Here is a 55,052-nt window from a genome sequence, read left to right on the forward strand (position 1 = left end):
ATCGCGGCGGATTGAACGCGGATCATTCAGCGGCGTGAAAAATCGACAAGTCATTGATTTCGTGGGGTTCGATGTCGCCAACACCGGGGATAGAGCCCCCTCAATCCCCTCTCTCTTAGAGAGAGGGAGGGGCCCACGCCCCTGGCGTGGGAGGGTGAGAGGCTACACCCTCTCCGGACAAGGCAGTGACGAAACACGCGGCGGAACGGTCCAGACCTCTCCGGCCGACGGCGAAACCTCTCACCCTCCCACCGCGACGCGGCGGGCCCCTCCCTCTCTCCATGAGAGAGGGTTTCCGGTGCGAGCGCCCCCCTTACATCTCACGGCGAGACGATCGCAGGGCTGCAGCCTCCAAGAGATAAGGTTCGCACCGACCTGAGAGGTCGATTTTCGACCCCGAACAGACGATTGGAACCTCTGGTTACGGGGCCGGCGTCCGGCTTTGCCCGCTACGGTCTATCCTCGTCATTTCAGGGCGGGTGTTAACCGAGACCGGCAATGGCTCGCCGTCGCGATCTGAAGGTCTTCGTCGTCGACTGTTTCTCGACCGCGCGCGACGCCTTCTCGGCTTTTCGCGTCGCCGACAAAGATATCCCGCCATCCCCCGCGCGGTCAGCCCTTGAAATGCGGACGCCAGACCGCAAGACTTTCGCGCCTGCGTATGGAAACCGAGATGAGCCCTTCTGGAACGATGTTCGCCCGGCGGGCTTTGCTGATTGGATCCGCGGCGCTTACCGTCAGCGGCGGGTCAACGTCCGCCCGCGCCCGTTCGCGAGCCCGAGGCCTGGACGGCGACGGCGCCTGGATTCCGTCGGAAGATCTGGTTCAGGAGCTTCCGCGCTTCATGCGCATTGCCGGGGTGCCCGGAGTCGCCATTGCGGTCATAGACCGCGGAAAGCTCGCCTGGAGCCGCGGCTTCGGCGTGAAAAACGTTCTCACCCGCGACCCGGTGCGGGAGGACACGTTGTTTGAAGCGGCGTCGATGACCAAGCCGGTCTTCGCCTATGTCGTGATGCGGCTGGTCGATGAAAAGCGCCTGGACCTCGACACCCCGCTCGTCGCGTACCGCCGGCCTGCGAACCTGGGTGATGACCCGAATCTGGAACGGATCACGGCCCGGCATGTGCTGGCGCATTCGACCGGCTTGCCCAACTGGTCTTCCGCGCCGCTCGTCACAAGTCAAGCGCCCGGATCAACCTACACCTATTCGGGTGAAGCCTTCATCTGGCTCCAGTTGGTCGTCGAGACGATCATGGAAATGGGCCTTGGCAGTGTGATGCAGGCCAAGCTGTTCGGTCCAGCGGGACTGTCTCACAGCAGCTTCGGCTGGGACGAACAGATTGCCAGGTCAGCGGTCTTTGGCCATTCGGAGCCTCCAGAAGGCGAGCAGGCGCTTCCCCCCCAGCCCACGCGCGAGCTGGGCGACCGGCTGCTTCGAGTCGCCTCGCGGTGGCGCAAGCCGATCGCCTCATGGACCTACGAAGATTCGATCGCGGCGATGCGCGAGACCGCTCCGGAGACGGCGCCGTCGATGCACGACCTGCTGGTCAACTCGGCGGGCGGGCTCCTGACGACGGCGTCAGACTATGCGAAGTTCATGCTGCTGATGACCGACCGGCCGGGGCGGGCGGGCTGGGAGATCAGCGATGCGGCCCGGCGGGCGATGCTCACCCCTCAGCTCGACGTGCGCGGACGCGACATTTCGCGCGGACTGGGTTGGGAACTCGAACAATCCTCGGCGGGCCCGCTGTTCCAGCACAGTGGCAGCAACTACGGGATCTTCAAAACCCTGGGCGTCGGTGACGCCCGCCGCGGGCGTGCGATCGTCGTCTTCACCAACGCCGCGAACGGAAATGCGCTTGCGGCCCTGATCGTTCGGCAAGCCACCGGGATCGACCGGCTGAAGTCCTTGGTCTAATCGGCCCCGATGGCGCTAGATGGGGCGGTCTCACTCGGCGGAACGCAACGGAGCTACGGCTGATCGGAGAGAACGGTTCGCCTATCTCAAACGGAGACGGACGCCTGGGCCGCCGCGTTCGCAGTCTTTCAATCCGCCTAGCCAACATCTGAAATCCACCCCGTAGACGATCAGCATGTCCGCTCTCGGCGTTGAGATGGCCCCAGGCGATCACCGACCAACCTCACCCCAGCGGATATTCCCGTTCCAGCCGGTAGGCCGAGCCCTCGCTGGTTTGCCAGCTGGAATAGAGGCCGAAGCGATCCACCGTGAAAGCCGGCGAGCGCAGCAGGTTGTTGGCCTGGATCCAGGCCCCGACCTCGGCGACCGAGGCGCGCTTCAGATAGGCCAGGGTGACGTGGGGGGTGTAGAGGCGGCTCTCGGGCTTGAGTCCCACCGATCGGGCGGCGCTTTCGTTGGCCTTCTGCAGGCGACGCAGCGGCGCGCTGTCCTCGACGCCGGCCCAGACGGCGTGGATGTCGGCGCCCTCGCCGAAATGGCCGGCGCGGGTCAGTCCCAGGTCAAAGGCCGGCGCGGCGATCTCGGCCAAGGCCTCGTCCAGCTCGGCCGCCACCGGCTCCTGCACGTCGCCGATGAACTTCAGCGTGATGTGAAAGGCCTCGAGCGGCCGCCAGCGCGCGCCCTCGATCCCGTGCTGGCGGGAGAGCAGGCCCTGGCCGATCTCCGGCGGGATGGCGATGGCGGTGAACAGGCGGATCATGCGGGAAGAACGCCTACGGGCAGGGATTGGGCTGGCGGGCGTGGATGTCGTTGACGGCCTTTTCCAGCTCGTCGGTCCAGGCCAGGTCGAAGGCGTCGATGTCCGTCTTCAGCTGGGCCATCGAGGTGGCGCCGATGATCGTGGCGGTCACGAACGGGCGCGTGTCGCAGAACTTCAGCGCCAGCTGGGCCGGGTCCAGGCCGTTGGCCTTGGCCAAGGCGACATAGGCGCGGAACGCCTCCACCGCGCCCGGCCCCTCGTAGCGCTGCATGCGGTTGTAGAGCGCCTTGCGCGAACCCTCGGGCAGGCCGCCGTCCAGATATTTGCCGGTCAGCTGGCCCTGGGCCAGGGGCGAATAGGCCAGGAGGCCGACCTGCTCGCGCATGGCGATCTCGGCCAGGCCGAACTCGAAGGTGCGGTTGGCCAGATGATAGGCGTTCTGGATCGAGGCGATGCGCGGCAGGCCCTTGGTCTCGCTCTCGGCCAGGAACTTCATCACGCCCCAGGGGAACTCGTTCGAGACGCCGACGTGGCGGATCGAGCCCTTCTTCACATGGGCGTCCAGCGCCTCGAGGATGTCGCCGAACGCCTCGAAATCCTGGTCGTAGTCGCGGTAGGACTGGCCGCCGAACACCCGCACTTTCCGGTCGGGCCAGTGCAGCTGGTAGAGGTCGAGATAGTCGGTCTTCAGGCGGCGCAGAGAGCCCTCGACGGCCTCGTCGATCTGGGCGCGGGTGTGGCGGGTGGTCGAGCCGTCCTTACGCATCCACGTCAGGCCGCCGAAGGCCGCGCCCTGGCCGGCGACCTTGGAGGCCAGCACGATCTCGTGGCGCTTGCCGGTCTTTTCCAGCCAAGTGCCGATATACTGCTCGGTGCGGCCCTGGGTCTCCGGATTGGGAGGGCTGGAATACATCTCGGCCGTGTCCCAGAAGGTCACGCCGCGCGACAGCGCGTAGTCCATCTGCTCGTGAGCCTCGGCCTCGGTGTTCTGCGAGCCCCAGGTCATGGTGCCCAGGCAGCAGCGCGACACCGACACGTCCGTGCGGCCGAGCTTGACGTACTCCATGGGCCAGCCCCTCTTTCGCCCCAATGGGCAAGCTTCGTTAGGCAAGCGTTCTAAGGGCTGTCGTTGCGTCACCGCAAGGCGGGTCGGCGGGCGCGTTCCGGAGCCGGCTGCTTCACGAACGCATACCATGAACACTTTCGTGAGGGGATTGCGCGGCCGGCCGGGACACCCGATATTCGTCTAGCGTCCACCGTGGACGCTCTAGCTCAAGGGCTTACTTCGATGAACGACTTCAACCGCGGCTACGCGCGCTCGATCCCGGCGGATCGCGCCGACATGTCGGTTGACGCCGGCCTGCGTACTTTCATGCTCGGCGTCTACAACAAGGTGGCGCTGGGCCTCCTGCTGTCGGCCGGCCTGGCCTTCCTGACCAGCGCCTATACGCCGGTCGCCAGCCAGCTGTACGTGCTGACCCCGGACGGCCGCCTGGCCGGCTTCACCATGCTGGGCACCATCATCCGCTTCGCGCCGCTGGCCATGATGCTGGTGGCCATGTTCGCCATGAAGAATCCGACGGCGCGTTCGTCGGGCATCCTCTACTGGGCTCTGGTCGCCTCGATCGGCGCCGGCGCGGGCGTGTGGCTGCTGGCCTATACGGGCGCCTCGGTGGCCTCGACCTTCCTGATCACCGCCATCGCCTTCGGCGGCCTGAGCCTGGTGGGCTACACCACCAAGAAGGACCTCACGGGTCTGGGCAGCTTCCTGATCATGGGCCTGATCGGCCTGGTGCTGGCTTCGCTGGTCCAGATGTTCCTGCAGCTGCCGGGCCTGAGCTTCATCATCAGCGTCCTGGGCGTGCTGATCTTCGCGGGTCTGATCGCCTATGACACCCAGCGCCTGAAGATGACCTACTACCAGCTGGGCGGCGAGCAGCAGTCGATGGCCGTGGCCACCAACTATGGCGCGCTGAACCTCTATCTGAACTTCATCAACCTCTTCCAATTCCTGCTCAGCATCCTGGGCAGCCGTCGCTAAGACGGACCGGAGACTGGAAACAACCGAGGTCGAAACGACGAAGCCCCGGCGGGAAACCGCCGGGGCTTTTTCTTTGACCGCATCGCGCCCACATTGGCGGGGATGGAGACGACGATGATCCGAGCCCTCGCCCTGACCGCTGGCCTGCTGTTCGCCGTCGGCGCCCACGCCGAGACGACGCTCCCGGCCTATCCGCCGGTCGCCAAGACCCCGAACCTCTCCACGCCCCTGAACCTCAAGCCCGTCGGTCCGGTGGAGCTGCGCTACGCCCAGGCGCGGCCGCCCCTCCCGCGCGGCGTGGCCCGGACGGCGATCGAGCGCCGCGAAGGCGGCGTTTCGGGCGGGATCGGGGTGCTGTGCGGCATCCAGCCCAGCGCCGACACCAGCGGGGTAGGCGCCGCGCGCGGCTACGACAACGAAGGCCGCTTCGTCGGCGCCAAGCTGGGGTTCTCGTTCTAGCGGTCAGTCTACGACCGAGAACTTGCCCTTCTCGAACACCCGCAGCACCTGGGCCAGTTCGTGGCCGCGCTTGAGGATCTGGCCGCCCTGGCCGTGCACCGCCCAGGCGCCCTGCTTGCGGGCCAGGGCCGGACGCTTCTCGACACGATAGAGCGGCGCCTCGGCGGTATGGCGGAAGATCGAGAACACGGCGTGGTCGGAGAGACCGGCGATGCCGTAGTCCCGCCACTCGCCGGCCGCCACCATGCGGCCGTAGAGGCGCATCAGCTGGTCCAGCTCACGCCGTTCGAAGAAGACAACGCCGCCGACGGGCGCGGATTGGGATTCCAGGGCCATCAGCGGAATCTAATCCCAAATCGGACGATTGGAACAGGCGGTCGCCCCGAAACCCTTTGTGTCACGCCGGACACGCCGGGCCAGAAAGACACGCTACGGCCACGCCGCGCCCCGATATGACCTTATTTCGGTCCTTCGCCCGCCTGTTTGCGGGTCGATAAGATGATTGTCGGCTGATCGGACACCCTGTGGTCCAGGATCCTGAACAGCCCCCCCAGCCCCCCAGATCGCGGGCCGGTCAGCCGACAAACTCTATATCCCCTCCCCCAAATGAGCCCGCGCGGATCCCCCCTCCCGCGCGGGCTTTTTTGCGCATGCGTCGTCCAAGCCTCGTCGTGACGTGTCTCATCGATGACACAGCCCGCCCAGAAACGACCTTTGTTTGGTCCATCCCTCGCCTGTTTGGGCCGCGATAAGGGATGCGTCGACGAAGAGCGGACCGGGCTCCTGTCCAGCCCCCCCAGCCCGCCCGGTCACGAGACGCTTCTCGTCGACCTGCAAAGGAACCCGCGTGGCCCGTCCCCTCCGGCCACGCGGGTTTTCTTTCGTCCGAAGTCCTTGCTTGGCGCGCGGCGCGCGCCGCTGATGTCCTGGGAGACTTCAGCGCTCGGGGGTGGTGGTTTCCAGCACGCCCAGGATGCGGCCGCCCTTGGCGCCCTGCACCAGGATCACGCTCTCCAGCCCGTCGTCGGCCGAGGCCGGCAGGCGATACAGCTTGGGCCGACCCGCCCAGGGCCCCAGCTTGACCAGTTCACGCACCACGTTGCGGTGAACCAGGGTCTGGCCCTTGTTGTCGCCGCGCTTGACGGCGATGTCCTGCTCGCGCGGATCGTAGCGCACGAGCCAGACCTCGGCCCCGCCGCGCGGCGCGGGGCCAGAGCCCACGGCGACGCGCGTCTTGCCGACGAACTGCATGTCCGGCGGATCGATGGGCGAGCGCCTGGCGGTCTTGACCAGGTCCTCGACCGCCTCGGCCTTGGCGCCCGACACCTGGACGCGGCCGCCGACCACCATCTGGGGCGTGGGCACGTCGCGCAGGGCGAACTTCTTGGCGTAGGCGCGCTGGCGCTCGGCGAAGCTCGGCTTGGCGAAGGTGTCCTTCCAGCCGAGATAGTCCCAGTAGTCGACCGAATAGGTCAGGGCCAGGACGCCGTCCTGCTTGGACAGATCCGCCGCCAGCTGGTTGGCCTTGCCGCAGGACGAGCAGCCCTGGGCCGTGAACAGCTCTACCACCACCGGCGGCTTGGCGGCCCACGCGGCGGGCCCCCAAGACAGGGAAATGGCGACGCCGGACAGGACCAGGGCGAGCAGGGAGAGGGCGGCCTTACGCATTGCGGGTCACTTAAGCCAAGAACGCCCCGGATAGCCGTTCACGAGGCCGTGAATAGCGCCGGTCGATGGGGAGAAAAGGTGGAGACACCGTTGTCACGGCCGTCTCCCCCGAAAACGGGCAACGAAAAACGGCCGGCCCCGAAAGGAGCCGGCCGCCTTTTCTGTGCGCCTGAGCGCTTCGCTTAGCTAGCCGACTTGGCCAGGTTGCGCAGCACGTAGTTCAGCACGCCGCCGTTCTTGAAGTACTCAAGCTCGGTCGGCGTATCGATGCGGCAGCGGACCGGGAAGCGGGCGATGCGGCCGTCGGTCGGGCGATAGAGCTCGACGATCAGCTGCTTGCGCGGGGCCAGGTCCGTGAGGCCGCGGATCGAGACGATCTCCTCGCCGGTCAGCTCCAGCTTCTGCCAGCCGTCCTGGACGAACTGCAGCGGCAGAACGCCCATGCCGACCAGGTTCGAGCGGTGGATGCGCTCGAAGCTTTCGCAGATCACCGCGCGGACGCCCAGGAGCTTGGTGCCCTTGGCGGCCCAGTCGCGCGACGAGCCGGTGCCGTATTCCTTGCCGCCGAACACGACCGCCGGACGACCTTCGGCCTGATACTTCATCGCCGCGTCGTAGATCGGCATCACTTCACCGGTCGGGAAGTGCTTGGTCACGCCGCCTTCGATCTCCGGAGTGATCTTGTTGCGGATGCGGATGTTGGCGAACGTGCCGCGCATCATGACCTGGTGGTTGCCGCGGCGGGCGCCGTAGCCGTTGAAGTCCACCGGCTGGACGCCGTGGTCGATCAGGTACTGACCGGCCGGGCTGGAGGTCTTGATCGAACCGGCCGGGCTGATGTGATCGGTGGTGATCGAGTCGCCGAACACGGCCAGGATGCGGGCTTCCACGATGTCGGTGACCGGGGTCGGGGTCATCGACATGTTCGGGAAGTACGGCGGGTTCTGGACGTAGGTCGAGTCGCCTTCCCAGGCGTAGGTCTGGCCGCCGGTCACCTTGATGCCCTGCCAGTTCTTGTCGCCCTTGAAGACGTCGCCGTAACGGGTGGCGAACATCTTCTCGTTGATGGCCTTGCGCTGCAGGGTCGCGATGTCCTCGTTCGAAGGCCAGATGTCCTTCAGGAAGACGTCGTTGCCCTTCTTGTCCTGGCCGATCGGCTGGGTGGCCAGGTCGATCTTCATCGTGCCGGCCAGGGCGTAGGCCACCACCAGCGGCGGCGAGGCCAGGTAGTTGGCGCGCACGTCCGGGTTCACGCGGCCTTCGAAGTTGCGGTTGCCCGACAGCACCGAGCAGGCGACCAGGTCGTTGTCGTTGATCGTCTTGCTGATGGCTTCCGGCAGCGGGCCCGAGTTACCGATGCAGGTGGTGCAGCCATAACCCACGAGGTTGAAGCCGAGAGCATCGAGGTGCTTGGTCAGACCGGCCTTGGCCAGATAGTCGGTGACGACTTGCGAGCCGGGGGCCAGCGAGGTCTTCACCCACGGCTTGACCTTCAGGCCCTTGGCCACCGCGTTCTTGGCCACCAGGCCGGCGGCGATCAGGACCGAGGGGTTGGACGTGTTGGTGCATGAGGTGATGGCGGCGATGACCACGTCGCCGTGGCCGACGTCGAAGTTCTCGCCTTCCACCGGGGCGCGCAGGTCAGGCTGATCGGCCTTGCCGAACTCGCCGACCAGCGACTCCTGGAACTTGTACGAGGCCTCGGCCAGCAGGACGCGGTCCTGCGGACGCTTCGGGCCGGCCAGCGACGGCTGGACGCTCGAGAGGTCGAGTTCCAGGGTGTCGGTGAAGGTCGGCTCGGGCGTGCCCGGCTCCCACCACAGGCCTTGTTCCTTGGCGTAGGCTTCGACCAGGGCGACGCGCTCGGGCGTGCGGCCGGTGCCCTTCAGATAGGCCACGGTCGAGGCCGAGATCGGGAAGAAGCCGCAGGTGGCGCCGTATTCCGGAGCCATGTTGGCGATCGTCGCCTGGTCTTCCAGGGTCAGGTTGGCCAGGGCGTCGCCGTAGAATTCGACGAACTTGCCGACCACGCCCTTCTTGCGCAGCATCTGGGTGACGGTCAGCACCAGGTCGGTCGCGGTCGCGCCTTCCGGCATGGCGCCGGTCAGCTTGAAGCCGATGACTTCCGGGATCAGCATCGGGATCGGCTGGCCCAGCATCGCGGCCTCGGCCTCGATGCCGCCCACGCCCCAGCCCAGCACGGCCAGGCCGTTGACCATGGTCGTGTGGCTGTCGGTGCCGACGACGGTGTCGGGATAGGCGACTTCGGCGCCGTCGACTTCGTTCGTCCACACGGTCTGGGCCAGGTATTCGAGGTTCACCTGGTGGCAGATGCCGGTGCCGGGCGGCACGACGCGGAAGTTGTTGAACGCCGACGAGCCCCAGCGCAGGAAGCGGTAGCGCTCGATGTTGCGCTCGTACTCGCGCTTGACGTTGTCGTCATAGGCCTTCGGGTTGCCGAAGTTGTCGACCATCACCGAGTGGTCGATGACCAGGTCGACGGGGTTCAGCGGGTTGATCTTGGCCGGGTTGGCGCCCAGGGCGACCATGGCGTCGCGCATGGCGGCCAGGTCGACCACGGCGGGAACGCCGGTGAAGTCCTGCATCAGCACGCGAGCCGGACGGAAGCTGATCTCGTGCTCGACCGAGCCCTTGTTCTGCAGCCAGGCGGCGACGGCCTTCAGGTCGTCTTCCGACACCGAAACGCTGTCTTCGTTGCGAAGCAGGTTCTCCAGAAGCACCTTCATCGACACCGGCAGCGACGAAGTTCCGGTCAGACCGGCTTCCTCGGCGGCGCGAAGGCTGTAATAGACGTAAGACTTGTTGCCGACCTTCAGTTCGCGGCGGGCTTTCAGGCTGTCAACAGACGCCATTCTCGAGGATCCTTCTCTGTCCACGGCCGCCCGAAAACCGCTCCCGGGATCACGCGCTGATCGGAAGGGACACACAGGTTCCGCCTCCGCGCCGCGTACCACCCAAAACGACTGGAGGGGGACGACCGCGCGCTTATTAGCGCCGCCGTCGTCGAACGTCCATGTCGCGCACGGGGTCTTGACGTGTTGAGAGTTGTTCTCATTAAGGAACTGGCGATCACGCGGGGCGAGCGCACGCTGTTTTCGCGCCTGGATCTGACGCTGCGCGCCGGCGAGGCGGCGGTGCTGACGGGCCGCAACGGGGCCGGCAAGACCAGCCTTTTGCGGGCCGTGGCGGGCCTGCTGCGCCCCGCCGAAGGGACGATCGCCTTCGAGAGCGAGACCGGACCGATCGAGGCCGACACCGCGCGGGCCGAGCACCTGCACCTCCTCGGCCACCAGGACGGGCTGAAGTCCAGCCGGACGGCCTGGGAGGAGCTGCGCTTCCAGACGCTGTGGACCGGCGGAACCGAGGATAACGCCCGGGCGGCGGCCAAGCGCTTCGACCTCAATCGCCTGCTGGACCTGGAAGTCCGCCGCCTGTCGGCCGGCCAGCGCCGTCGCCTGGCCCTGGCGCGGCTGGCGGCCAGTCCCCGGGCGCTATGGCTGCTGGACGAGCCGATGGCCCCGCTGGACGCGGGCCAGCGCGCGGCGTTCGGCCAGGTGATGGCCGAGCACCTGGCCGGCGGCGGCATGATCCTGGCCTCGGTGCACGATCCGCTGCCGATCCCGACCCGGTCGGTGCCCATTGGAATGGAAGGAGCCGGGCGATGAAGGGCTTCGGCATCCTCCTGCGGCGGGAACTGGCCCTGGCCTGGGGTAAGGGCGGCGGGCCGCTGCTGGCCCTGACCTTCTACGCCTGCGTCGTGGTGCTGCTGCCGATGGCCTCGGGTCGAGCGCCCGAGCGTCTGGCCGCCATCGCGCCCGGGATCGCCTGGCTGGCCCTGGCCCTGGCGGCGCTGCTGTCGCTGGAGCGCCTGTTCGAGCGCGACTACGAGGACGGGACCCTGGACCTGCTGGCCCTCGGCCCCGCGCCGCTGGAGGCCGTCGCGGTCGCCAAGTGCCTGGCCCAGTGGTTGGCCACCGGCGCGCCGCTCGCCCTGGCCGCGCCCGTCGCGGCGCTGATGCTGGGCGCGGATCTCAGGGTCATGCCGCTGCTGGTGCTGTGCGCCCTGGCCGGCGGCCTGGCCTTCGCCTTCCTCGGCGGTCTCGGCGCGGCCTTGGCGCTGGGCAGCAAGCGCGGCGGCCTGCTGGTGGCGGTGATCGTCCTGCCGCTGTTCGCCCCGCCGGTGATCTTCGGAGCCGGGGCGCTGGACGGCTATTCGGCCGGCCTGCCCTGGACGGGCGGGCTGCTGCTGCTGCTGGCCTACTGCGTCGGCGCGATCGCCCTGTCGCCGCTGGCCATGGGGGCGGCCTGCCGCAACGCGCTGGACTAGGCCGCCCGTATCAGGGGGTGGGCGCCACCGTCGCCTGGATGTCGCCCAGCGCGGCCTTCTTCTCGCCCAGCACCACCGCCAGCGAGCCGCCGATGATCAGCAGGCCGCCGGCGAACAGCGCCGCCGTCAGATGATCGCCGAACAGCAGCACGCCGCAGCAGGCGCCGATCAGCGGCTCGATATTGATGAACACCCCGGCGCTGGCCGCGCCGACCCGCGCCGCGCCATATTGCCACGCGGCCGTGGCCAGCAGGGTCGCCAGCACGCCCTGGGCCAGGATCGCGATCCAGACGGGCGCGCTCAGCGTCAGCTTGGGCGCGCCGTGCATGACGAAGGCGATCGGCAGCACCGTCGCGGCCGCGATGATGATCGACACCGCCGGGATCGCCATGGCGTTCGAGGCCTTTGGCGCGCGCCGCAGGGTCAGGAGCCAGGCCAGGAACAGCAGGAGGGCGCCGAGCGACAGGGCCACGCCCAGCGGCGAGCTGGCCCCGTCAGGCTTGCCGGCGATCAGGGCGGCGCCCAGGGTCGCCGCCGCCACCCCGGCCCACGACATCCGCGAAACCGTCTCGCCCAGGATCTTGGCGCTGACCGCGATCAGGGCCGGCATGGCGCCGACCAGCAGGGCCGCGACCGTGACGCTGACATGGGCCAGACCCTCGAACTGGACCATGAAGGCCACGCCGTAGAGCACGCCCGCCAGCAGCACGACCGGCGACTTGAACAGGGCCCGGACCTCGGGCGAGCGCAGGGCGAACGGCGCGGCGGCCAGGGCGGCGACCACGAAGCGCAGCAGCACCATGTGGGCCGCCTCCATCTCCGTCAGGATCAGCTTGCCGGTCGGAAACCCCAGGCCCCAACAGACCCCCGCGAGCGCCAGGGCGACGAATGCGATCGACTTCATGCGGGGACTCCGGACCGGAAACACGGGCAGACCGGCGCGGACGCGCGGCGGGGCCGGCGTCCTCTAGATCATGGCGATCCCGGAACTGGCAGCTGACATAACGCGCGCCCGCTTGAGCGCAAGCACGGAACCTTTTGCGGACTTCGTCAAACATGGAACATTGTTCATGTTTTCGGACATTTTCGCGCCATATCGCGATGGCCAAGCTCTCGTCCTCATACGACAGGGAGCTCACAACCATGCGTAAAACCCTTACCCGCCTGGCGCTCGCGGGGACCGCCACGACCCTTCTCGCCGGCGCGGCCCTGGCCCAGGTTCCGGCGCCCCCGGCCCCGCCCGCCCCGCCGCCGGCGCCGGAAGCGCCCCTGCCGCCCATGCCCCCGATGGACATGATGATGGCGATGGGTCCGGACATGATGTTCATGCATCAGGACCGCCACGCCGACCCGGAAAAGCGCGCCCAGCGCCTGCGCGACATCCTGCAGCTTCGCGGCGACCAGGACGGCGCCCTGAAAGCCTATGTCGAGGCCACCACGCCCAGGATCGTCATCGAGAAGCGCGAAGTCTCCAAGGACGACAAGAAGGACGGCGACGTGAAGCGTGACGGAGGCGAATGGGCCGAGCGCAAGCCGCTGACCACGCTGGAGCGCCTCGACCGCCTGACCAAGGCCGCCGACGCGATGAAGACGCGGGCCGAAGCCACGCGCGCCTTCTACACGGCCCTGACTCCGGCCCAGCAGAAGACCTTCGACATCCTGGGCATGGGCGAGGGCGAGGGCGACCAGCACGTCTTCGTCCGCCGCTTCGAGACCAGCGGCGCGCCCGCTGTCTTCAAGGACGGCCAACGCAAGGTCGTTATCCAGCGCAAGGTCGGCTGACCCCGACCGAGCACGAAGGCGCGGCGGGCCTGCAACCGCCGCGCCTTCTCCTCTTCCGTAGACATACGACCATTGCCCGCGCTCTCGCCGCGCTCTAAGCAGCCCTCATGGACGCGCGTCACACGTTCGACTTCCTGACCAATCCCGAGCGGTTCATGGCCTTCTCGCGGTGGGCCGCGCCGTGGCTTGGCGCGCTGTCGGCGCTCGCCGGGATCGCCGGCCTCGTCATGACCTTCCTGGTCCCCGAGGACTATCAGCAGGGCGACACGGTGCGGATGATGTTCATCCACATTCCGGCCGCCTCCCTGGCCATCTTCATCTATGTCTGCCTGGGCGCGGCCAGTTTCCTGGCCCTGGTTTTCCGCCAGGCCCTGGCCGACCTCGCCGCCCAGGCCTGCGCCCCGATCGGCGCGGCCTATACGGCGCTGGCCCTGATCACCGGCTCGCTGTGGGGCAAGCCGATGTGGGGCGCCTGGTGGGTGTGGGACGCGCGCCTGACCTCGGTGCTGGTGCTGCTGCTGTTCTATCTGGGCTACATGGCCCTGCGCGGCGCCCTGGAAGACGAACAGAAGGCCGCCCGCGCCGCCGCGATCCTGGCCCTGGTCGGCCTGATCAACCTGCCGATCGTCAAGTTCTCGGTCGAGTGGTGGAACACCCTGCACCAGGGGTCCTCGACCTTCATGGCCAAGGACGGCGACGGCCTGCCGGCCATCTACGCCTGGCCGGCCGCCCTGATGGGCCTGGCCTATCTCGGCGGCTTCGGCGCGCTGTGGCTGGTCCGCATCCGCGGCCTGGTGTGGCGGCGCAAGGCCCGGAGCCTGGCCATGAAGCTGGCGGAGGGCGCGCGATGAGCTTCGACTTCGACGCCGGCAAGTACGCCGTCTATCTGTGGCCCGCCTTCGCCATCTCGGCGGCGGCCTTCGCCTGGATGATCGCCGACAGCCTGCTGACCACCCGCCGGTGGAAGCGCGAGGCCGAGCGCCTGCAGGCCGAGCTCGACGAGGCCGGCGAATGAAGCGCTGGCTGGCCTTCACGCCGCTGGTCATCCTGATCGCCCTGGCGGTCCTGTTCGCGGGCTTCGCCCTGAAGCGTGATCCGCGCGTCCAGCCGCACGCCCTGGTCGGCAAGCCGATGCCGGCCCTGTCCCTGCCCGAGCTCGACAGCGGCCGCGCCGCCCCGATCCGGGCCGCGACGGACGGCCCGATCCTGGTCAACTTCTTCGCCTCCTGGTGCGCCCCTTGCGAAGTGGAGCATCCGCAGCTGATGGCGCTGAAGGCTCAGGGCGTGAAGGTGGTCGGCATCGCCTACAAGGACGCCCCGGCCAACACCCAGGCCTTCCTGACCCGCCTGGGCGACCCCTTCGCCGAACGGCTGATCGACCGTGACGGCCGCGCGGGCCTGGAGTTTGGCGTCACCGGCGTGCCGGAAACCTATCTGGTCGGCTCGGACGGCATGATCCTGGCCAAGCACACCGGTCCTCTGACGCCCGACGCGGCCGAGGACCTGCTGAAGAAAGCCCGCTAGGGCATTTAAAGACCGCGCCCCTCCCGAAGGAAGGACGCGGCCCCAGGGCGTCGACCTCAGCCCTGGATGAAGGCCAGCAGGTCCTTGTTGATCGTCTCGGCCTGCGTGGTCGCCATGCCGTGCGGGAAGCCCGGATAGGTGATCATCTGGCCATTCTTCAGCAGCTTGATCGCCTGGCGCGCCGAGGCGTCGATCGGCACGACCTGATCGTCCTCGCCGTGCAGCACCAGCACCGGCACGTCGATGGCCTTCAGGTCCTCGGTGAAGTCGGTTTCCGAGAAGGCCGCCACACAGTCGTACAGCGCCTTGACGCCGGCCATCATGCCCTGGCGCCACCAGTTGTCGATCACGCCTTCCGAGACCTTCGCGCCCTCGCGGTTGAAGCCGTAGAACGGGCCGGCGGCGACGTCGCGGAAGAACTGGGCGCGGTTATAGGCGGTACCGTTCCGGAAACCATCGAACACCTCCAGCGGCAGGCCGCCCGGATTGGCGTCGGTCTTCAGCATCAGCGGCGTCACGGCGCCGACCAGCACGGCCTTGGCGACGCGGCCGGGCTCGGCCCGGGCCACGTAGTGGGCGACCTCGCCGCCGCCGGTCGAGTGACCGATGTGGATGGCGTTCTTCAGGTCCAGATGCCTGGCCAGGGCGATGACGTCGGCGGCGTAGGTGTCCATCTCGTTGCCGGTGTCGGTCTGGCTGGACCGGCCGTGGCCGCGACGGTCGTGGGCGATGACGCGATAGCCCTTGCCCAGGAAGAACATCATCTGGGCGTCCCAGTCGTCCGACGACAGCGGCCAGCCATGGTGGAAGACGATCGGCTGGGCGGTCTTCGAACCCCAGTCCTTGAAGAAGATCTGGGCGCCGTCGTCGGTGGTGAAATAGCCGCTGCTCATGTCCATGGTCCCTCTGGCTGGGAGGCCGTCTGGCCCGTCCCGCTGTTCCGATGAGGAGAGAATGAACGCGGCCGATGATCGCGGATATGGAAACTATGGAAATCCATTGTTTCCAGTTTCAGCCTCGATCGCCGACGCCTTTCACGACCCAGTCGTAGCGCGCCGCCGGCTGGTAGCCGACGATCGGACTGGCGCGGACAATCTCCCGCAGGTTCTCGTCGAGATCGCGCATGACGACGTCGATAAGGTAGCCGCGGGCCGCCTTTATCGCCTCTTCCTTGGGCGCGGTCCTCGCGCAGGCGGGACAGCGCGCGGCAAGGCCGTCGCCATCCCGCACAACCAGGACATCGACGCGGCACGCGCCGCACTGAACCACATGATCGGCCATAGCTCGCCTCCCGTTCCGCGACCCACAATGGAACAAAAAGAGAACGACACAAGGTCCAACAACGCAAAACGGGCGGCCCCTTTCGGAGCCGCCCGCCTGATAGCGTCCGGAATGGAGGCTGGAGAGGCTTACGCCTCCTCGGCCGCCGCTTCCTTCTTCGACAGGTCTTCGCCGGTTTCCTGATCGACGACCTTCATCGACAGCTTGGTCTTGCCGCGATCGTCGAAGCCCAGGAGCTTCACCTTGACGATCTGGCCTTCCTTCAGCACGTCCGACGGCTTGGCGACGCGTTCGTTGCTGATCTGGCTGACGTGGACGAGACCGTCCTTGGCGCCGAAGAAGTTCACGAAGGCGCCGAAATCGACGACCTTCACGACCTTGCCGTCGTAGATCTTGCCCACTTCGGCTTCGTCGGTGATCGACTTGATCCAGTCGATCGCGGCCTTGATCTTGGCGCCGTCCGAGGCCGAGACCTTCACGGTGCCTTCGTCGTTGATGTCGACCTTGGCGCCGGTGGTGGCGACGATCTCGCGGATCACCTTGCCGCCCGAACCGATCACTTCGCGGATCTTGTCGGTCGGAATGGTGATGGTCTCGATCTTCGGCGCGAAATCGCCCACGTCGGCGCGCGGCGCGTCCATGGCCTTGTTCATTTCACCGAGGATGTGAGCGCGGCCTTCGTGGGCCTGGGCCAGGGCCTGCTTCATGATCTCCGGGGTGATGCCGGCGATCTTGATGTCCATCTGCAGCGAGGTCAGGCCTTCGCTGGTGCCGGCGACCTTGAAGTCCATGTCGCCCAGGTGATCTTCGTCACCCAGGATATCCGACAGAACCGCGAAGCCATCCTTTTCCAGGATCAGGCCCATGGCGATGCCCGAGACCGGACGGATCAGCGGCACGCCGGCGTCCATCATGGCCAGCGACGAACCGCAGACCGTGGCCATCGAGGACGAACCGTTCGACTCGGTGATCTCCGAGACCAGGCGGATCGTGTAGGGGAAGTCTTCCTTGCTCGGCAGCATCGGGCGCAGGGCGCGCCAGGCCAGCTTGCCGTGGCCGATTTCGCGGCGGCCCGGGCTGCCCATACGGCCGGTTTCGCCGACGCTGTAGGGAGGGAAGTTGTAGTGCAGCAGGAAGGATTCCTTGTAGGTGCCTTCCAGGGCGTCGATGAACTGCTCGTCGTCGCCGGTGCCCAGGGTGGCGACCACGATCGCCTGGGTCTCGCCGCGGGTGAACAGGGCCGAGCCGTGGGTGCGCGGCAGGATGCCGACTTCGCCCAGGATCGGACGGACGGTGCGGACGTCGCGACCGTCGATGCGCAGGCCGGTGTCCAGGATGCCGCGACGCACGACGTCGGCTTCCAGTTCCTTGAAGATCGCGGCCAGCTTTTGCGGGTCGTAGCCGGCCGGATTGGTGTCCGACTTGCCCAGCGCCTCGATGGCCTTCTTCTTGGCGTTACCGATCGCCTCGTAGCGGTCCTGCTTCTTGGTGATCTTGTAGCCGGCGGCGATGTCCGCGCCGACGATGCCCTTCATCTCGGCCTTGATCGCGTCGGTGTCTTCCGGCTCGAACGCGAAGGGCTCCTTGGCGGCGTGCTCGGCCAGGTCGATGATCGCGTCGATCACGGCCTGCATTTCCTTGTGGGCGAAGTTGACGCCGCCCAGCACGATCTCTTCCGAGAGCTCCTGGATTTCCGACTCGACCATCATCACGGCGTCGGCGGTGCCGGCCACGACCAGGTCCATCTTGCTGTCCTTCAGCTCGTCGAGCGTCGGGTTCAGCACGTATTGGTCATTGATCCAGCCGACGCGGGCGGCGCCGATCGGGCCCATGAACGGGGCGCCCGACAGGGTCAGGGCGGCCGAGGCGGCGACCATGCCCAGGATGTCGGGATCGTTCTCGAGGTCGTGCTGCAGCACGGTGACGACGACCTGGACTTCGTTCTTGAAGCCCTTGACGAACAGCGGGCGGATCGGACGGTCGATCAGGCGGGAGACCAGGGTCTCCTTTTCCGAGGGACGGCCTTCGCGCTTGAAGAAGCCGCCCGGGATCTTGCCGGCCGCGAAGGTCTTTTCCTGATAGTTGACCGTCAGCGGGAAGAAGTCCTGACCGGGCTTCTGGCTCTTGGCGAACACGGCGGTGGCCAGGACGACGGTTTCGCCCATGGTGGCCAGAACGGCGCCGTCGGCTTGACGGGCGATGCGACCGGTTTCGAGGACCAGCGTCTTGCCGCCCCACTCGATCGTCTTGCGCTTGATATCGAACATTTTTGCTTCTTTCGGTTCCGAAGGACCCATTTCCTTCAGGACGGACAGGGGCGGGCGGCCGAAGGGCGGTCCCGAGATTTCCTCATCCAGTTCGACAGGCGTCCGGAGACGGTGGTCTCCGGCTTACATGTTCGGATCGCGCATGGCGGACCCGCGGCAACCTCTCGTTTCGGCCTGTCTCGAAACGGAGGCTTGGACTTTCTCGCGTGACGGGCGCCGAAGCCGGAAGCCATTTTCGGCAAACCGTTTTCGACCGGCACGCATCAGAAAAACGTTCGGCCGCTCTACGAAAGCAGAGCGGCCGAATTGTGCCTTAGCGACGCAGACCCAGCTTTTCGATCAGGGCCTGATAGCGACCGGCGTCGGACTTCTTCAGGTGGTCGAGAAGCCGGCGACGCTGGGAAACCAGCTTCAGCAGGCCACGACGGCTGTGGTTGTCCTTCTTGTGCGTCTTGAAGTGCTCGGTCAGGTTCGAGATGCGTTCCGAGAGGATCGCGACCTGGACTTCAGCGCTGCCGGTGTCGCCAGTGGAGCGGGCGTGTTCGGCGATGAGAGCGGCTTTGCGCTCGATGGTGATCGACATCGGGTTGTCTCCGCTCAGGTGAGTTGGAAGACCCGCACCGGATTGAGCTTCCCGGCGCGCATCTCGCACAGGGCCACCAACCTGTCGCCGGACATGGCGGAAACGGTGCGATCGCCGGGCGTGAGCTCGGCTTTCAGCGTTTCAACCTGCCTCGGGAGCAGGACGATGGCGCGTCCCTGTGCAAGCCGGAAGGCGTCTTCGTCGGTCACGGCCAACGCCGGGATGTCGTCCAGCGCGGTCTCGACCGGAAGCAATGCCTCCGACAGCCGGGCCTCATAGCTCAAATTCTCAAGAGTTTCCAGCGATATCGCGGTCGCCTCGGCGAAGTCGCCCACCCGCGTCCGGCGCAGCTCCGCGACGTGACCGCAGGTTCCCAGCGCCTTGGCCAGGTCGCGGACCACGGCCCGGACATAGGTGCCCTTGCCGCATTCCATCTCCAGCGTGACGTGGTCGGCGTCGGCCTGCTCGACAATCTTCAGGTCGAAGATGCTGACCTTGCGGGTCGGCAGCTCGAACGCGACCCCGTCGCGCGCCAGGTCATAGGCGCGCTCGCCGTCGACCTTGATGGCCGAGAAGTTCGGCGGGATCTGGTCGACCTCGCCGATGAAGGCGGAAAGCGCGGCCTCGATCTGTTCGCGGGTCGGCCGCACGTCGGAGGTTCCGGTCGTCTCGCCCTCGCGGTCCAGGGTGGTGGTGTCGCGGCCCCAGGCGATGGTGAAGCGATAGGCCTTGTCGGCGTCCATCAGGAACGGGACGGTCTTGGTCGCCTCGCCCAGCGCGATCGGCAGAATGCCGGTGGCCAGAGGGTCCAGCGTACCGGCATGGCCGCCCTTCTGGGCGTTGAAGGCGCGGCGCACCCGGCTGACGGCCGTGGTCGAGGTCAGGTCATAGGGCTTGTCCAGGCAGATCCAGCCCGAGACGGCGTCGCCCTTCTTGCGGCGGGCCATGCCTAGGCCTCGTCCCCTTGGTCATCGTCGTCGCCAAGGACGTCCGCCAGGGTGCGCGTGTCCTGCTTTACGCGCGGGTCGTCGAACAGGCGGTCCATGTGGGCCGCCGCGCCGAAGCTCTCGTCGTGGATAAACTTCAGGTCCGGCGTGAACTTCATGTCGATCAGCTTGCCCAGACGCCCACGCAGGAAGCTCGCCCCCCGATTCAGGGCCTTGATGACCTCGGCGATGTCCTTGTCCTCGCGGCCCGCCTCGCCCTTCAGGCCAGCGCCGAGCGGTTCGACGAAGCAGACGGCGTGCCGCAGGTCGGGGCTCATCCGCACCTCCGACACCGTAATCGAGACGCCGACCAGCACCGGATCGGCCAGGCCTTCCTCGCGGAAGACGTCGACCAGGGCGTGACGGATCAGTTCGCCGGCGCGGAGCTGGCGTTGCGAGGGACCGACAGGGGCGGCCTTCTTGGTATCGGCATGGCGCTTCATGGCGCGGAATCCTTGCGGCCCGGCCGGCGGATCGAACGCCGGTCGCGGGGAAAATCGGAAGGCGGGGTGTCTAGGCGCGTAAACGGCGGAAGTCCAGCCCCGCCCCTTTATCTACGCGCCAACCCGATCCTTGAAGAAGGCGATCACCTTGTCCCGGGCCCGCATGCTTCCGCTGTCGGGGACCGAGCGGTGCAGGTGCAGGGTCAGGACCGAGTGCGGGGCCATGGGCACGCCCGGCGCGGCGTCCTCGTCGGCTAGTTCCACCACCTCGACCTTGTCGCCGAACGCGGCCTTCAGGCGTGCGATGCGGGCGTTGGGCACGAGCTTGTCGGAAGAGAAACGCAGGGCCAGCAGCGACAGGTCCTCGTCCTTGAACCGACGCTTGGCGCAGGCCAGCTCCGAGGCCGAACAGTCCAGACCCTTGCCGTTCAGCGGCAGGGACGGTTGGGACAGCACCGGCGCCACTACCGAAGGCTCGGTCATCATCGCCAGGGCGAAGCCTCCGGTGAAGCACATCCCCACCGCCCCCACGCCCTTGCCGCCGCAGTCGGCGTGCGCCTTGCGGGCCAGGGCGCGCAGCCAATCGACGATCGGGCTGGAGCGGCCGTCCTTCCAGACGCTGAACTCGCGCCGCACGCAGATGTTCTTGAGGATTTCCCCGATCGCATAGCCACGCGTGACCGGCTTGGCGGGCGTGCCGAACAGGCTGGGGCAGTAGGCGGTCAGGCCGGAGTCGGCCAGGTCGCGGGCGAAGGCCAGCACGCCCGGATGCAGGCCCGGAACCTCGTGGATGACGATCACGGCCGGCCCGGCGCCGATCTTGTAGACCTCGCGCGTCCAGCGCCCGTCGTCGAAGTCGAAGCGTTCGAACCCCGCCAGCGCATCCCCGTCAGCCATGCCCGCCCCCATTGTTTTCTGGAGGCTAGACCGGCGGGGATCAGAACGCCATCGCCCGCGCCCAAACGAGCTAAGGCCTGCGCGGTTCAGGACCTTCGGAAAGGCCGTCGGGCGGGACGGAAGGCCTAGTTGGTTGTGTCGGGATGCTGCGGATTGTCGGTCCAGTCCGACATCGGGTCGGGACCGTTGCGACCCCTGGGCAGGCGCCATTCGCCGCGATACGAGAAATCCAGCGTACCGCAGAGCCGCGCCTTCCCCTCCGCTTTCGGATCATTTCCGAACGCCTGGATCCGCAGGTCGCGGCGCAGGGCGATGGTGCTGAACGACAGCCAGAGCCGGGTCGAACCGGGACAGAAGGCGCGGACATAGATCTTGCCCTGGGCGGCCGAGGCGTCGACCTCGTAGAGCGCGGCGTCGGCGTCCACGCCCTCCATGGCGGAGAGGCCGCCCGGACCGAGGTCCTTCTGGCGACCGTTCTTCAGCCGCGCCTCGGCCGGCACGCCGGTGGCCAGCACCTTGATCGGCCGGCTGGCGCCCATGAAGCCCTGGTTGAACAGGATGGTCACCCCGGCGCCGGTCAGCCGCCTGGCGTCGGTCGAGATCGGGTCGTAGGAGAACATCCGCGTTTCGGCCGAGGCCGCGGAGGCCGCCAAGAGGTTTAAGGCCGTCGCCGCCACCAAGGCCAGGGCCGCGCCCCCCCATACGGCTGGCTTCATCGTTTCAGATGCAGGTTCGCGGCCTCGGCGTCGAAGCTGGTCAGGCGCCAGGTCGACCCTTCCTGGGTGAAGGTCAGCAGGCAGGGGCCGTCCTTCTTGGCCGCGCAGACCCGGCCGTCGCCGACAGGGCGCAGCGCCCCGGCGATCGCCACCCGGCCCGGAATCGGTCGATCGGGCGTGTAGCCATAGTAGTTGGCGGCGGCGTGGAAGGTCTCCGGCCGGATCAGCGCCTCGCCGGCCGCGTCGGCCAGCGGTCCCGCCGCCAGGGCGGCAAGGGCCATGACCCCGGTGCTCGATCCGCCCCGCTGGCGGGCCTCGTCCACCAGACGCGCCTCGATCTGGGCCTTCAGCGCCCGGCGATCGACGTGGGCCTCGAAGGTCGCCCGGTCGTTGTCGCGGATGGCGACCAGCAGATCGTGGACGTCGCCGCCGGCGTCGAGCCGGTTCACGGTCGCGCAGGCGCTCAAGCCAGCGGCGACGGCGGTCAGGGCGAGAAGGATCTTGATGCGCATGTGGAAAGGGTTAGCGCCGGATTGGGGCGATTTCCAGTCTGGCTGTGCGCTCAAGACAAAGGGCGCGGACCTTTCGATCCGCGCCCTTTTAAATTTTCGACCTCGCGGTCAGCTCTTAGTCGAGCTGGCGCTTGATCTCCTCGACGGTGAAGCACTCGATGGTGTCGCCGACCTTGATGTCCTGGAAGCCCGCGAACATCATGCCGCACTCCTGACCGACGGGGACTTCGTTGACCTCGTCCTTGAAGCGCTTGAGCGTTTGCAGGGTGCCCAGTTCCAGAACCACGATGTCCTGACGGATGATCCGGACCTTGGCGCCCTTGCGGACCACGCCTTCGGTGACCTTACAGCCGGCGACCTTGCCGATCTTCGAGATGTCGAAGGCCTGCAGGACCTCGGCGTTGCCGAGGAAGGTTTCGCGCTGGATCGGGGCCAGCATGCCCGAGAGCACGCCTTTGATGTCGTCCAGCAGGTCGTAGATGATCGCGTAGTAGCGGATCTCGACCCCTTCGCGTTCGGCCAGGGCCCGCGCCTGGGCCGAAGCCCGGACGTTGAAGCCGATGACCGGCGCGCCGGCGCCCTTGGCCAGCATGACGTCGCTTTCGCTGATCGCGCCGGCGCCCGACAGGATGATCCGCGCGCGGACCTCGTCGGTGGCCATCTTGTCCAGCGAGCCGATGATCGCTTCGGCCGAACCCTGCACGTCGGCCTTGATGACCAGCGGCAGTTCTTTCAGCTTCTTGTCCTGCAGCTTGGCCATCATGTCGGCCATCGAGGCGCCGGCGCCCACCGGGGCCATCGACTTCTCGCGCTTCTGGCGGATGCGGTACTCGGTCAGCTCGCGGGCGCGGGCTTCGTTCTCGACCACGGCGAAGGCTTCGCCGGGCGAGGGTACGCCGTCCAGACCCAGGATCTCGACCGGAGTGGCCGGACCGGCTTCGGTCAGCTGCTCGTTGCGCTCGTTCAGCAGGGCGCGAACCCGGCCGAACTGGGCGCCGGCGACGACGATGTCGCCGCGCTTCAGCGTCCCGCGATTGACCAGCACGGTCGAAACCGCGCCGCGGCCCTTGTCCAGCTTGGCCTCGATCACCACGCCGTCGGCGGTGCGGTCGGGGTTGGCCTTCAGGTCCAGAACTTCCGCCTGCAGCAGGATGGCTTCCAGCAGGTTGTCCAGGCCCGTGCGGGCCTTGGCCGAGACCTCGATCAGCTGGGTGTCGCCACCCAGGCTTTCGACGACGATCTCGTGCTGCAGCAGCTCGTTGACCACGCGGGTCGGATCCGAGCCCGGCTTGTCCATCTTGTTGACGGCGACGATGATCGGCACGTTGGCGGCCTTGGCGTGTTTGATCGCCTCGATCGTCTGGGGCATCACGCCGTCATCGCCCGCCACCACCAGCACGACGATGTCGGTGATGTTGGCGCCACGGGCGCGCATCGCCGAGAAGGCGGCGTGGCCGGGGGTGTCGAGGAACGTCACGCGCTGGCCGTCCTTCAGGCGAACCTGATAGGCGCCGATGTGCTGGGTGATGCCGCCGTGTTCGCCGGCCGCCACGTCGGTGGAGCGCAGGGCGTCGAGCAGGCTGGTCTTGCCGTGGTCGACGTGACCCATGATCGTCACGACGGGGGGACGCGGCTCCAGGTGATCGTCGATGTCCTCGGCGCCGATGAAGCCTTCTTCGACGTCGGCTTCCGACACGCGGCGCACGGTGTGACCGAATTCGGTCGCCACCAGCTCGGCGGTGTCGTTGTCGATGACGTCGTTGATCTTCAGCATCACGCCCTGACGCATCAGGAACTTGATGATCTCGACGCCGCGCACGGCCATCCGGTTGGACAGCTCCTGCACGGTGATGACGTCGGGAATGACGACTTCACGCGCGACGCGGGTCTGTTCGGCGACGCCGCCGCGACGCTTTTCTTTTTCACGTTCACGGGCCCGGCGAACCGAGGCCAGCGAACGCATGCGGTCGGCGGAATCCCCATCACCGGCCACGGCCTGGATGGTCAGACGGCCTTCGCGGCGCTGCGGAGCGCCCTTGACGCGCGACACGGCCTTGTTGGGCGCGTTGGCGGCCTTGCGGCGATCGTCGTCCTCGTCCGGACGGCGGCTGACTTCGCCGCCGGGGCGCGGGGCCGAACGCATGGCGCGTTGGATTTCCGGCGTGGCCGGAGCCTGAGCCGGCACGCCCGGACGCGGGCCGCGCGGCGGGCCGCCAGGACCCGTGCGAGCGCCCGGCGCCGGACGCGGCGCGAGGGCCGAGTAGCGGACGGTCTGCTGCGGACGGTCGCCTTGCGGACGATCACCCTGCGGGCGGTCGCCGCGATAGCCGCCCCGATCGCCTTGCGGACGATCGCCGTCGGGGCGAGGACCGCGCGGGCGGTCGCCCTCGGGACGCGGGGCGCGTTGACCGAAGTTGGCGCCGGCGTCGGGACGCGGGGCGCGCTGGTTGAACGGACGGTCGCCTTGCGGGGCCGGACGATAGGTCGTCGTGCTCGGACGGTCGTCGCGGCGGTCGCGGCTCGGCTCGTAGGTGCGGGTCTGACCCGCCGGGGCCGCCGGGCGGGGACCTTCATGGCGGGGGGCGTCCTGGCGCGGAGCCTCGGCGCGCGGCGCGGCCGGAGCCTGGGCCACGGGACGCTGAACCGGCGCGGCCGGAGGCGGCGTCACCGGCGCGGCGGGCGCGACCGGAGCAGGAGCCGGAGCCGGGGTTTGAGCGACGGGCGCTTGAACCGGCGGGGCGGCGGCGGCGCGTTCGGCCGCGGCCTTGGCGGCGGCTTCGCGCTGAGCGGCTTCCTGGGCGGCCCGGGCGCGCGCCTCGGCGGCGGCCTGATCGGCCGCCTGGCGCGCTTGGTTTTCGCGCGCGGCGTCGACGACGCGCTGGCGAGCGCGCAATTCTTCCTGCGAGAGACCACCGGCCGAACCGCCGCCTGACGGACCATGGCCGCCTTGCGATGACTGCTGACGCGGCGGCGGCGCGTCATGGCGACGCTCAGCCGAAGACGGCGCGGCGAGATTGCCCGTCGCGGGCGCATGCGGACGCGTGCGCTTGGTTTCGACCACCACCGTCTTGGTCCGGCCGTGGCTGAAGCTCTGCTTCACGACCCCGGCGCTCACCGAGCCCTGGCGGGGCTTGAGGGTGATGGGGGCTCGTCCGCCGGGTCGGCCGTTTTCGTTCTCGTCGCTCATGCGCTCGCTTGTACTTCCGCCAGGCGGTACCTGGCTAAAAAACCGCATTTTCCATGTGAGAAAGGGGCCTGGACGTACCCGCCGAGGCAAGCGCGTTTCCCGACCCTTCACTCACGAACGCGACCCGAATAGCCGCGCCCAACGTCTAAGATTCTAGGGCTTTTCCATCGCACTGAAGCGGATCCAGTGGGATGCAAAAGCCCTAGAGCCTGTTCCGGCCGGCTGACCGACCAGGGCGAACAGGCCCGCCCTCTTAGTCCAGTGACCTTCTCATCCGCCGAGGGCGGGAAGGCCGCTAGCCGTCCTCACGTCCGTTCGCCGACCATTCGGGAGGCAAAAGCGGGCGGAAACCTGACAAACGCTCGACATCCAATGTCCAACGTTCGGCGCCGCGCCCGGCGAGGAGTGCGGTGTGTATCACATTCTCCCCGCCCAAGGCCAAACTCAATTCGTCCGAATTGAATGCGCCCAGCAAACGGGGCGGCGTTGGGGCCTTTCGGGCGGCGGAAAGTATCTTGCGGCGACCGTCGGCGGCCGCGTCGGACGCCTCGATCAGCCAGGCCACCTTGCCCGTTCCCAGGGCGGCGACCACCTTTTCGTATCCGGAGATAATGCTTCCAGCCTTGCGCGCAAGACCCAGGCCCTCCAGCAGCCGGCGGACCAGCAGGGCCTCGACCTGGTCGGCGAGGTCGGCCGGAACCGTCAGCTTGGTCTTGGCCGCGCGCGAGAACAGGCCCTTCTTGGCCGCGGTGGCGATCGACTCCCGGTCGGCGCCGACCCAGATGCCACGCCCCGGCAACTTTCTCGCCACGTCCGGCGTGACCGTCCCATCCGGCCCCGCCACGAAGCGGACCAGGCGCGCCTCGTCCGTCGCCTCGCCCAGGACGATGTCCTTGCGCAGACGGTTGGCCTCGGCGTGGGTCTTGGGGTCGGTCTCGGTCATCTTGTCCTGGAATGGCGAACGGCCTCGCGGATCGCTCCGCGAGGCCGTCATTTCAAGCTCCGAAGGGCTTAGGCCTCTTCTTCGGCGGCGACGTCTTCGGTCGCGGCGGCTTCGGCGACGGTTTCGCCTTCGCCCTCGGCCTCATACTCGGCTTGCGCTTCGTATTCCGGCTCATATTCCGGCTCCGGCGGAGCTTCGACCCAGCCCATGGCGACGCGGGCGCGCATGATCAGGGCTTCGGCGTCTTCCGGCGACAGGTTGAAGCTTTCCAGGATGCCCGGCTCGCGCACGCGCTCGCCGTTCTTGGTCTCGAACCAGCCGCGCATGTCGTCCGGCACCAGACCCGCGAGGTCTTCCACCGTCTTCACGTCGCCTTCGCCCAGGGCCACGGCCATGGCCAGGGTCACGCCCTCGATGGCCAGGAGCTCGTCCTGGACGCCCAGCTCCAGACGCTTGGCGTCCAGGGCGGCGGCTTCCTTGTCGAGGAATTCGCGGGCGCGGGCCTGCAGCTCCTCGGCGGTCTCCTCGTCGAAGCCCTCGATCGAGGCGATTTCATGCGGCTCGACGAACGCCACGTCTTCCACCGCGGCGAAGCCTTCGGTGACCAGCAGCTGGGCGATGACCTCGTCGACGTCCAGGGCTTCCTGGAACAGGGTGGTGCGCTCGGCGAACTCGCGCTGACGGCGCTCGCTCTCCTGGCTCTCGGTCATGATGTCGATCTGCCAGCCGGTCAGCTGCGAGGCCAGACGGACGTTCTGGCCGCGGCGGCCGATGGCCAGCGACAGCTGCTCGTCCGGCACCACGACTTCGACGCGCTCGTCCTCCTCGTCCATGACGACCTTGGAGACCTCGGCCGGGGCCAGGGCGTTGACGATGAAGGTCGCCTCGTCTTCCGACCACTGGATGATGTCGATCTTCTCGCCCTGCAGCTCGGCCACGACCGCCTGCACGCGCGAGCCGCGCATGCCGACGCAGGCGCCGACGGGGTCGATCGAGCTGTCGTTGGAGATGACGGCCATCTTGGCGCGCGAACCCGGGTCGCGGGCCACGGCGCGGATCTCGATGACGCCGTCATAGACTTCCGGCACTTCCTGGGCGAACAGCTTGGCCATGAAGCCGCCGTGCGCGCGGCTCAGCATGATCTGCGGGCCCTTGGTCTCGCGACGGACGTCGTAGATGTAGGCGCGGATGCGGTCGCCGACGTTGAAGTTCTCGCGCGGGATCGACTGGTCGCGGCGCATGATGCCTTCGCCGCGGCCCAGGTCGACGATGACGTTGCCGTATTCGACGCGCTTGACGCTGCCGTTGACGATCTCGCCGACGCGATCCTTGTACTCTTCGTGCTGACGCTCGCGCTCGGCCTCGCGGACCTTATGCATGACGACCTGACGGGCCATCTGGGTCTGGACGCGGCCGATCTCGAACGGCGGCAGGGTTTCTTCGTAGATCTTGCCGATCTCGGCGTCGCGCCAGGTGCGCTTGGCGATCGACAGCTGGACCTTGCCGATCTCGCCTTCGAGTTCGGCGTCGTCGGCGACGACCTCGATCACGCGCTTCTGCGTCGTCTCGCCGGTGCGCGGATCGATCTTGACGCGGATGTCGTGCTCGGCGCCGTAGCGGGCGCGCGCGGCCTTCTGGAGCGCGTCCTCGATGGCCTCGATGACGACTTCCTTCTCGATGCCTTTTTCACGCGCGACCGCGTCGGCGATCTGCAGAAGTTCAAGCCGGTTGGCGGCGATGCCGATGGCCATGATTAGTCCTCTTCACTTTCGGACAGGTCGTCGTTGTCGGATTGGATGCGGGCGGCGCGCTGTTCGGCGCCCCGCTTCATCAGGGTGTCGGTCATGACGAGCTTGGCGTCGATGATCCAGGCGAAGGGGAAGTAGACGGTCACGTCGTCCTCGCCCTCGATATTCAGGCCGACCTGGTCGTCCTCGATCCCGGCCAACTCGCCCTTGAAGCGCTTGCGGCCCTCGGCCACGCGGTCCAGCTCGATGCGGGCCTCGAGGCCGGCATAGTCGGCGAAATCCTTCAGGCGGGTCAGCGGCCGATCGATGCCGGGGCTGGAGACCTCCAGCGTATATTCGCCGGCGATCGGGTCGGCGGCGTCGAGGATTTCGGAGACTCCACGCGACAGTCGCGCGCAGTCCTCGACGTTCATGTCGCCGCCGCTGCCGTCTTCCTGCAGCGGATGTTCGGCCATGATCTGCAGGCGACGTTGCTCGGCGCCGCCCATCAGGCGCAGCCGGACGATCTCGTAGCCAAGCGTCTCGGCGACGGGATCGAGCATGTCGATCAGATCACGGTCTTCCTGCGTCTTGCCGCGCACGTTCTTCTCAACTCGATACGGCCGGGGAGGCCAAGCTCCCGTTCGGCCAAACAAAAAGCGGCAGCCTTTCGGGCCGCCGCTCGAAAGCGCCATCTAGCGCTAACGGACGATGTAGGACGCTTTATAGGCGAATTGAAAAACCTTGTCGACTCCATCGGCGCACACCCCTTTTCGCGCCGCAGCAATTTTAGGAGGAGCCTGTCCATTTGGGATGCCTGCATCCAAAATGGATAAACAGGCTCGTTTTGAAAAAAGTAGAGCGTGATGGCCGCCAAAACCGCTCACACTTTTGGCTATCACGCTCTATAAGCCAGCCCGCGCAGGCCGCCTCCCCGCGGACCTCATAAGACGAAGAGTCACAATGGACCTCTCCAAGATCCCCACCGGGGCCAATCCGCCTTACGATCTCAACGCCATCATCGAAATCCCGCAGGGCGGCGAGCCGGTGAAGTACGAGATCGACAAGGAAAGCGGCGCCCTGATGGTCGACCGCTTCCTGCACACGGCGATGTTCTATCCGGCCAACTACGGCTTCATCCCGCACACCCTGGCCGACGACGGCGACCCGGCCGACATCATGGTCGTGGGCCCGACGCCGGTGGTGCCGGGCGCGATCATCCGCTGCCGTCCGATCGGCACCCTGATGATGGTCGACGAGGCCGGTTCGGACGAGAAGATCCTGGCCGTGCCGGTCGACAAGCTGCACCCGTTCTACACCGGCGTGTCCAGCTGGCGCGACCTGCCGACCATCCTGACCGAGCAGATCGCCCACTTCTTCCAGCACTACAAGGACCTGGAAAAGGGCAAGTCGACCAAGATCAGCGGCTGGGCCGATATCGAAGAGACCGCCGACATCATCCGCACGGCGATCAAGCGCTACAACGAGACGTACTAGGTTTCGACAATGGCCAGGATCGATCTCACCTTGCGGATCATCCTGGCCGACCCGCCGCCGGGCGTGGTCTTTTCCAAACAGGACGCCAAGAACCACCCGGTCGATCCGGTGAGGTCAGAGGGCGACCTCTCCTTCGACATCCCGATCACCTTGACCCCGACGCCGAGCGGCCTTCGTCCCGGCGGCGGCTTCGTGCGCAGCGACAGTCGTGGACGGTTCGTCTATGTGGCCTCGGGCCAAGCGGCGGGCGACTGCCAGACGGAGTGGCGGCGGCGGGCCAAGATCTACCTGCATGACCTGCCGGCCGACCTCGTCGCGGGCGAGGTTCTGGAGGCGACCATCGCCGGCCGCGCCAAGGACGGCGGGCCGGCCTGCGCCACCGTGCCGCTGCTCAAGGCGTGGGCGCGCGTCAGGTCCTGACGAAATCCAGGAACACCGGCGCGCAGTCGCCCAGCTTCTTTTCCTCGTAGCGCGTGGTCACGTGGTCGGCCGGGATCGCGTTGCGGTCGGCGTCCGCGTCGGCGAAGCGGAAGTTCGGATCGGCCAGCACCCGCTCGGTGGTCCACTCGCCATAGTCCGCCCAGTCGGTGGCGAAGCGCAGGGCCGCGCCCGGCTTCATCACGCGCGCCAGCCTGGCGACGAACTCCGGCTGGATCAGGCGGCGCTTGTTGTGGCGCGCCTTGTGCCAGGGGTCGGGGAACATGATGAAGACCCGGTCGAGACTGGCGTCCGGCAGCCAGTCGACCACGTCGCGGGCGTCGCCCTCGTGGATGCGGACGTTCTTCAGCGCCTGCTCCTCGACGTGCCGCACCGCGCTGGCCACGCCGTTGACGAACGGCTCGGCCCCGATGACCAGGGTCTCGGGAACCCGGCCGGCCTGGGCGGCCATGTGCTCGCCGCCGCCGAAGCCGATCTCCAGCCATACGGCCTTGGCGTCCGGCATCAGGTCCAGCGGCTGGAACGGGCCCTGCGGCACGGCGATCTCGGGCAGCAGGGTGTCGAGCAACGCCTGCTGGCGCGGCTTAACCGGGCGCGCCTTGATGCGGCCGAACGAGCGCAGCGGCCCGTGGGGAATGGGAGCGGAAGTCATGGGCGGCGTCTTAGGGCTTTGAGCGTGAAATGAAAACGGGCTCCGACCCGGATGGATCGGAGCCCGCTTCCTGAAGGTTCGAGGATGAGGCCTACGCCAGGCCCTTCAGCTCGCCCACGAGGTCGGTCTTCTCCCACGAGAAGCCGCCTTCGTTGTCCGGCGTGCGGCCGAAGTGACCGTAAGCCGCGGTGCGGGCGTAGATCGGACGGTTCAGCTGCAGGTGTTCGCGGATGGCGCGCGGCGTGGCGCCGCCGATCAGCTGCGGCAGGACCTTTTCCAGGACCGCCGGATCCACCTTGCCGGTGCCGTGAAGATCGACGTGGAACGAGACGGGCTGGGCCACGCCGATCGCGTAGGCGATCTGGATGGTGCAGCGGTCGGCCAGGCCCGAGGCCACGACGTTCTTGGCCAGATAGCGGCAGGCATAGGCGGCCGAGCGGTCCACCTTGGTCGGATCCTTGCCCGAGAACGCGCCGCCGCCGTGCGGGGCCGCGCCGCCATAGGTGTCGACGATGATCTTGCGGCCGGTGACGCCGGCGTCGCCGTCGGGGCCGCCGATCTCGAAGCGACCGGTCGGATTGACCAGCCACTGGGTCTTCTTGGTGATCAGGCCGTCCGGGAAGATCGGCAGGATGTGCGGCTTGATCAGGTCCAGCACGCGCTTGGAGGTCGCGGCCTTGCCGTCGATCTTCTTCTTGTGCTGATGGCTCACGACGATCGAGACGACGCGCACCGGGCGGCCGTTGCCGTCATATTCCAGGGTCACCTGGCTCTTGGCGTCCGGCTCCAGCTCCGAAAGCTCGCCGCTGTGACGCAGCTCGGCCAGGCGCTTCAGCACATTGTGGCTGTATTGCAGGGTGGCCGGCATCAGCTCCGGGGTCTCGGTGCTGGCGTAGCCGAACATGATGCCCTGGTCGCCGGCGCCCTCGTCCTTCTTGTCGGTGGCGTCCACGCCCTGGGCGATGTGCGCCGACTGGCCGTGCAGGAAGTTCGAGTACTTCGCCTTCTGCCAGTGGAAGCCCTTCTGCTCGTAGCCGATATCCTTGATCGCCGCGCGAACCTTGGGTTCGAGCGAGCCGAGGATGTCCTTGGTCAGCTGCTTGTTGGCCTTCTTGTCGCCATCCGGCTTGCCGGCGCGGACTTCGCCGGCCAGGACGATGCGGTTGGTCGTCACCAGGGTCTCGCAGGCGACGCGCGCCTCGGGATCGACGGTGAGAAAGGCGTCGACGACGGTGTCGCTGATACGGTCGGCGACCTTGTCGGGGTGACCTTCGGAGACGCTCTCGCTGGTGAAGATGTAGGACGAACGGCTCAAGAGACAGCTCCGGTCATGAAATTCCGCGCAGGCGGACAGGCGCCCGTTACGGCGTCAGTTAGACGGGAACCATATAAAGATATGTTTATGCGATCAAGCGGCGCTTGAGAGACTTACGCCTCGTCGTCACCGACGTCCTCGTCGTCGGCCATCGAGCGGACCAGCTCCAGGATCCGCCGGCGCACCTTCGGCTTGGTGATCCGGGGGAACAGGCTGGCCAGTTCCAGCCCCTCGGGCGTCATCAGGAAATCGTGGACGAACCCCTCGCCGCCCTCGGCCATGCCCTCGCTGGCGGTGTCGGCCAGGCCCTCGAAGAAATAGGCCACCGACGACCGCAGGCTCTTGGCGATCTCATACAGCTTGCTGGCGCTGACCCGGTTGGCCCCGCGCTCGTACTTCTGGATCTGCTGGAAGGTCAGCCCCAGGTCCTCGGCCAGCCGCTCCTGGCTGACGCCCAGGATCTTCCGGCGCATGCGGATACGCGCTCCCACGTGCAGGTCGACGGGGTTGGGGTGACGTAAGGTGTCCGGCAGGTCGTTCATACCTACGCTTGATAGCTGAAATTGCGGTTTTAATTCAGCCTAAGTCTTGCAAGCGCGCAATAGAGGAAAAGGATTTACCTGCCCGCGGGCGAACTGACGCAACCGCAGATGTCAGTAGAAGCGCGAGAAACGCGAGATTCCCGAAGTTGTCGAAGGGTGTAACCTCACCTTTTCCCGGTATTGGCGCATCGATGACGCCGCTTTTGCCTAAATCGAGTCGCGCTCCCGGGACGATTCGACCACGCGCGTCGATGACAGCGCTTACTCCGGTGGGCGTGGCGCGCAGGATCGGCTTGGCGCTTTCGATGGCGCGATAGCTGGCCAGGTTGAGGTGCTGCAAGGGGCCGGACGTCACGCCGAACCAGGCGTCATTCGAAACATTGATCAGGACCCGGACGTTCGGATCGCTCTTGGCCAGTCCCGGGAACAGGCTCTCATAGCAGATCAGCGGCTGGACCAGCAGGTCGGGCGCGATCCGCAGCGGGGCCGGGCGCGGCCCCGTGGCGAAGCCGTCGCCCAGATGCGCCAGGCTCTTGAATCCGATCAGGGTGAGGAACGTCTCGGCCGGCAGATATTCGCCGAACGGCACCAGCCGATGTTTGTCATAGACCCCGACGACCTCGAGATCGTCGGCCGTGCGACGCAGGGCGATCAAGCTGTTGTAATAGACCGGCGCCTGGATCGCCCCCTCATAGCGATAGCCGCCGATCAGCAGCAGTTGTCCGGGGTGGAGACTGTCGATGATCGCCTGGCGGACCCAGGTCCCCGGCGCCAGATAGTCGTTGGTCGCCGCGGGCAAGGCGCCCTCGGGCCAGATGACGATGTCGGCGGGCTTGCCCTTGTAGGGCGCCGCGGTCAGCGAGACGTAGGACTGGACGATCTGAGAGAACCGGACCGCGTCCCACTTGGCGTCCTGCTGGATGTCGGCCTGGACGATACGCACGGTGATCGGGGGTCCGTCGCCCAGCGGCCGCGACTGGACCACCGCCCCATAGGCGTAAAGCGCGACAAGGGCGGCGGCGGCCGAGCCCAGCACGATCTTCCCGGTCCGACCCTCGCGCCAGGACGCTATGGACACGGCGGGGGCGGCGGCGATGGCCAGGGTGATCCAGGTCAGGCCGTAGGCGCCGACCAGGGCGGCGGCCTGGGACGGCCAGGATCCGGCCCGCCAGGTCTCGCCCGGCAGGTTCCAGGGAAAGCCGGTCAGCACGTGGCCGCGCGTCCATTCCAGCGCCGCGAAGGCTCCAGCGAAGGTCAGGATCCTCCATGCGCCCGCCGGCCGGATCCAGCGATAGACGAGCGCCGCCAGGCCCCAGAACAGCGCCAGGCCCGAGGCCATGGCCGCCACGGCGAAGGGGGCCATCCAGCCCTGGTTGGCGGCGTCGACCATGAAGGCCTCCGCGATCCACCAGGTGCCGAGACCGAAATAGCCTAAGCCCGCCATCCAGCCGCGCCAGAAGGCCGAGCGCAAAGGCCTGGCCGCGTTGGCGTCGTCCAGCAGATGGAGAAGACCGGCATAGCCCAGCAGGCCCGGCAGAAGGCCGAACGGCGGATGGGCCAGGGCGGCGGCGAGACCCGCGACCAGCGCCAGGACCGGCCCACTCCAGGGCCGTTCTCGAAAGCGGGTCCAGACGTTCGTCACGAAGCCCCAAGGCCCTCGGAGACGCCCCCGCCCGCCGGCGCAACGGCGGCGTCCGGCGAGCGGCCGACACGCACCCGCACGCGGCGTACGCGACGCGGATCGGCCTCGACCACCTCGAACTCGTAGCCGTCCGGATGGGCGATGACCTCGCCGCGACGCGGCACGCGCCCGGCCAGGGCCACGACCAGGCCGGCGACCGTGTCGATGTCCTCCTCCATGTCGGAGGGGGCCAGTTCGCGACCGAGGGCGGCTTCCAGTTCTTCCAGCGGCGCGCGCGCGTCCGCGTCGAACATCCCGCCGGGACGCGCCACGATCGCCGCCGCGGCCGCGTCGTCGTGCTCGTCGTCGATCTCGCCGACCACCGCCTCGATCAGGTCCTCCATCGAGACCAGACCGTCGGTGCCGCCGAACTCGTCGATGACCAGGGCCATGTGGATTCGACTGGTGCGCATGCGGAGCAGGAGGTCGGCGGCCTTCATCGAAGCGGGCACGTACAACGCGTCACGGCGCAGCTTGTTCAGCACGAGGTCGCCCGCGCCCGGCCGCTTGGCCTCGTCGGACAGCAGGCGGAAGATATCCTTGACGTGGACGACGCCGACGGGATCGTCGAGGGTCTCGCGATAGATCGGCATCCGCGAGTGTTCGGCCTCGGCGAACTGGGCGACGACCGTCTCGAACGGGGTCGAGAGCTCGACCGAGACGATGTCGGCGCGCGGCGTCATGACGTCGGCCACCCGCAGGGTCTGGAAAGCCTCGGCCTGGTCGACGATGTCGACGGCTCCGGTCGCGGGCGGCGGTTCGGGCGGCCGCGAAGGCTCGCCGCCGGTCAGCTGTCGGCGCATACGCCGGAAAAACGCCCGCACGCCCCGGCTCCTGCGAGCCAGACCGGCGGGCTGTTGACTAGGTTCGTCGCTGGGCATGGCCCCTGTCAGCGCCCCTCTTCATCACCGGCATAGGGATCTGGAACATCCAGACCCGCCAGAATTTCGCGCTCGAACGACTCCATGGCCTCGGCCTCTTCGTCGTCCTCGTGGTCATATCCTAGGAGATGAAGCACGCCGTGCGCCACCAGATGTTGCAGGTGGTGGGCGAGAGGCTTGCCCTGTTCGGCCGCTTCGCGCGCGCAAACGCCGTAGGCCAGAGCGATGTCGCCGATCTGACCCTCGGGGTTGGCTTCCGGATTCCGGGGTGAGGGGAAGGACAGGACGTTGGTCGCGTAGTCCTTCTGGCGGAAGTCGCGGTTCAGGGCCTGGACGCTGTCGTCGTCGGTCAGCAGGATCACGATCCCCTGGCCTTCGATCTCCTCATGCGCGTCCAGCACGGCCTGGGCCGCGCGCCAAACCAGGGCCTCGGTATCCGCCTCGGCCCGGATCCAGGCCTCGTCTTCGATCTCGATGTCGACGGTGATGGTCATCTAAAGGGGCGTACTCACTTACCGGGGCGTGCTTTGGGCCGCGTCGGCGTCATAGGCCTTGACGATCCGCTCGACGAGCGGATGGCGCACGACATCGGCCGAGGTGAAGCGCGACACCGACACGCCCTCGACGCCTTCCAGGATCGAGACGGCGTGGGCCAGGCCCGAGTCCCGCGGGTTCAGAAGATCGACCTGGGTCGGATCGCCGGTCACCACCATGCGGGCGCCTTCGCCCAGGCGGGTCAGAACCATCTTCATCTGGAGGCGCGAGCAGTTCTGGGCTTCGTCGACGATGACGAAGGCATGGGCAAGCGTGCGGCCGCGCATGAAGGCGATCGGAGCGACCTCGATTTCCAGCTTTTCCCGGCGCCGGCGCAGCTGATCGGCCCCCATGATGTCGGTCAGGGCTTCCCAGACCGGCGCCATGTAGGGGTCGACCTTCTCGTTCAGGTCGCCCGGCAGAAAGCCCAGCTTCTCGCCGGCCTCGACCGCGGGACGGGTGACGATCAGGCGATCGACCTCGCCGCGCATCAACATGCCCGCCCCATGGGCCACGGCCAGGAAGGTCTTGCCGGTGCCGGCGGGACCAAGGCCAAAGCTCAGCGGATGGCTGGCCATGGCCTCCATGTAGCGGGCCTGACCCTTGGTCTTGGGCGAGACATTGCCCTTGCGCACCGCGCGGGGCGAGGCCTGACCGCCGGTCTCGTGGGCCGAGCCGATGGCGATGCGCACATCGGCCTCGACCACCTCTTCGTCGGCGTCGGCGCGGGCGGCCAGGGTCTGCAGCACCCGCTTGGCGCCGGTGCGTCCCCGCGCGTCGCCGGTGAGGGTGACGCCGCCGCCCGGGGTCTCGATCAACACCTTGAAGGCGTCTTCGATCAGGGCGGCGTGACGGCCGGACGGGCCAGTAACGGCGACGACGGCGTCGTCGGACAGCGGCAGGAACTCAGGGGTGCGGCTCAAGCGGTCTCCCAAATGGGCTGGATCGTGTCGGGATTGGCTTCCAGGACGCCGCCCAAGCTCATCTTGGCGGCGCTCTCGATGCGGACGGGCGCGATCGTCCCGATCAGGCTTTCAGGGCCCTCGGCGTGGACGGCCTGCAGATATGGGCTGCGCCCCACGATCTGGCCAGGGTGGCGGCCCGACTTCTCGAACAGCACCGGCATCACCTTGCCGACCTGCGCCGCGTTGAAGGCGCGCTGCTGCTCGTCCAGCAGCTGGTTCAGACGCTCCAGGCGCTCGGCCTTGACCGCCTCGTCGACCTGGCCGGGCATGGCCGAGGCCGGCGTGCCCGGGCGACGCGAATATTTGAATGAGAAGGCGCTGGCGAAGCCGACCTCGCGGACGAGCTCGAGCGTCTTGTCGAAGTCGCCGTCGCGCTCGCCGGGGAAACCGACGATGAAGTCGCCGCTCATGGCGATGTCCGGACGGGCGGCGCGGATCTTCTCGATCAGCTTCACATAGCTCTCGGCCGTGTGGTCGCGGTTCATGGCCTTCAGGATCTTGTCGGACCCAGCCTGCACCGGCAGGTGCAGATAGGGCATCAGCTCCGGCAGCTCGCCATGGGCCTCGATCAGGTCGTCGCCCATGTCCCGCGGGTGGCTGGTGGTGTAGCGGATGCGGTCCAGGCCATCGATGTGAGCCAGCCGGCGAACCAGCTTCGCCAGGGTCGAGCCGTCGCCGTCATAGGCGTTGACGTTCTGGCCCAGCAGGGTGACCTCGCGCACGCCCTGATCGGCCAGACGCTTGGCCTCCTCGACGATATCGTTCACCGGCCGCGACCACTCGCCGCCGCGGGTGTAGGGCACCACGCAGAAGGTGCAGAACTTGTCGCAGCCTTCCTGCACGGTCAGGAACGCCGTCACGCCCGTGACGTGGCGCTCGGCCGGCAGGGCGTCGAACTTCTCGTCGGCGGCGAAGTCGGCGGCCAGGCGCTCGCCGGTCGCCCGGTGGGCGCGGGCGATCAGTTCGGGCAGCTGGTGATAGGCCTGGGGACCGACCACCAGATCGACCGCCTTCTGGCGATGCATGATCTCCTTGCCCTCGGCCTGGGCCACGCAGCCGGCCACGGCGATGGTCATGCGACCGCCGCTCTCGGCCTTCCGGTCCTTCATCTGCTTGATGTAGCCGAGCTCGGAATAGACCTTCTCGGTCGCCTTCTCACGGATGTGGCAGGTGTTCAGCACCACCAGGTCCGCGCCTTCCGGGTCGTCGACCACGCCATAGCCCAGCGGGCGCAGGACATCGGCCATGCGCTCGCTGTCATAGACGTTCATCTGACAGCCGTAGGTCTTGATATAGAGGCGCTTTTGCGGGGTCTCGCTCATGGGCGAGGTTATGGGGTCACGCGGCCCCTGGCGCAAGTTCGCCAGGGCCACACCCTCGCCGGATCAATCCTCCAGCGGAACGCCGTAAAGCTCCAGCCGGTGGTCGATCAGCTTGTAGCCCAGCTTGCGCGCGATGGCGTTCTGCAGGGCTTCGATCTCCTCGTCCACGAATTCGACGACCTTGCCGGTCTTCATGTCGATCAGGTGGTCGTGGTGGTGATCGGGCGTCTCTTCGTAGCGCGAGCGACCGTCACGGAAGTCGTGGCGCTCGATGATGCCGCTTTCCTCGAACAGACGGACCGTGCGGTACACCGTGGCGATCGAGATGTGCGGATCGATGGCGTGAGCCCGACGGTGCAGCTCCTCGACGTCCGGGTGGTCGTCGGCCGACGACAGCACGCGCGCGATCACGCGGCGCTGGTCCGTCATGCGCATGCCCTTTTCGATACAGGCCTTTTCGAGTCGATCCACGGCGGAACCTCCGTCTGAGTCGCGGTCAAGATAGGCGGTCGGCCCTTAAGTGTTAAGCGCTCGCCGCATGACAAGCGCGTCCTTGGCCCCATCCGGGTGGGGATAATAGCCCTTGCGCAAGCCGACCTTGGCGAAACCCGTCGATTGGTAGAGAGCGAGGGCCCCCAGATTGTCGGCGGCGACCTCCAGAAACATCGCCTCGGACCCGGTTTCGGCGGCGATCCCGGCGGCGATTTCCACCAGCGCCGCGCCCCAGCCCCGGCGGCGGGCGGTCGGATCGACGGCGATGGTCAGGATCTCGGCCTCGCCCGCGATCGAGCGGCAGAGGATGAAGCCCTTGCTTTCGGCCGGCTCGCCGGCTTCGCCCAAGACGGCGAAAGCGCCCGGAGATTTCAAAAGGTCGTCGAACTCCAGCGCCGTCCAGGGCCGGTCGAAGGCCTTGTCGTGGAGATCGGCGAGATCGAAAGCGGCTTCGGAGCCGACGGGACGCAGGTTCATGGTTCGGATGGGGCGGCGGGCAAGGTCGCGTAGGGCGCGCGCAGATAGAGCGGCCGGGGCGAATGGCTGGGCGCGGATTTGGCGGCGGCCAGGCGCGCGACGGCGACGGGATCCGGCGCGGCCGGGGTCAGCACGGTGACGCCGCTCAGCGCGTCGGCCAGCAGCGGCGCGCCGGAGCCGACCAGGGTCGCGGGGCCGCCGGAATAGAGCTCGGCCAGGCGCGCGGCGGCCTCGCCGAGGCTCAGGGCGTCCGGCGCCATCAGCGAGACGCCGTCGGCGAAGACCTGGATGTAGACCTGGCTCATCCGCGCGTCGATGACGGCGGCGACGAAGCCCTTGTGGCCGAACGCGAGGCTCTCCAGCGTGTTGACGCCAACACACGGGATCGACAGCGCCGTGGCCAGACCCTTGGCGAAGGCCAGGCCCACGCGCAGGCCGGTGAACGAGCCGGGACCCACCGTGACGGCGATGCGGGTGAGATCCGCGAAGGCCACGCCGGCCTCGGCGGCGGCTTCCCGCGCCAGCACGCCGATCCGCTCCTGGTGACCGCGGGTCATGGGCGCGCTGCGGGCGGCCAGCACGCGCTCGCCGTCCAGCACGGCGACCGAACTGGCGCCGAGGCAGGTGTCGATCGACAGGATCATGGATCAGCCGGCGCCGACGACCGCGCCTTCGGCCGGACGCCAGATGAACGCGTTCAGCTGGCCCTTGGCCTTCAGGGTCGCCTCAGGCGGCACGGCCTTGCCCGTGTAGCCGGGGACGCCGAACACATAGGAGACGTTCGGGGTCTCGGGACGGACGCAGATCGTCTGGTTGATCTCGCGGCCCTCGCCCGCCCGGCACTGGTCGACGGTGAAGCCGAGGTCGGCCCACCTGGCCAGAAGTTGCTCGTCCTTGGGGCCGCGCGCGTCGCCGGCGTCGACCCGGACATAGGCGATCTCGGCTTCGTCGGTCTTGCCGATCTCGGCCAGCGGAACATTGTCCTGCTCGACAGTGATGATCGGCTGCGCCGGGCCTTCACCGAAGTGCAGGAAGGCCTGTTCGACCTTGGCCTTGGGGAACAGCACCTTCAACGTGGCCAGATCGAAGGCGACCGAGCCGTTGATCGGCCCGACGCCGTCGTTGCTGATTTTCAGCGGGCCGCCGGCATAGGGCGCGATGGCCACATGGACCGGGGCTTTCGCGCCCGTCTCGGCGGCGGGCGCGTTGGCGGTCTCGTCCTTCTTGGCCGGCCCGCAGGCGGCGAGCATCACGAGCGGCAGGGCGAGGAGGGTGTGGCGGAGGGTCATGCGGCCGTTTTAGCCCGACGCCCCTCCGCCGTCACCCAACCTGTCGGCAAAGCCGACAGGACGCTGTTACTTAGAGTCAGAGAATCTTCGCCGCCTCGTCGAAGGCGAGCCGCGGATTGCGCGGGAACAGGCCCTCGTCCGTGCCGTGGCCGATCGAGACGATGAAATTGCTCTTGATGTTCGTGCCCGCGAAGAACTCGGCGTCGACGCCGGCGTTGTCGAAGCCCGACATGGGTCCCGCGTCCAGGCCCAGGGCCCGCGCGGCCAGGATGAAATAGCCGCCCTGCAGCGAGCTGTTGCGCAGCGCGCCCCACTCGCGGGCCGTCATGTCGCTGAACCAGTCCTTGGCGCCCGGCGCGTGTGGGAACAGCTTCGGCAGGGTTTCCGGGAAGTCGAGGTCGTAGCCGACGATCACCGTCACCGGCGCCTGCAGGATCTTGGGCGCGTTCGAGCCCGACGCGAGCTTGGCCAGGCGCGCCTTGGCCTCCGGCGAGGTCAGGAAATAGAAGCGGGCCGGGCTGGCGTTGGCGGCCGTCGGGCCGAACTTCACCAACTCGTACAGCGCGTGCAGCGTTTCTTCCGGCAGGGGGGTCGGGTCCCAGCCGTTGCGGGTGCGGGCTTCGGTGAACAGCTGGGCGAGCGCGCCGTCTTCGAGCTTGGCCATGATCGATCCTTCGGGAGGCTATCTGTAACTCTATGGGTTACGATATAGCCGCCCGCGCGACGGGATCAACCCTTCGCGCTCAAAGCGTCTGCTCGACCCGGGTCACTTCCGGCACATAGTGCTTGAGCATGTTCTCGACGCCGGCCTTCAGGGTCGCCGACGAGGACGGGCAGCCCGAGCAGGCGCCGCGCATGTGCAGCCAGACCACGCCGGTCTGCGGCTCGAAGCGCGAGAAGACGATGTCGCCGCCGTCCTGGGCCACCGCGGGACGGATGCGGGTGTCGAGCAGTTCCTTGATCTCGGCGACGATCTGCGAGGTTTCCTCGTCATAGACGCCGCCCTCGTCGTGGCCGCCACCCTCGCTCTGGTCGAGGAGGACAGGCCGACCGCTGGTGAAGTGGTCCATGATGGCCGCCAGGATCGGCGCCTTGAGGTGCGGCCACTGGGCGTCCTCGCCCTTGGTCACGGTCAGGAAGTCGGGACCGAAGAACACCCGCGTCACGTCGCCCAGGTCGAACAAGGCCTTGGCCAGCGGCGAGACGTCGCCCTCCTCCGGCGTACGGAATTCCCGGGCGCCTTCGCCCAGCACTTCGCGGCCGGGCAGGAACTTCAGAACCTCGGGGTTCGGCGTGGTTTCGGTCTGAATGAACATGACCCTGAAATGGACCTCGCGAGGTCGCGACGCAAGACCGGGCGCCTGCCTTCACAAGTTGGTGGATTGGCGAATTTTAAAAGTGACACAGGCGTCATTTTCTGACGGTATATCTGGAAAACAACGATCCGCGGGAGGATCCCCATGAGTGATGGTTCGGTTGACCTGAAGGACGCCGCGCGAGCGGAGGCCTACGCCATGGCCCTGGAAGACATCCATGTGGCCAGCCCCGCCCTGTTTCAGGCCGACGCCATGTGGCCCTATTTCGAGCGGCTGCGGAAAGAGGACCCGGTCCACTGGTCCAAGGGCGATGAAGAGACCGGGCCCTACTGGTCGATCACCCGCTACAACGACATCATGACCGTCGACACGACCCATCAGGTCTTTTCGTCGGACGCGCACCTGGGCGGCATCACCATCCGCGACTTCGACGAGGACTTCGTCCTGCCGATGTTCATCGCCATGGACCAGCCCAAGCACGACATCCAGCGCAAGACGGTCAGCCCGATCGTCTCGCCGCAAAACCTGGGCCGACTGGAAGGCGTCATCCGCGAACGCGTCTGCCAGATCCTCGACACCCTGCCGATCGACGAGCCGTTCGACTGGGTCGACAAGGTCTCGATCGAGCTGACCACCCAGATGCTGGCCACCCTGTTCGACTTCCCCTGGGAAGAGCGCCGCAAGCTGACCCGCTGGTCCGACGTCGCCACCGCCTCGCCCGAGAGCGGCCTCGTGGAAAGCGAAGAGGCCCGCCGCGCCGAGCTGCTGGAGTGCCTGGGCTATTTCACCAATCTCTGGAATGAGCGGGTCAACCAGACCGAGCCGGGCAACGACCTGATCTCGATGCTGGCTCACGGCGAGGCCACCCGCGACATGCCGCCGATGGAATATCTGGGCAATGTCATCCTGCTGATCGTCGGCGGCAACGACACCACCCGCAACTCGCTGACCGGCGGCCTCTACGCTCTCTCCAAGAACCCGCGGGAAGAGGCCAAGCTGCGCGCCGATCCCAGCCTGATCCCGAACATGGTCTCGGAGATCATCCGCTGGCAGACCCCTCTGGCCCACATGCGCCGCACGGCGCTGGAGGACTTCGAACTCAACGGCAAGACCATCAAGAAGGGCGACAAGGTCGTCATGTGGTACGTTTCGGGCAACCGCGACGACACGGTGATCGAGAACGCCGACGCCTTCATCATCGACCGCCCGCAGGCCCGTCGCCACCTGTCGTTCGGGTTCGGCATCCACCGCTGCGTCGGCAACCGCCTGGCCGAGATGCAGCTGCGGATCGTCTGGGAAGAGGTGCTCAAGCGCTTCCCCAAGATCGAGGTGCTGGAAGAACCCAAGCGGGTCTACTCGACCTTCGTGAAGGGCTACGAGCGGATGATGGTGCGGATCCCCGAGCGGCTCTAGACGCCTACGCGCCTGGAGCCTTCTAGCCGTTATTTCACGCAGGTCTTGGGCGACACGGTCTGACGTTCCAGGTCCCCAAGCATGGCCAGCGCCTCGGCCTTGGCGACCGGGTGCAAGGCGCCGCGCCCCTCCGCGACCTGGTAGTCGCAATCGAGAAGCTTGAACGGCGGCTTCTCGTCGGTCGTATGCCGCTCCACCAGCATCCGGTCGGCGGAGGTCCAGACCGAGGTCACGTCGGTCACCAGGGTCTGGCGGTCGGGCGACCGGATCCAGGTCTCGCCCTTGCCGCCGACCGAAACCTGGTAGCCGTTCGGCAGGACCTCCTTGCTGGGCATCATCGAGCCGACCATCGAGGCGATGAACAGCCCGACCGCGACCAGGACGATCAGGAAGATTATCTTCTGCCGGCTCACGGGGCCTCCACACGTCAAGTCTTGCGCGCGGGTGCGCTCTCAGGTCGCGGAGCTATCGCGTTAACGCGGCGTTGACCATACTCGCCGAACTTCTGTTAACCATGTTACAGTCCACGTCATGAGCAACGTTCGCCCGGCCGGCTGGCCGTCCGTCCCGTCGAAGCCCGCTTCCGCCCCCGCTACGGGTCCGGCGGCGCAGACGCGCGCGGCCTTCTTCCAGCAGGCCCTGGGCGACGCGGCCCCGACCCGTCCGGCCGTCGCGCCGTCGACCGTGCAGATGCAGACCATGGCCCAACCGCAACAGCGCCAGGCGCCGCAGAAGCCGTTCGTGCAGCCGGACGCCCAGCCCACGAGGATCCTGCGCCCCGGCTCGCTGCTGAATATCGTGGTCTAGCCCAGAGAGGCTCAGGCCGCTTTCTTGGCGGCCTTGTCCTTCTTGGGCTTCTTGTCCTTCTTGGGCTTTTCGGCCTTCGGCTTCTTGGCCTTGGGCTCCGGCTCGGCCGGGTGCAGCTCTGCGCCGGCCATGTCCGACAGCAGATCCAGGAAGCCCTCGCGCTTGCCGGGCTTCAGCAGGGCCAGGATGCGGGCGTCGGCCATGCCGACCATCGGACGGATGGCCTCCAGGGCCTCGCGGCCGGCGTCGGTCAGGCGGACGCTGTTGGCGCGGGCGTCCTCGCTGGAGCGCTGGCGCTCCAGGTGACCCTTGGTGATCATGCGGGCGACCATGTCGGCCAGGGTCGAGCGGTCGATGCCGGTGGCGCGGACCAGGGCCGTCTGGGTGACGCCCTCGTTCTCGGCCACGGCGGCCAGCACGGCGAACTGGCGCTGGGTGACCCCCGCCTCGCCGCACTCCTCGGCGTAGATGTCGAGCGCCAGTTGCAGGACCCGGTGAAGCAGGTGGCTGGGCGAGCGCTCCAGGAGACCCCCGACCGTCTTTTCGCCCTTGCTCTTGGCCATGCTCGCGCCCCCGTTTCCGCAGGCCGTGCTCGGCCGACGGACGAAAGGTAGCACCTTTACACGTCGATTTGACGACAACGGTCCGTGGACGGTGGAAACGACGCCTCTAGAAACCGGCGTCCGGCGGCTCGACCGCGGCCGGCTCGTCGCCCTTGGCCATGTGCTTCATCATGAAGGGCACCTGGGTGGCGACGAACACCAGGGCGAGCGGCAGAAGGCCGAGACGGAACTTCACCCAGGTGTCGGTGTCCTGGGTGTTGCGGACGATCTCGTTCAGCAGGGCGACGACGCCGAAATAGCCGCCATAGCGCAGGGTCAGGGTGCGCCAGGCCGCGTCGGACAGATGCAGAGCCTCGCCCATGATCAGCTTCAGCGGCTGGCGGCCCGTGAAGACCCCGCCGAACAGGAAGGCGGCCAGGGCCAGATTGATCACCGTGACCTTGATCTTCACGAAGACGTCCGAGTGGAAGATCAGGCCCAGCGCGCCGAAGATCAGCGCCATGCCGCCGAAGAACAACGGCAGCAGGGCCAGGCGGCGCTCGACCGCGAAGCCGATGGCCAGCGCCGCGGCCGAGGCGGCGACCAGCACCCAGGTCGCCTTCTGGAAATCCTTGGTGACGAAATAGGCGACGCCGAAGGCGATGGCCGCGCCATAGTCGACGACCGTCCGGACCCAGCCGTTGCTCTTCTTCTCGGTCTCAGCGGGCGCTTCGCTCACGGATCAGTCCTTCAGGCCGACGAGGGAGCGCGAGAAGGCGCGGGCGTCGAACGGTTGCAGGTCTTCCACGCCCTCGCCGACGCCGATCAGCTTGATCGGGCTGTCGGAGGCGCGCGCCACCGGCACCAGCACCCCGCCGCGCGCGGTGCCGTCCAGCTTGGTCATGACAATCCCGGACACGCCGACCTGGTTGCCGAAGATCTTCTCCTGGGCCAGGGCGTTGCGGCCGACCGTGGCGTCCAGCACCAGCAGGGTCTCGTGCGGATAGTCGGGATCGACCTTCTTCACGACACGGATCACCTTGAGCAGCTCGTCCATCAGGCCCTGCTTGTTCTGCAGGCGGCCGGCGGTGTCGATCAACACGACGTCGTAGTGTTCGGCCTTGGCGCGCTCGACGGCCTCATAGGCCAGGGCCGCGGCGTCGGAGCCCGTGGGCTTGGACATGAAGTCGGCCCCCGCCCGGTCGGCCCAGACCTTCAGCTGCTCGACGGCGGCGGCGCGGAAGGTGTCGCCGGCGGCGATCAGGACGCGGGCGCCCTTCTCGGTCAGGTCGGCGGCGATCTTGCCCAGGGTGGTGGTCTTGCCCGAACCGTTGACGCCGATGAACAGCACCACATAGGGGCGCGGACCGCTCAGCGGGTCGAAGTCGCCCTGGCGATCGGCCAGCTCGGCGGCGATCAACTCGGCCAGCGCTTCCTTGACCTCGTTGTCGGTCGACGATTTTCCGAAACGCGCCTTGCCGAAGGCTTCGGTGATGCGCGCGGCGATCTGCGGGCCAAGATCGGCCTCGATCAGCATCTCTTCCAGCGCGTCCAGCTGTTCCTGGTCCAAGGGCTTCTTGGTGAAGACCCCGGTGACCTGATCGGTCATCGCTTGAGACGACCGGGTGAGGCCGGACGTCAGGCGCTGGAACCAGCCTTTTTTCTGCTCGGGCTTATCGCTCATCCGCGCTCCTTTAGGGGAACGGGCGAAAGTGTAAATCGGATATTACCGGGGCAGGGTTAGCGCGGTGGCGTAACGCATGCGATGTACGGGCATGGACGTGCACCTTGACCCGCTTGGAACCGCCCTTTTCTGGCTCGACTATGCCGCCGTGGCCGTTTTCGGGGCAACGGGCGCCCTCGCGGCCGCTCGGCGCAAACATGACATCATCACCTTCGGATTCTTCGCCGCGATCACCGGCGTGGGCGGCGGGACGCTGCGGGATCTCTTGATCGGCGCGCCGGTCTTCTGGGTGCAGCGGCCGGGCTACATCATCGCCTGCCTGGCGGCCGCCACCGTGGTCTGGCTGCTGGGCAAGCGGGGGTGGCGGTTCCGCGCCCTCCTCTGGCTCGACGCCCTGGGCATGGCCGCCTACGCCGTGGTCGGCACCGCCAAGGCGCTCAGCCTGGGCGTCCACCCGTTCAGCGCCGTGGTCATGGGCGTGCTGACCACCGCCTTCGGCGGCGTGATCCGCGACGTCCTGGCCGAGGAGCCGAACCTGCTGCTGCGCCGGGAGATCTACATCACCGCCGCCTTGCTGGGCGCGAGTGTGTTCGCGGTGCTGAAACTGCTGGGCGCGCCGTTCTGGCCAGCCGGCCTCGCGGGGTTCGTCGCGGCGTTCGGGCTGCGGGCGTGCGCGATCAAGTTCGGCTGGAGCCTGCCGGGTTTCGCGGGAGAAGAAGAAGCCCGCGACGCCTGACCGTCGCCAGGCCCCGACGCCGGGACCAAGATCGCCCTACCCCTTGGGGGTCAAGCTGAAGGTGACCTTGTAACCATTGTGGTCGGACAACACCGGCTCGTCCGCGCCGTCGAAGGTGGCCTCGACCGCCTTGGGGGTAACCTCGACGGCATCGCCATTGAGGAAGCCGATCAGGTCCTGGGTGTTCAGCCACGGCGCCTCGCCGGTGTACGAGATCTGGGTGTCGCACGCGCCCGGGCGCTCGTGGCACCAGCGGCTGACCACCACGAACGGGTAGTCGCTCATCATCTTGTCGAAGCGGTCGGGCGATCGGCGGACATTGAAGTCGCCGCCGACGATCAGCGGCGCGCCGGGCGTGCGGCTGGCCTGCAGGAAGCGGCCCAGCTCCTGGGTCTGCAGGGCGTGGGCCTCGTTGTAACGCTTGCGCGGCACCTTCGAAGCCCCGTGCGAATTCATGTGGGTGTCGGCGATCTCGACCGAGGTCGGCAGGCCGGCGACCTGGATCGAGACCAGCATCACGCCCTTGTTGGCCAGGCAATCCAGGCCCGCGCAATAGCGATAGGCGTGCGACTTGACCCAATCGATCGGATGGTTGGACAGCACCCAAAGACCGCTGGAGCCCCACTTGCCCCAGCCCTCGCCCTGGCGCCGGTATTTCACGCGTCGGAAGTCGGGCTTTTCGCTCTTCAGGTAGTTCTCGTCGCGCTGGCCCTTGCGCGGCCCCCGCGCGACATACGGATAGCCGCTCTCGTCGATCAGGTCCCAGATCTCGTCGCGGAAGCCCTCCTGGATCAGGACGACGTCGGGTTCCTTGCCCTTGGCCCGCATGGCGGCCAGTTCGTACCCGATCCGCTTCAGCGCCGCCCCGCGACCCTTGCGGACCAGAGAAGGCAGGCCCTCCACATTGTACGTCATGACGCTGAGCGTAACGGGCTTGACCGCGACGGGCTTGGGCGCGTCGGCGCGCGCCGGTGTGGCCGCCAGCAGGCAAAGCGCCAGAAGGGCCCAGGCTGACCGGATCAGTTTGCGCGCTCCGCGATGACGTGAGCCCCGTCATGGCCGGTGATCGTGAAGGTTACAATCTCGCCCAGCGGCGCTCCGCCCTCGAAGCGGATCTCGGTGAAGTCGTCGGCGCGGGCGACGCCGTCACGCTCGACCAAGCCCGGCAGGGTGCGGCCGATCTGGCGTTGCAGGTGGCGCTCCAGGCCCGCCTGGCCCGCTTCGCGCAGGCGGCGGGCGCGGTCCTTGATCACCGGCCCCTTCACTGGCGGCATGCGGGCCGCGGGCGTTCCGGGCCGAGCGCTGTAGGGAAAGACGTGCAGGAAGGCCAGGCCCGCCTCCTCGACCAACTTCAGCGTATTCTCGAACGCCTCTTCCGTCTCGGTGGGGAAGCCGGCGATCAGGTCGGCGCCGAAGGCGGTGTCGGGGCGTACGCGGCGCACCTCGGCCACCAGCTTCAGCGCGTCCTCGCGGCTGTGGCGGCGCTTCATGCGCTTGAGGATCAGGTTGTCGCCGGCCTGCAGGGACAGGTGCAGGTACGGCATCAGGCGCGGCTCGGTCTCGAGCAGCTTGAACAGGTCCGGATCGATCTCGGCCGCGTCGATCGACGAGAGTCGAAGCCTGGGCAGGTCCGGGACCAGGCGCAGGATGCGACCGACCAGCTGGCCCAGGGTCGGCTGGCCCGGCAAGTCCGCGCCCCACGAGGTGACGTCGACGCCGGTCAGCACCACCTCGCGATAGCCTTCTGCGGCCAGCTTGCGGACCTGCTCGACCACCTCGCCGGCGGGCGCCGAGCGCGAGTTTCCCCGGCCATAGGGAATGATGCAGAAGGTGCAGCGGTGGTCGCAGCCGTTCTGGACCTCGACATAGGCCCGGGCGCGATCCTTGAGTCCGTCGATCAGGTGACCGGCGGTCTCCTTGACCGACATGATGTCGTTGACCCGCACGCGGGCGGTCGTGTCCGTCATCGCGCCCGGCGCGGCCTTTTCGGCGTTGCCCAGCACGAGGTCGACCTCGGGCATGGCGGCGAAGGCGGCCGGATCGACCTGGGCGGCGCAGCCGGTGACGATGATCCGCGCGTCCGGCCGTTCGCGGCGGGCCTTGCGGATCGCCTGGCGGGCCTGGCGCACGGCCTCGTTGGTTACGGCGCAGGTGTTGAACACCACCGCGTCGGAAAGGCCGTCGGCGGCGGCGCGCGCCCGCATGGCCTCGCTCTCATAGGCGTTCAGGCGGCAACCGAAGGTGACGACGTCGACGCCGTCCGGGCCCGACATCATCGTGGCCGGACCGCCCTCCTCACCCGCCTCTGGCCTGGGCTTCGGCGTCGCCTTGATGACGGTGTAGGTGGTCATGACCTCAAGCCGCGACCCGCTCCGGCAGCTTGCCGGCGAAATCCATGCTGACCGGGCCGGTCATGATCACGTGACCGTCGCTCTCGCGCCATTCGATGACCAGCGAGCCGGTCTCGAACTGGACGCGCGCCTTGCGGTCGGTCAGGCCGCGACGCACGGCGGCGACCTGGGCCGCGCAGGCGCCCGTGCCGCAGGCGGCGGTCAGGCCCGCGCCCCGTTCCCAGACCTTCAGCTGGATGTGATCGCGAGCGGCGATGTGAGCGAATCCGACATTGACGCCTTCCGGGAACAGCGGGTGGTGCTCGACCAACGAGCCGGTCCCCGTGGCGAAGGCGTCGCTGACCGGGGCGTCGACGAAGAACACCACGTGCGGATTGCCCATCGAGACGCAGACCGGCGTATACACCAGCGGCGCGTCGATCGGACCGACCTGCAGTTCGACCCGCTCGGTGTTCATCGCTTCGGACAGCGGAATCTGGGTCCAGTCCAGGCCCGGGACCCCCATGTCGACCGTCACCAGCTTCTCGCCCGCCGCGACGCCCGACAGGCGGCCCGCGACGGTGTCGAACGCCACGGCGTCCTTGCCGGACGACTGCATCAGGAGCCACGCCACGCAGCGCGTGCCGTTGCCGCAGGCGCCGGTCTCCTCGCCATCCGAATTCCAGAAGCGCACATAGGCTGACGCGCCCTCCGCCTTCGGCGGATCGATGGCGATGACCTGATCGCAGCCCACGCCGCCGTCCCCGCGTTTGGCGATCGCGCGGATCTCCTCGGGGGTCGGATCAAAGGACTGGGTCTGGGTCTCGATGACGACGAAGTCGTTGCCCAGCCCGTTCATCTTCAGGAAGGTGCGGCTCATAGCCGGGCTATATAGTGGAAAGCAGAGCGAAATGCACCGCGACGAACAGGACCACGCCGGCCTTCGCCTGCGCGCGCGATTGCGGGCCCTCTATCATGGCGCCTCGCCGACGGCGGTGCGGTTCCGCTACGGGATCATTCTGATCGACATCGCCCTCATCGCTTTCTTCATCGCCGCGCCGCTGATGCAGAAACATGGGCTGACCTTCTACCTGATAGACTACGGGGTGGCGGCGTTCCTGGCCGCCGACCTGGCCGCCCGGGCCATCGCGCATGGCGACTTTCGGTCCTGGCTGAAGAAGCCCATCAGCTGGCTGGACCTGTTCGTCCTGGCCACCCTGCTGTTTCCCGCCTGGCTGTTCAACTTCGGCTTCCTGCGGGTGCTGCGCCTGTGGACCCTGATCCACAGCGAGTTCTTCTGGCGCACGGTGGGACGGCGCTATGACGACACGCGGATCGAGGACATCACCCGGGCGGCCAGCTCGCTGGCGACCTTCGTCTTCGTGGTTACGGGCTTCGTCTATACGAGCTTCGCCGGCCGCCACGAGGGGATCTCCGGTTATGTCGACGCCCTCTATTTCACCGTCACCAGCCTGACGACCACCGGCTATGGCGACGTCACCCTGCCGGGCGTGTGGGGCAAGCTCTTGTCCATGGCGGTGATGCTGGGCGGGGTGTCGCTGTTCATCGGCCTGATCCAGTCGATCCTGCGGCCCCACAAGGTCATCTATCAGTGCCACGCCTGCGGCCTGCGCCGGCACGATCCGGACGCCGTCCACTGCAAGGCCTGCGGCGTTCTGCTGAACATTCCCGACGACGGGACGTGATCGGCTCGGCCTAGCTCTGGCGCGGGGGAAATTTTCCGATACCGTCCCGCGCCATGACCCTGCTCCGCACCTGTTCCGCCGCGGCCCTGGCCGCCATGCTCTCCACTGCAGCGTACGCCCAGGAGGCCGATCCCCACCTGGCGCTGGAGGCGGTCGAAAGCCCCGACTCCCTGGCCTGGGTGAAGGCCCAGAACGACAAGACCCTGCCCATCCTGTCGGACGACAAGCGCTTCGCTGGCCTGCAGGACCAGGCCCTGAAGATCCTGTCGACCAAGGACCGGATCGCCATGCCGACCTTCATCGGCAAGACGGTGTTCAACTTCTGGCAGGACGAGACCCACGTGCGCGGCGTCTGGCGGCGCACCAGCCTGGAGTCCTACAAGACCGCGACCCCGCAGTGGGAAACGGTCATCGACCTGGACGCCCTGGCCAAGGCCGAGGGCAAGAACTGGATCTGGAAGGGCGCCGACTGTCGTCCCAAGACTCACGACCGATGCCTGGTGAATCTGTCCAACGGCGGCAAGGACGCCGTCACGGTCCGCGAATTCGACCTGACGACCAAGAGCTTCGTCGACCCCGGCGCGGGCGGTTTCGTGCTGCCCGAGAGCAAGCAGTCGATCGAGTGGCTGGACCCCGACACCCTTATCTTGACCCGAAATTGGGGCGAGGGCACGACCACCGACAGCGGCTACGGCTTCGTCATCAAGACGCTGAAGCGGGGCCAGACCCTCGATCAGGCCGTCGAGGTCTTCCGCGGCCAGAAGTCCGACGTCTCGGCCGGGCCGAACGTGCTGCGAGACGCCGCCGGCAATCGGATCGTCCTGCTGACCCGCGCCACCGACTTCTTTCACGACGAGACCTATATCTGGGACGGCAAGGACGCCAGGCGCCTGCCGATCCCGCAAAAGGTCGGCGTGCGCGGCCTTATCGACGGCAAGCTCGTCCTGAAGATCGAGGAGCCGTGGACCGTCACCATCGGCGCGCACCCCTACACCTATCCAGCCGGTTCGGTCGTCGCGGCCTCGACCAAGTTCCTGACCAAGGCAAAGGACCCCGAGATCGTCATCAGCAACGACTGCGATCCCTGCCAGCTGCTGGCGCCGGGTCCGCGCCAGTCGATCGATCAGGTGACGGTGACCGATCACCGCGTGGTGGCCGTGGTCTACGACAACGTCCGGGGCAGCCTGGTCAGCCTGCGGCTGCGCGGCGAATTCGGCGTCACCTCCCAGGCCCTGCCGGTGATCGACAACGCCTCGGTCGCCCTGGTCTCGCACTCGGACGAGGGCGACGAGGTTTTCTACACCAACGAGGGTTTCCTGACGCCGACCGAGCTGAAGCTGGCCGACGCGACCGGGACCACCGCCCAGACGGTCAAAGCCCTGCCCGCCCAGTTCGAGACCAAGGATCTGGTGGTCGAACAGAAGTCGGCGACCTCGAAGGACGGCACGGCCATCCCCTACTTCCTCGTCCACAAGAAGGGCTGGAAGCTGGACGGCCAGAACCCGACCCTGCTGCACGCCTATGGCGGCTTCAATCTTTCCAAGCTACCGGTCTACGATCCCCTGATCGGCAAGCTGTGGCTGGAGCGCGGCGGCGCCTATGCCGTCGCCAATATCCGCGGCGGCGGCGAGTTCGGCCCGGCCTGGCACGAGGCCGCGCTGAAGGCCAACCGCCAGCGGGCCTATGACGACTATTTCGCCGTGGCCGAGACGCTGATCGCCGACAAGGCGACCACGCCGCGCCACCTGGGCGCCTATGGCCGCTCGAACGGCGGCCTGCTGATGGGCGTGGCCCTGACCGAGCGTCCGGATCTGTGGAACGCGGTGGTGGTCGAGAGCCCGCTGCTGGACATGATCCGCTATACCTACCTGCCCGCCGGAGCCTCGTGGATCGGCGAGTATGGCGACCCGGCCATCCCGGCCGAACGCGCCTGGATCGAGAAGTACAGCCCGTACCAGAACCTGAAGGCGGGCGTGAAATACCCGCTGGCCTACATCACCACCTCGACCAAGGACGACCGCGTCCATCCGGGCCACGCCCGCAAGTTCGCGGCCCGGATGGACGATCTGGGCGTCGACCACCTCTATTTCGAGAACACCGACGGCGGCCACGCCAATGGCGCGGATCCCAAGAACAACGCCCGTCGCTGGGCCCTGCACTACACCTACCTGTCGCGACAGCTGATGGATCACTAAGTGCGTAAGCTTCTGACCGTTCTCTTCGCTTCAACGAGCCTGATGACCATCACCCCCGCGATCGCCGCAGAATCAAAGATGTCAGCCGACCAGCCCAAGGCCGCCGAAGAAGCCCGCACCCCGCTGACCGAGCTGGGCAAGAACGATCCCTATCTCTGGATGGAGGAGATCGAGGGCGCGCGCGCCATGGACTGGGCCAAGGCCCAGAACGCCAAGACGCTGCCCGTTCTGCAGGGTGACAAGCGCTATGCGGACCTGGAGGCCAAGGCCCTGGCGATCCTGAACGCCAAGGACCGCGTGCCCGGCGTTTCGTTCGCCGGCGACGGCTCCCTGCGCAACTTCTGGCAGGACGCCGACCACGTGCGCGGCGTCTGGCGCAAGACCAGCCTGGAGAGCTACCGCACGGCCGATCCGGCCTGGGAGACGATCCTCGACATCGACGCCCTGTCCAAGGTCGAAGGCGCCAACTGGGTGTTCAAGGGCGCGTCCTGCCTGCCGCCCGAGGACACGCGGTGCCTCGTGACCCTGTCGGACGGCGGCAAGGACGCCGTGACGGTCCGGGAGTTCGACACCGCCACGAAGAGCTTTGTGTCGGATGGCTTCGTCCTTCCGGAGGGCAAGCAGAACTACACCTGGCTCGACAAGGACACCCTGCTGGTCGGCCGCGAGTGGAAGCCGGGCGAGCTGACCAAGTCGGGCTATGCCTATGTCCTGAAGACCCTGAAGCGCGGCCAGACCCTGGACCAGGCGGTCGAGGTGTTCCGGGGCGTCGACACCGACGTCTCGGTCAATCCGTTCGTTCTGCGCGACGCCGACGGCAAGGCCGTGGCGGTGATGGCCGGCCGAGGCGTGACCTTCTTCGAGGCGGAAACCTATCTGATCGAGGGCGACAAGCCCGTGAAGCTGGATTTGCCGCTGAAGAGCTCGGTCCAGGGCTATGTCGCCGGTCAGATGATCGTGCTGATGGAGCAGGACTGGAAGGGCTTCAAGACCGGCGACCTGGTCAGCTTCGACCTGGCCAGGCTGAAGGCCGCGCCGGACCACGCCGTGGCGACGCTGGTGCTGCGCCCGACGGCCCGCCAATCGGTCGAACAGGTGACCACCACGCGCACCAAGCTGGTCGTGGGTCTGCTCGACAACGTCAAGGGCGCGGCGCGGGTCCTGACCCACGGCCCGAACGGCTGGACCTCGCAAACGCTGGACCTGCCGGCCAACAGCGCCATCGGCCTGGGTTCGACCGCCGAAAAGGACGAGCGCCTGTTCGTCACCGCCACCGGCTACCTGGCTCCGACCACCTACTGGCTGGCCGACGCCGGCACGTTGAAGCTGGAACAGGTCAAGGCCTCGCCGGCGCGCTTCGACGCCGGGGCCCACGTGGTCGAGCAGTTCGAGGCGACCAGCACCGACGGCGCCAGGATCCCCTACTTCGTCGTGCGGCCGAAAGGCCTCGAGTACGACGGCCAGGCCCCCACCCTGCTCTACGCCTATGGCGGCTTCCAGGTGCCGCTGACCCCCGGCTATTCGGGCGTGATGGGCAAGCTTTGGCTGGAGCGCGGCGGCACGTACGTCGTCGCCAACATCCGGGGCGGCGGCGAGTTCGGCCCGGCCTGGCACGAGGCCGGCCTGAAGGCCAACCGCCAGAAGGTCTATGATGACTTCTTCGCCGTCTCCCAGGACCTGATCGCGCGGAAGATCACCTCGCCCCGTCGCCTGGGAATCATGGGCGGCAGCAACGGCGGCCTGCTGATGGGCGTGGCCCTGACCCAGCGGCCCGAGCTCTACAACGCCATCGTCGTTCAGGTGCCGCTGTTCGACATGATCCGATACAGCCAGATCGGGGCTGGCGCCTCGTGGGTGGGCGAGTATGGCGACCCGGCCATACCGTCCGAGCGGGCCGTGATCGCCAAGTACGACCCCTATTCCAACCTCAAGGCCGGCCAGAAGTACCCCGAGGTGTTCATCGAGACCTCCACCAAGGACGACCGGGTCCATCCGGCCCACGCCCGCAAGGCGGCCGCCAAGCTCGAGGCCCTGGGCTATCCGGTGCTCTATTACGAGAACATCGACGGCGGGCACGCGGCCAGCGCCAACCTGGCCGAAACCGCCCGCCGCCAGGCGCTGGAATATGTCTATCTCAGCCGCAAGCTGATGGATTGAGCGGGCTGCGCGGCGTTTTCGGATAACGCCGCGCCGTCA

At 67.5% G+C, this 55,052-nt stretch carries 57 protein-coding genes; 17 read left to right on the forward strand and 40 right to left on the reverse strand.

Translation table 11 applies throughout. The features are described from left to right. Positions 1-661: 661 nt before the first annotated feature. Positions 662-1,918, forward strand: coding sequence for a serine hydrolase (locus EIK80_RS20445; RefSeq protein ID WP_233586900.1), 1,257 nt, complete (start codon positions 662-664; stop codon positions 1,916-1,918). Positions 1,919-2,141: 223 nt separating this feature from the next. Here the strand turns inward: EIK80_RS20445 and thpR are convergent, their stop codons facing one another. Together thpR and EIK80_RS20455 are read right to left on the reverse strand one after the other, a co-directional pair. After that, complete coding sequence (gene thpR, locus EIK80_RS20450; protein ID WP_125158865.1) at positions 2,142-2,678, reverse strand: RNA 2',3'-cyclic phosphodiesterase; 537 nt, start codon at positions 2,676-2,678, stop codon at positions 2,142-2,144. A 13-nt stretch (positions 2,679-2,691) separates the two neighbouring features. After that, a complete protein-coding gene (locus tag EIK80_RS20455) occupies positions 2,692-3,744 on the reverse strand; it encodes an aldo/keto reductase (RefSeq protein WP_125158866.1) in 1,053 nt (350 codons plus the stop codon). A 222-nt stretch (positions 3,745-3,966) separates the two neighbouring features. Here EIK80_RS20455 and EIK80_RS20460 point away from each other — a divergent pair, with 222 nt between their 5' ends. Continuing rightward, entirely contained in the window at positions 3,967-4,719 is a 753-nt protein-coding gene (locus EIK80_RS20460; RefSeq protein ID WP_125158867.1) for a Bax inhibitor-1/YccA family protein, read from the forward strand. A gap of 114 nt (positions 4,720-4,833) precedes the next feature. Further along, positions 4,834-5,178, forward strand: coding sequence for a hypothetical protein (locus EIK80_RS20465; protein ID WP_125158868.1), 345 nt, complete (start codon positions 4,834-4,836; stop codon positions 5,176-5,178). A 3-nt stretch (positions 5,179-5,181) separates the two neighbouring features. Here EIK80_RS20465 and EIK80_RS20470 read toward each other — a convergent pair whose 3' ends face one another. From EIK80_RS20470 to acnA, 3 genes are all read right to left on the reverse strand, one after another. Further along, complete coding sequence (locus EIK80_RS20470) at positions 5,182-5,514, reverse strand: DUF2794 domain-containing protein (protein WP_125158869.1); 333 nt, start codon at positions 5,512-5,514, stop codon at positions 5,182-5,184. A gap of 600 nt (positions 5,515-6,114) precedes the next feature. Then, the gene (locus EIK80_RS20480; RefSeq protein WP_125158870.1) at positions 6,115-6,846 is read right to left on the reverse strand and encodes a thioredoxin family protein; all 732 of its coding nucleotides are present in this window, start codon (positions 6,844-6,846) and stop codon (positions 6,115-6,117) included. Positions 6,847-7,028: 182 nt separating this feature from the next. Continuing rightward, positions 7,029-9,719, reverse strand: a complete 2,691-nt coding sequence (acnA, locus tag EIK80_RS20485) for an aconitate hydratase AcnA (RefSeq protein WP_125158871.1) — start codon at positions 9,717-9,719, stop codon at positions 7,029-7,031. 183 nt (positions 9,720-9,902) lie between these two features. Between acnA and ccmA the strand changes: the two genes are divergently transcribed. Together ccmA and ccmB are read left to right on the forward strand one after the other, a co-directional pair. Beyond that, positions 9,903-10,532, forward strand: a complete 630-nt coding sequence (ccmA, locus tag EIK80_RS20490) for a heme ABC exporter ATP-binding protein CcmA (RefSeq protein WP_125158872.1) — start codon at positions 9,903-9,905, stop codon at positions 10,530-10,532. Continuing rightward, positions 10,529-11,194 (forward strand): heme exporter protein CcmB, encoded by a 666-nt coding sequence (ccmB, locus tag EIK80_RS20495; RefSeq protein WP_125158873.1) that lies wholly within the window; start codon positions 10,529-10,531, stop codon positions 11,192-11,194. The genes ccmA and ccmB overlap by 4 nt, the downstream gene beginning before the upstream one ends. Before the next feature lie 10 nt (positions 11,195-11,204). Here ccmB and EIK80_RS20500 read toward each other — a convergent pair whose 3' ends face one another. Then, positions 11,205-12,098: a DMT family transporter gene (locus EIK80_RS20500; RefSeq protein ID WP_125158874.1), complete on the reverse strand. Its 894-nt coding sequence runs from the start codon at positions 12,096-12,098 to the stop codon at positions 11,205-11,207. A 239-nt stretch (positions 12,099-12,337) separates the two neighbouring features. Here EIK80_RS20500 and EIK80_RS20505 point away from each other — a divergent pair, with 239 nt between their 5' ends. The 4 genes from EIK80_RS20505 (at position 12,338) to EIK80_RS20520 (ending at position 14,500) form a co-directional block, all read left to right on the forward strand. After that, positions 12,338-12,976: a Spy/CpxP family protein refolding chaperone gene (locus tag EIK80_RS20505; RefSeq protein WP_125158875.1), complete on the forward strand. Its 639-nt coding sequence runs from the start codon at positions 12,338-12,340 to the stop codon at positions 12,974-12,976. Positions 12,977-13,083: 107 nt separating this feature from the next. After that, on the forward strand, positions 13,084-13,827 hold the full coding sequence (gene ccmC / locus EIK80_RS20510; protein WP_125158876.1) for a heme ABC transporter permease CcmC: 744 nt from the start codon (positions 13,084-13,086) through the stop codon (positions 13,825-13,827). Next, complete coding sequence (gene ccmD / locus EIK80_RS20515) at positions 13,824-13,991, forward strand: heme exporter protein CcmD (protein WP_125158877.1); 168 nt, start codon at positions 13,824-13,826, stop codon at positions 13,989-13,991. The genes ccmC and ccmD overlap by 4 nt, the downstream gene beginning before the upstream one ends. Beyond that, on the forward strand, positions 13,988-14,500 hold the full coding sequence (locus tag EIK80_RS20520; protein ID WP_125158878.1) for a DsbE family thiol:disulfide interchange protein: 513 nt from the start codon (positions 13,988-13,990) through the stop codon (positions 14,498-14,500). Before ccmD ends, EIK80_RS20520 begins: the two co-directional genes overlap by 4 nt. Positions 14,501-14,556: 56 nt before the next feature. Here EIK80_RS20520 and EIK80_RS20525 read toward each other — a convergent pair whose 3' ends face one another. The 13 genes from EIK80_RS20525 to rimP all read right to left on the reverse strand — a co-directional run bounded on the left by EIK80_RS20525 (position 14,557) and on the right by rimP (position 28,644). Beyond that, positions 14,557-15,393, reverse strand: coding sequence for an alpha/beta fold hydrolase (locus EIK80_RS20525; protein WP_125159055.1), 837 nt, complete (start codon positions 15,391-15,393; stop codon positions 14,557-14,559). A gap of 118 nt (positions 15,394-15,511) precedes the next feature. Beyond that, positions 15,512-15,781: a hypothetical protein gene (locus EIK80_RS20530; protein WP_125158879.1), complete on the reverse strand. Its 270-nt coding sequence runs from the start codon at positions 15,779-15,781 to the stop codon at positions 15,512-15,514. A 128-nt stretch (positions 15,782-15,909) separates the two neighbouring features. Further along, entirely contained in the window at positions 15,910-18,048 is a 2,139-nt protein-coding gene (gene pnp / locus EIK80_RS20535; RefSeq protein WP_125158880.1) for a polyribonucleotide nucleotidyltransferase, read from the reverse strand. Positions 18,049-18,361: 313 nt separating this feature from the next. Beyond that, the gene (rpsO, locus tag EIK80_RS20540; protein WP_125158881.1) at positions 18,362-18,631 is read right to left on the reverse strand and encodes a 30S ribosomal protein S15; all 270 of its coding nucleotides are present in this window, start codon (positions 18,629-18,631) and stop codon (positions 18,362-18,364) included. Between the two features lie 14 nt (positions 18,632-18,645). Further along, positions 18,646-19,578, reverse strand: a complete 933-nt coding sequence (gene truB, locus EIK80_RS20545) for a tRNA pseudouridine(55) synthase TruB (RefSeq protein ID WP_125158882.1) — start codon at positions 19,576-19,578, stop codon at positions 18,646-18,648. Between the two features lie 2 nt (positions 19,579-19,580). Continuing rightward, complete coding sequence (gene rbfA / locus EIK80_RS20550) at positions 19,581-20,060, reverse strand: 30S ribosome-binding factor RbfA (protein ID WP_125158883.1); 480 nt, start codon at positions 20,058-20,060, stop codon at positions 19,581-19,583. A 111-nt stretch (positions 20,061-20,171) separates the two neighbouring features. After that, positions 20,172-20,957, reverse strand: a complete 786-nt coding sequence (locus EIK80_RS20555; RefSeq protein WP_125158884.1) for a dienelactone hydrolase family protein — start codon at positions 20,955-20,957, stop codon at positions 20,172-20,174. 125 nt (positions 20,958-21,082) lie between these two features. Then, entirely contained in the window at positions 21,083-21,577 is a 495-nt protein-coding gene (locus EIK80_RS20560) for a hypothetical protein (protein WP_370450250.1), read from the reverse strand. A gap of 92 nt (positions 21,578-21,669) precedes the next feature. After that, on the reverse strand, positions 21,670-22,185 hold the full coding sequence (locus EIK80_RS20565; protein ID WP_125158886.1) for a DUF2939 domain-containing protein: 516 nt from the start codon (positions 22,183-22,185) through the stop codon (positions 21,670-21,672). 115 nt (positions 22,186-22,300) lie between these two features. Further along, entirely contained in the window at positions 22,301-25,372 is a 3,072-nt protein-coding gene (infB, locus tag EIK80_RS20570) for a translation initiation factor IF-2 (RefSeq protein WP_125158887.1), read from the reverse strand. Between the two features lie 295 nt (positions 25,373-25,667). Beyond that, complete coding sequence (locus EIK80_RS20575) at positions 25,668-26,315, reverse strand: RNA-binding protein (protein WP_125159056.1); 648 nt, start codon at positions 26,313-26,315, stop codon at positions 25,668-25,670. Positions 26,316-26,383: 68 nt separating this feature from the next. Next, on the reverse strand, positions 26,384-28,066 hold the full coding sequence (nusA, locus tag EIK80_RS20580) for a transcription termination factor NusA (protein WP_125158888.1): 1,683 nt from the start codon (positions 28,064-28,066) through the stop codon (positions 26,384-26,386). 2 nt (positions 28,067-28,068) lie between these two features. After that, the gene (gene rimP / locus EIK80_RS20585) at positions 28,069-28,644 is read right to left on the reverse strand and encodes a ribosome maturation factor RimP (RefSeq protein WP_125158889.1); all 576 of its coding nucleotides are present in this window, start codon (positions 28,642-28,644) and stop codon (positions 28,069-28,071) included. 361 nt (positions 28,645-29,005) lie between these two features. On the opposite strand from rimP, the gene ppa reads away from it, so the two are divergent. Both ppa and EIK80_RS20595 read left to right on the forward strand, forming a co-directional pair. Continuing rightward, positions 29,006-29,539, forward strand: a complete 534-nt coding sequence (ppa, locus tag EIK80_RS20590; RefSeq protein ID WP_013077233.1) for an inorganic diphosphatase — start codon at positions 29,006-29,008, stop codon at positions 29,537-29,539. A gap of 9 nt (positions 29,540-29,548) precedes the next feature. Beyond that, positions 29,549-29,959 (forward strand): DUF5990 family protein, encoded by a 411-nt coding sequence (locus tag EIK80_RS20595; protein WP_125158890.1) that lies wholly within the window; start codon positions 29,549-29,551, stop codon positions 29,957-29,959. Here EIK80_RS20595 and trmB read toward each other — a convergent pair. The 14 genes from trmB to EIK80_RS20665 form a co-directional block, all read right to left on the reverse strand. Continuing rightward, entirely contained in the window at positions 29,949-30,629 is a 681-nt protein-coding gene (gene trmB, locus EIK80_RS20600) for a tRNA (guanosine(46)-N7)-methyltransferase TrmB (protein WP_125158891.1), read from the reverse strand. The two genes, EIK80_RS20595 and trmB, sit on opposite strands and share 11 nt — an antisense overlap. Positions 30,630-30,720: 91 nt before the next feature. Beyond that, entirely contained in the window at positions 30,721-31,944 is a 1,224-nt protein-coding gene (metK, locus tag EIK80_RS20605; protein WP_125158892.1) for a methionine adenosyltransferase, read from the reverse strand. Between the two features lie 113 nt (positions 31,945-32,057). Next, entirely contained in the window at positions 32,058-32,486 is a 429-nt protein-coding gene (locus EIK80_RS20610) for a helix-turn-helix domain-containing protein (RefSeq protein ID WP_125158893.1), read from the reverse strand. 34 nt (positions 32,487-32,520) lie between these two features. Further along, entirely contained in the window at positions 32,521-34,128 is a 1,608-nt protein-coding gene (gene lnt, locus EIK80_RS20615) for an apolipoprotein N-acyltransferase (RefSeq protein WP_125158894.1), read from the reverse strand. After that, entirely contained in the window at positions 34,125-35,048 is a 924-nt protein-coding gene (locus EIK80_RS20620; RefSeq protein WP_125158895.1) for a transporter associated domain-containing protein, read from the reverse strand. Before EIK80_RS20620 ends, lnt begins: the two co-directional genes overlap by 4 nt. 8 nt (positions 35,049-35,056) lie before the next feature. Beyond that, entirely contained in the window at positions 35,057-35,524 is a 468-nt protein-coding gene (gene ybeY, locus EIK80_RS20625; protein WP_199743580.1) for an rRNA maturation RNase YbeY, read from the reverse strand. A gap of 36 nt (positions 35,525-35,560) precedes the next feature. Further along, the gene (locus EIK80_RS20630) at positions 35,561-36,505 is read right to left on the reverse strand and encodes a PhoH family protein (protein WP_125158897.1); all 945 of its coding nucleotides are present in this window, start codon (positions 36,503-36,505) and stop codon (positions 35,561-35,563) included. Beyond that, positions 36,502-37,869 (reverse strand): tRNA (N6-isopentenyl adenosine(37)-C2)-methylthiotransferase MiaB, encoded by a 1,368-nt coding sequence (miaB, locus tag EIK80_RS20635; protein ID WP_125158898.1) that lies wholly within the window; start codon positions 37,867-37,869, stop codon positions 36,502-36,504. Before miaB ends, EIK80_RS20630 begins: the two co-directional genes overlap by 4 nt. A gap of 63 nt (positions 37,870-37,932) precedes the next feature. Beyond that, positions 37,933-38,340 (reverse strand): Fur family transcriptional regulator, encoded by a 408-nt coding sequence (locus EIK80_RS20640; RefSeq protein WP_125158899.1) that lies wholly within the window; start codon positions 38,338-38,340, stop codon positions 37,933-37,935. Between the two features lie 45 nt (positions 38,341-38,385). Beyond that, on the reverse strand, positions 38,386-38,838 hold the full coding sequence (locus EIK80_RS20645; RefSeq protein WP_125158900.1) for a GNAT family N-acetyltransferase: 453 nt from the start codon (positions 38,836-38,838) through the stop codon (positions 38,386-38,388). Further along, entirely contained in the window at positions 38,835-39,482 is a 648-nt protein-coding gene (gene tsaB, locus EIK80_RS20650) for a tRNA (adenosine(37)-N6)-threonylcarbamoyltransferase complex dimerization subunit type 1 TsaB (protein ID WP_125158901.1), read from the reverse strand. Before tsaB ends, EIK80_RS20645 begins: the two co-directional genes overlap by 4 nt. 3 nt (positions 39,483-39,485) lie before the next feature. Then, complete coding sequence (locus EIK80_RS20655) at positions 39,486-40,127, reverse strand: DUF1131 family protein (protein WP_125158902.1); 642 nt, start codon at positions 40,125-40,127, stop codon at positions 39,486-39,488. Between the two features lie 76 nt (positions 40,128-40,203). Next, positions 40,204-40,791, reverse strand: coding sequence for a malonic semialdehyde reductase (locus EIK80_RS20660; RefSeq protein WP_125158903.1), 588 nt, complete (start codon positions 40,789-40,791; stop codon positions 40,204-40,206). A gap of 79 nt (positions 40,792-40,870) precedes the next feature. After that, a complete protein-coding gene (locus tag EIK80_RS20665) occupies positions 40,871-41,443 on the reverse strand; it encodes a NifU family protein (protein ID WP_125158904.1) in 573 nt (190 codons plus the stop codon). A 144-nt stretch (positions 41,444-41,587) separates the two neighbouring features. Here EIK80_RS20665 and EIK80_RS20670 point away from each other — a divergent pair, with 144 nt between their 5' ends. After that, positions 41,588-42,856, forward strand: a complete 1,269-nt coding sequence (locus EIK80_RS20670) for a cytochrome P450 (RefSeq protein WP_125158905.1) — start codon at positions 41,588-41,590, stop codon at positions 42,854-42,856. A 29-nt stretch (positions 42,857-42,885) separates the two neighbouring features. On the opposite strand, the gene EIK80_RS20675 is transcribed toward EIK80_RS20670, so the two are convergent. Beyond that, complete coding sequence (locus EIK80_RS20675) at positions 42,886-43,269, reverse strand: hypothetical protein (protein WP_125158906.1); 384 nt, start codon at positions 43,267-43,269, stop codon at positions 42,886-42,888. Positions 43,270-43,387: 118 nt separating this feature from the next. Here EIK80_RS20675 and EIK80_RS20680 point away from each other — a divergent pair, with 118 nt between their 5' ends. After that, on the forward strand, positions 43,388-43,663 hold the full coding sequence (locus tag EIK80_RS20680) for a hypothetical protein (RefSeq protein WP_125158907.1): 276 nt from the start codon (positions 43,388-43,390) through the stop codon (positions 43,661-43,663). Between the two features lie 11 nt (positions 43,664-43,674). Here EIK80_RS20680 and EIK80_RS20685 read toward each other — a convergent pair whose 3' ends face one another. From EIK80_RS20685 to ftsY, 3 genes are all read right to left on the reverse strand, one after another. After that, positions 43,675-44,226 carry a MarR family winged helix-turn-helix transcriptional regulator gene (locus EIK80_RS20685; protein ID WP_125158908.1) on the reverse strand — a complete coding sequence of 184 codons (552 nt, stop codon included), beginning with the start codon at positions 44,224-44,226 and terminating at the stop codon, positions 43,675-43,677. Between the two features lie 106 nt (positions 44,227-44,332). Then, positions 44,333-44,944 carry an inner membrane-spanning protein YciB gene (locus EIK80_RS20690; RefSeq protein ID WP_125158909.1) on the reverse strand — a complete coding sequence of 204 codons (612 nt, stop codon included), beginning with the start codon at positions 44,942-44,944 and terminating at the stop codon, positions 44,333-44,335. Positions 44,945-44,947: 3 nt separating this feature from the next. Beyond that, on the reverse strand, positions 44,948-45,889 hold the full coding sequence (ftsY, locus tag EIK80_RS20695; RefSeq protein WP_125158910.1) for a signal recognition particle-docking protein FtsY: 942 nt from the start codon (positions 45,887-45,889) through the stop codon (positions 44,948-44,950). A gap of 91 nt (positions 45,890-45,980) precedes the next feature. Here ftsY and EIK80_RS20700 point away from each other — a divergent pair, with 91 nt between their 5' ends. Beyond that, the gene (locus EIK80_RS20700; RefSeq protein WP_125158911.1) at positions 45,981-46,625 is read left to right on the forward strand and encodes a trimeric intracellular cation channel family protein; all 645 of its coding nucleotides are present in this window, start codon (positions 45,981-45,983) and stop codon (positions 46,623-46,625) included. 36 nt (positions 46,626-46,661) lie between these two features. On the opposite strand, the gene EIK80_RS20705 is transcribed toward EIK80_RS20700, so the two are convergent. The 3 genes from EIK80_RS20705 to dapF all read right to left on the reverse strand — a co-directional run bounded on the left by EIK80_RS20705 (position 46,662) and on the right by dapF (position 49,835). Then, positions 46,662-47,540: an endonuclease/exonuclease/phosphatase family protein gene (locus tag EIK80_RS20705; protein ID WP_125158912.1), complete on the reverse strand. Its 879-nt coding sequence runs from the start codon at positions 47,538-47,540 to the stop codon at positions 46,662-46,664. Between the two features lie 104 nt (positions 47,541-47,644). Then, positions 47,645-48,976 carry a tRNA (N(6)-L-threonylcarbamoyladenosine(37)-C(2))-methylthiotransferase MtaB gene (mtaB, locus tag EIK80_RS20710; RefSeq protein ID WP_125158913.1) on the reverse strand — a complete coding sequence of 444 codons (1,332 nt, stop codon included), beginning with the start codon at positions 48,974-48,976 and terminating at the stop codon, positions 47,645-47,647. Between the two features lie 4 nt (positions 48,977-48,980). Continuing rightward, positions 48,981-49,835 (reverse strand): diaminopimelate epimerase, encoded by an 855-nt coding sequence (gene dapF, locus EIK80_RS20715; protein ID WP_125158914.1) that lies wholly within the window; start codon positions 49,833-49,835, stop codon positions 48,981-48,983. A 31-nt stretch (positions 49,836-49,866) separates the two neighbouring features. Between dapF and EIK80_RS20720 the strand changes: the two genes are divergently transcribed. Genes EIK80_RS20720 through EIK80_RS20730 form a run of 3 tightly spaced genes read left to right on the forward strand, consistent with a single transcriptional unit; the run spans position 49,867 to position 55,013 of the window. Further along, a complete protein-coding gene (locus EIK80_RS20720) occupies positions 49,867-50,661 on the forward strand; it encodes a potassium channel family protein (RefSeq protein WP_125158915.1) in 795 nt (264 codons plus the stop codon). Positions 50,662-50,714: 53 nt separating this feature from the next. Next, a complete protein-coding gene (locus tag EIK80_RS20725) occupies positions 50,715-52,856 on the forward strand; it encodes a prolyl oligopeptidase family protein (RefSeq protein WP_125158916.1) in 2,142 nt (713 codons plus the stop codon). Beyond that, positions 52,857-55,013 (forward strand): prolyl oligopeptidase family protein, encoded by a 2,157-nt coding sequence (locus tag EIK80_RS20730; RefSeq protein ID WP_199743565.1) that lies wholly within the window; start codon positions 52,857-52,859, stop codon positions 55,011-55,013. The last annotated feature ends 39 nt before the right edge of the window (positions 55,014-55,052 follow it).

Origin of the sequence: Caulobacter sp. 602-1, assembly GCF_003931565.1 — a bacterium.
GTDB lineage: Bacteria > Pseudomonadota > Alphaproteobacteria > Caulobacterales > Caulobacteraceae > Caulobacter.

Coding starts and splice junctions, on each gene's coding strand:
- EIK80_RS20445 (WP_233586900.1), top strand. CDS start 662: ATGGAAACCGAGATGAGCCCTTCTGGAACGATGTTCGCCCGGCGGGCT.
- thpR (WP_125158865.1), bottom strand. CDS start 2,678: ATGATCCGCCTGTTCACCGCCATCGCCATCCCGCCGGAGATCGGCCAG.
- EIK80_RS20455 (WP_125158866.1), bottom strand. CDS start 3,744: ATGGAGTACGTCAAGCTCGGCCGCACGGACGTGTCGGTGTCGCGCTGC.
- EIK80_RS20460 (WP_125158867.1), top strand. CDS start 3,967: ATGAACGACTTCAACCGCGGCTACGCGCGCTCGATCCCGGCGGATCGC.
- EIK80_RS20465 (WP_125158868.1), top strand. CDS start 4,834: ATGATCCGAGCCCTCGCCCTGACCGCTGGCCTGCTGTTCGCCGTCGGC.
- EIK80_RS20470 (WP_125158869.1), bottom strand. CDS start 5,514: ATGGCCCTGGAATCCCAATCCGCGCCCGTCGGCGGCGTTGTCTTCTTC.
- EIK80_RS20480 (WP_125158870.1), bottom strand. CDS start 6,846: ATGCGTAAGGCCGCCCTCTCCCTGCTCGCCCTGGTCCTGTCCGGCGTC.
- acnA (WP_125158871.1), bottom strand. CDS start 9,719: ATGGCGTCTGTTGACAGCCTGAAAGCCCGCCGCGAACTGAAGGTCGGC.
- ccmB (WP_125158873.1), top strand. CDS start 10,529: ATGAAGGGCTTCGGCATCCTCCTGCGGCGGGAACTGGCCCTGGCCTGG.
- EIK80_RS20500 (WP_125158874.1), bottom strand. CDS start 12,098: ATGAAGTCGATCGCATTCGTCGCCCTGGCGCTCGCGGGGGTCTGTTGG.
- EIK80_RS20505 (WP_125158875.1), top strand. CDS start 12,338: ATGCGTAAAACCCTTACCCGCCTGGCGCTCGCGGGGACCGCCACGACC.
- ccmC (WP_125158876.1), top strand. CDS start 13,084: ATGGACGCGCGTCACACGTTCGACTTCCTGACCAATCCCGAGCGGTTC.
- ccmD (WP_125158877.1), top strand. CDS start 13,824: ATGAGCTTCGACTTCGACGCCGGCAAGTACGCCGTCTATCTGTGGCCC.
- EIK80_RS20520 (WP_125158878.1), top strand. CDS start 13,988: ATGAAGCGCTGGCTGGCCTTCACGCCGCTGGTCATCCTGATCGCCCTG.
- EIK80_RS20525 (WP_125159055.1), bottom strand. CDS start 15,393: ATGAGCAGCGGCTATTTCACCACCGACGACGGCGCCCAGATCTTCTTC.
- EIK80_RS20530 (WP_125158879.1), bottom strand. CDS start 15,781: ATGGCCGATCATGTGGTTCAGTGCGGCGCGTGCCGCGTCGATGTCCTG.
- pnp (WP_125158880.1), bottom strand. CDS start 18,048: ATGTTCGATATCAAGCGCAAGACGATCGAGTGGGGCGGCAAGACGCTG.
- rpsO (WP_125158881.1), bottom strand. CDS start 18,631: ATGTCGATCACCATCGAGCGCAAAGCCGCTCTCATCGCCGAACACGCC.
- truB (WP_125158882.1), bottom strand. CDS start 19,578: ATGGCCCGCCGCAAGAAGGGCGACGCCGTCTCGGGCTGGATCTGCCTG.
- rbfA (WP_125158883.1), bottom strand. CDS start 20,060: ATGAAGCGCCATGCCGATACCAAGAAGGCCGCCCCTGTCGGTCCCTCG.
- EIK80_RS20555 (WP_125158884.1), bottom strand. CDS start 20,957: ATGGCTGACGGGGATGCGCTGGCGGGGTTCGAACGCTTCGACTTCGAC.
- EIK80_RS20560 (WP_370450250.1), bottom strand. CDS start 21,577: ATGTTCTCCTACGACCCGATCTCGACCGACGCCAGGCGGCTGACCGGC.
- EIK80_RS20565 (WP_125158886.1), bottom strand. CDS start 22,185: ATGCGCATCAAGATCCTTCTCGCCCTGACCGCCGTCGCCGCTGGCTTG.
- infB (WP_125158887.1), bottom strand. CDS start 25,372: ATGAGCGACGAGAACGAAAACGGCCGACCCGGCGGACGAGCCCCCATC.
- EIK80_RS20575 (WP_125159056.1), bottom strand. CDS start 26,315: ATGACCGAGACCGACCCCAAGACCCACGCCGAGGCCAACCGTCTGCGC.
- nusA (WP_125158888.1), bottom strand. CDS start 28,066: ATGGCCATCGGCATCGCCGCCAACCGGCTTGAACTTCTGCAGATCGCC.
- ppa (WP_013077233.1), top strand. CDS start 29,006: ATGGACCTCTCCAAGATCCCCACCGGGGCCAATCCGCCTTACGATCTC.
- EIK80_RS20595 (WP_125158890.1), top strand. CDS start 29,549: ATGGCCAGGATCGATCTCACCTTGCGGATCATCCTGGCCGACCCGCCG.
- trmB (WP_125158891.1), bottom strand. CDS start 30,629: ATGACTTCCGCTCCCATTCCCCACGGGCCGCTGCGCTCGTTCGGCCGC.
- EIK80_RS20610 (WP_125158893.1), bottom strand. CDS start 32,486: ATGAACGACCTGCCGGACACCTTACGTCACCCCAACCCCGTCGACCTG.
- EIK80_RS20620 (WP_125158895.1), bottom strand. CDS start 35,048: ATGCCCAGCGACGAACCTAGTCAACAGCCCGCCGGTCTGGCTCGCAGG.
- miaB (WP_125158898.1), bottom strand. CDS start 37,869: ATGAGCGAGACCCCGCAAAAGCGCCTCTATATCAAGACCTACGGCTGT.
- EIK80_RS20645 (WP_125158900.1), bottom strand. CDS start 38,838: ATGAACCTGCGTCCCGTCGGCTCCGAAGCCGCTTTCGATCTCGCCGAT.
- tsaB (WP_125158901.1), bottom strand. CDS start 39,482: ATGATCCTGTCGATCGACACCTGCCTCGGCGCCAGTTCGGTCGCCGTG.
- EIK80_RS20655 (WP_125158902.1), bottom strand. CDS start 40,127: ATGACCCTCCGCCACACCCTCCTCGCCCTGCCGCTCGTGATGCTCGCC.
- EIK80_RS20660 (WP_125158903.1), bottom strand. CDS start 40,791: ATGGCCAAGCTCGAAGACGGCGCGCTCGCCCAGCTGTTCACCGAAGCC.
- EIK80_RS20665 (WP_125158904.1), bottom strand. CDS start 41,443: ATGTTCATTCAGACCGAAACCACGCCGAACCCCGAGGTTCTGAAGTTC.
- EIK80_RS20670 (WP_125158905.1), top strand. CDS start 41,588: ATGAGTGATGGTTCGGTTGACCTGAAGGACGCCGCGCGAGCGGAGGCC.
- EIK80_RS20680 (WP_125158907.1), top strand. CDS start 43,388: ATGAGCAACGTTCGCCCGGCCGGCTGGCCGTCCGTCCCGTCGAAGCCC.
- EIK80_RS20685 (WP_125158908.1), bottom strand. CDS start 44,226: ATGGCCAAGAGCAAGGGCGAAAAGACGGTCGGGGGTCTCCTGGAGCGC.
- ftsY (WP_125158910.1), bottom strand. CDS start 45,889: ATGAGCGATAAGCCCGAGCAGAAAAAAGGCTGGTTCCAGCGCCTGACG.
- EIK80_RS20700 (WP_125158911.1), top strand. CDS start 45,981: ATGGACGTGCACCTTGACCCGCTTGGAACCGCCCTTTTCTGGCTCGAC.
- EIK80_RS20705 (WP_125158912.1), bottom strand. CDS start 47,540: ATGACGTACAATGTGGAGGGCCTGCCTTCTCTGGTCCGCAAGGGTCGC.
- mtaB (WP_125158913.1), bottom strand. CDS start 48,976: ATGACCACCTACACCGTCATCAAGGCGACGCCGAAGCCCAGGCCAGAG.
- dapF (WP_125158914.1), bottom strand. CDS start 49,835: ATGAGCCGCACCTTCCTGAAGATGAACGGGCTGGGCAACGACTTCGTC.
- EIK80_RS20720 (WP_125158915.1), top strand. CDS start 49,867: ATGCACCGCGACGAACAGGACCACGCCGGCCTTCGCCTGCGCGCGCGA.
- EIK80_RS20725 (WP_125158916.1), top strand. CDS start 50,715: ATGACCCTGCTCCGCACCTGTTCCGCCGCGGCCCTGGCCGCCATGCTC.